Annotated in this window: 54 protein-coding genes (1 of these 54 only partly in view); 29 read left to right on the plus strand and 25 right to left on the minus strand. The window is 70.3% G+C overall.

Features of this window, described 5'->3' with window-relative positions:
* Nucleotides 1–58: 58 nt before the first annotated feature.
* The 6 genes from SK224_RS03725 to SK224_RS03750 all read right to left on the minus strand — a co-directional run bounded on the left by SK224_RS03725 (nt 59) and on the right by SK224_RS03750 (nt 6775).
* Nucleotides 59–2506 carry an HtaA domain-containing protein gene (locus tag SK224_RS03725; protein WP_320433442.1) on the minus strand — a complete coding sequence of 816 codons (2448 nt, stop codon included), beginning with the start codon at nt 2504–2506 and terminating at the stop codon, nt 59–61.
* A 111-nt stretch (nt 2507–2617) separates the two neighbouring features.
* The gene (locus SK224_RS03730) at nt 2618–3394 is read right to left on the minus strand and encodes a heme ABC transporter ATP-binding protein (RefSeq protein ID WP_320433443.1); all 777 of its coding nucleotides are present in this window, start codon (nt 3392–3394) and stop codon (nt 2618–2620) included.
* Nucleotides 3391–4410: an iron ABC transporter permease gene (locus SK224_RS03735; protein ID WP_320433791.1), complete on the minus strand. Its 1020-nt coding sequence runs from the start codon at nt 4408–4410 to the stop codon at nt 3391–3393. Before SK224_RS03735 ends, SK224_RS03730 begins: the two co-directional genes overlap by 4 nt.
* A 26-nt stretch (nt 4411–4436) precedes the next feature.
* On the minus strand, nt 4437–5540 hold the full coding sequence (locus SK224_RS03740; RefSeq protein ID WP_320433444.1) for a heme/hemin ABC transporter substrate-binding protein: 1104 nt from the start codon (nt 5538–5540) through the stop codon (nt 4437–4439).
* The gene (locus SK224_RS03745; protein ID WP_320433445.1) at nt 5537–6346 is read right to left on the minus strand and encodes an HtaA domain-containing protein; all 810 of its coding nucleotides are present in this window, start codon (nt 6344–6346) and stop codon (nt 5537–5539) included. The genes SK224_RS03740 and SK224_RS03745 overlap by 4 nt, the downstream gene beginning before the upstream one ends.
* A gap of 75 nt (nt 6347–6421) precedes the next feature.
* Nucleotides 6422–6775 (minus strand): sterol carrier family protein, encoded by a 354-nt coding sequence (locus tag SK224_RS03750; protein ID WP_320433446.1) that lies wholly within the window; start codon nt 6773–6775, stop codon nt 6422–6424.
* 52 nt (nt 6776–6827) lie between these two features.
* Between SK224_RS03750 and purD the strand changes: the two genes are divergently transcribed.
* On the plus strand, nt 6828–8114 hold the full coding sequence (gene purD, locus SK224_RS03755; protein WP_320433447.1) for a phosphoribosylamine--glycine ligase: 1287 nt from the start codon (nt 6828–6830) through the stop codon (nt 8112–8114).
* A gap of 117 nt (nt 8115–8231) precedes the next feature.
* Here the strand turns inward: purD and SK224_RS03760 are convergent, their stop codons facing one another.
* The 3 genes from SK224_RS03760 to SK224_RS03770 all read right to left on the minus strand — a co-directional run bounded on the left by SK224_RS03760 (nt 8232) and on the right by SK224_RS03770 (nt 10992).
* Nucleotides 8232–8744, minus strand: coding sequence for a hypothetical protein (locus SK224_RS03760; protein ID WP_320433448.1), 513 nt, complete (start codon nt 8742–8744; stop codon nt 8232–8234).
* Nucleotides 8745–8908: 164 nt separating this feature from the next.
* A complete protein-coding gene (locus SK224_RS03765; protein ID WP_320433449.1) occupies nt 8909–10378 on the minus strand; it encodes a DHA2 family efflux MFS transporter permease subunit in 1470 nt (489 codons plus the stop codon).
* On the minus strand, nt 10375–10992 hold the full coding sequence (locus tag SK224_RS03770; protein WP_320433450.1) for a PadR family transcriptional regulator: 618 nt from the start codon (nt 10990–10992) through the stop codon (nt 10375–10377). The genes SK224_RS03765 and SK224_RS03770 overlap by 4 nt, the downstream gene beginning before the upstream one ends.
* A 123-nt stretch (nt 10993–11115) precedes the next feature.
* On the opposite strand from SK224_RS03770, the gene SK224_RS03775 reads away from it, so the two are divergent.
* Together SK224_RS03775 and SK224_RS03780 are read left to right on the plus strand one after the other, a co-directional pair.
* Nucleotides 11116–12048: a phosphoribosylaminoimidazolesuccinocarboxamide synthase gene (locus SK224_RS03775; RefSeq protein WP_320433451.1), complete on the plus strand. Its 933-nt coding sequence runs from the start codon at nt 11116–11118 to the stop codon at nt 12046–12048.
* A gap of 169 nt (nt 12049–12217) precedes the next feature.
* The gene (locus SK224_RS03780) at nt 12218–13537 is read left to right on the plus strand and encodes a uracil-xanthine permease family protein (RefSeq protein WP_320433452.1); all 1320 of its coding nucleotides are present in this window, start codon (nt 12218–12220) and stop codon (nt 13535–13537) included.
* Between the two features lie 70 nt (nt 13538–13607).
* On the opposite strand, the gene SK224_RS03785 is transcribed toward SK224_RS03780, so the two are convergent.
* The 5 genes from SK224_RS03785 to SK224_RS03805 all read right to left on the minus strand — a co-directional run bounded on the left by SK224_RS03785 (nt 13608) and on the right by SK224_RS03805 (nt 19431).
* On the minus strand, nt 13608–14621 hold the full coding sequence (locus SK224_RS03785; protein ID WP_320433453.1) for a LacI family DNA-binding transcriptional regulator: 1014 nt from the start codon (nt 14619–14621) through the stop codon (nt 13608–13610).
* A 6-nt stretch (nt 14622–14627) separates the two neighbouring features.
* Entirely contained in the window at nt 14628–16100 is a 1473-nt protein-coding gene (locus tag SK224_RS03790; protein ID WP_320433454.1) for a glycoside hydrolase family 1 protein, read from the minus strand.
* 26 nt (nt 16101–16126) lie between these two features.
* Nucleotides 16127–17038: a carbohydrate ABC transporter permease gene (locus SK224_RS03795; protein ID WP_320433455.1), complete on the minus strand. Its 912-nt coding sequence runs from the start codon at nt 17036–17038 to the stop codon at nt 16127–16129.
* Nucleotides 17035–18087, minus strand: coding sequence for a sugar ABC transporter permease (locus tag SK224_RS03800; protein ID WP_309734498.1), 1053 nt, complete (start codon nt 18085–18087; stop codon nt 17035–17037). The genes SK224_RS03795 and SK224_RS03800 overlap by 4 nt, the downstream gene beginning before the upstream one ends.
* Before the next feature lie 72 nt (nt 18088–18159).
* On the minus strand, nt 18160–19431 hold the full coding sequence (locus tag SK224_RS03805; protein ID WP_320433456.1) for an ABC transporter substrate-binding protein: 1272 nt from the start codon (nt 19429–19431) through the stop codon (nt 18160–18162).
* A 225-nt stretch (nt 19432–19656) separates the two neighbouring features.
* On the opposite strand from SK224_RS03805, the gene purS reads away from it, so the two are divergent.
* From purS to SK224_RS03835, 6 genes are all read left to right on the plus strand, one after another.
* Complete coding sequence (gene purS, locus SK224_RS03810) at nt 19657–19905, plus strand: phosphoribosylformylglycinamidine synthase subunit PurS (protein WP_320433457.1); 249 nt, start codon at nt 19657–19659, stop codon at nt 19903–19905.
* Nucleotides 19902–20609, plus strand: coding sequence for a phosphoribosylformylglycinamidine synthase subunit PurQ (gene purQ, locus SK224_RS03815; RefSeq protein ID WP_320433458.1), 708 nt, complete (start codon nt 19902–19904; stop codon nt 20607–20609). The genes purS and purQ overlap by 4 nt, the downstream gene beginning before the upstream one ends.
* A gap of 195 nt (nt 20610–20804) precedes the next feature.
* Entirely contained in the window at nt 20805–21758 is a 954-nt protein-coding gene (locus tag SK224_RS03820; RefSeq protein ID WP_320433459.1) for an ABC transporter ATP-binding protein, read from the plus strand.
* Complete coding sequence (locus SK224_RS03825) at nt 21755–22516, plus strand: ABC transporter permease (RefSeq protein WP_320433460.1); 762 nt, start codon at nt 21755–21757, stop codon at nt 22514–22516. The genes SK224_RS03820 and SK224_RS03825 overlap by 4 nt, the downstream gene beginning before the upstream one ends.
* Before the next feature lie 9 nt (nt 22517–22525).
* Nucleotides 22526–23617, plus strand: a complete 1092-nt coding sequence (locus tag SK224_RS03830) for a sensor histidine kinase (protein ID WP_320433461.1) — start codon at nt 22526–22528, stop codon at nt 23615–23617.
* Nucleotides 23611–24228: a response regulator transcription factor gene (locus tag SK224_RS03835; RefSeq protein WP_320433462.1), complete on the plus strand. Its 618-nt coding sequence runs from the start codon at nt 23611–23613 to the stop codon at nt 24226–24228. The genes SK224_RS03830 and SK224_RS03835 overlap by 7 nt, the downstream gene beginning before the upstream one ends.
* A gap of 140 nt (nt 24229–24368) precedes the next feature.
* Here SK224_RS03835 and SK224_RS03840 read toward each other — a convergent pair whose 3' ends face one another.
* Nucleotides 24369–25016 carry an ATP-binding cassette domain-containing protein gene (locus tag SK224_RS03840; RefSeq protein WP_320433463.1) on the minus strand — a complete coding sequence of 216 codons (648 nt, stop codon included), beginning with the start codon at nt 25014–25016 and terminating at the stop codon, nt 24369–24371.
* A gap of 55 nt (nt 25017–25071) precedes the next feature.
* Here SK224_RS03840 and aztB point away from each other — a divergent pair, with 55 nt between their 5' ends.
* From aztB to SK224_RS03865, 5 genes are all read left to right on the plus strand, one after another.
* On the plus strand, nt 25072–25917 hold the full coding sequence (gene aztB / locus SK224_RS03845; protein WP_320433464.1) for a zinc ABC transporter permease AztB: 846 nt from the start codon (nt 25072–25074) through the stop codon (nt 25915–25917).
* Nucleotides 25918–25927: 10 nt separating this feature from the next.
* The gene (locus SK224_RS03850) at nt 25928–27124 is read left to right on the plus strand and encodes an ABC transporter (protein WP_320433465.1); all 1197 of its coding nucleotides are present in this window, start codon (nt 25928–25930) and stop codon (nt 27122–27124) included.
* A complete protein-coding gene (gene aztC / locus SK224_RS03855; protein ID WP_320433466.1) occupies nt 27121–28035 on the plus strand; it encodes a zinc ABC transporter substrate-binding protein AztC in 915 nt (304 codons plus the stop codon). Before SK224_RS03850 ends, aztC begins: the two co-directional genes overlap by 4 nt.
* Nucleotides 28036–28099: 64 nt before the next feature.
* Nucleotides 28100–29278 (plus strand): zinc metallochaperone AztD, encoded by a 1179-nt coding sequence (gene aztD / locus SK224_RS03860; RefSeq protein WP_320433467.1) that lies wholly within the window; start codon nt 28100–28102, stop codon nt 29276–29278.
* A 193-nt stretch (nt 29279–29471) separates the two neighbouring features.
* Complete coding sequence (locus SK224_RS03865) at nt 29472–30782, plus strand: threonine/serine exporter family protein (protein ID WP_320433468.1); 1311 nt, start codon at nt 29472–29474, stop codon at nt 30780–30782.
* Nucleotides 30783–30790: 8 nt separating this feature from the next.
* Here the strand turns inward: SK224_RS03865 and SK224_RS03870 are convergent, their stop codons facing one another.
* Nucleotides 30791–31471: a CPBP family intramembrane glutamic endopeptidase gene (locus tag SK224_RS03870; RefSeq protein WP_320433469.1), complete on the minus strand. Its 681-nt coding sequence runs from the start codon at nt 31469–31471 to the stop codon at nt 30791–30793.
* 210 nt (nt 31472–31681) lie between these two features.
* Here SK224_RS03870 and SK224_RS03875 point away from each other — a divergent pair, with 210 nt between their 5' ends.
* Nucleotides 31682–32599, plus strand: a complete 918-nt coding sequence (locus SK224_RS03875; RefSeq protein ID WP_320433470.1) for an NAD(P)-dependent oxidoreductase — start codon at nt 31682–31684, stop codon at nt 32597–32599.
* 3 nt (nt 32600–32602) lie between these two features.
* On the opposite strand, the gene SK224_RS03880 is transcribed toward SK224_RS03875, so the two are convergent.
* From SK224_RS03880 to SK224_RS03890, 3 genes are read right to left on the minus strand one after another with little or no spacing between them, the layout of a single operon-like run.
* Nucleotides 32603–33379: a hypothetical protein gene (locus tag SK224_RS03880; protein ID WP_320433471.1), complete on the minus strand. Its 777-nt coding sequence runs from the start codon at nt 33377–33379 to the stop codon at nt 32603–32605.
* 38 nt (nt 33380–33417) lie between these two features.
* On the minus strand, nt 33418–34266 hold the full coding sequence (locus SK224_RS03885) for a hypothetical protein (RefSeq protein ID WP_320433472.1): 849 nt from the start codon (nt 34264–34266) through the stop codon (nt 33418–33420).
* 35 nt (nt 34267–34301) lie between these two features.
* Nucleotides 34302–34862: a nucleotidyltransferase family protein gene (locus tag SK224_RS03890; protein WP_320433473.1), complete on the minus strand. Its 561-nt coding sequence runs from the start codon at nt 34860–34862 to the stop codon at nt 34302–34304.
* Between the two features lie 50 nt (nt 34863–34912).
* Here SK224_RS03890 and SK224_RS03895 point away from each other — a divergent pair, with 50 nt between their 5' ends.
* Entirely contained in the window at nt 34913–35977 is a 1065-nt protein-coding gene (locus SK224_RS03895; protein WP_320433474.1) for an XdhC family protein, read from the plus strand.
* Nucleotides 35978–36099: 122 nt separating this feature from the next.
* Nucleotides 36100–36867 (plus strand): nucleoside phosphorylase, encoded by a 768-nt coding sequence (locus SK224_RS03900; protein ID WP_243232189.1) that lies wholly within the window; start codon nt 36100–36102, stop codon nt 36865–36867.
* Between the two features lie 20 nt (nt 36868–36887).
* Here the strand turns inward: SK224_RS03900 and SK224_RS03905 are convergent, their stop codons facing one another.
* From SK224_RS03905 to SK224_RS03915, 3 genes are read right to left on the minus strand one after another with little or no spacing between them, the layout of a single operon-like run.
* A complete protein-coding gene (locus tag SK224_RS03905) occupies nt 36888–37589 on the minus strand; it encodes a MoaF N-terminal domain-containing protein (RefSeq protein WP_320433475.1) in 702 nt (233 codons plus the stop codon).
* A gap of 20 nt (nt 37590–37609) precedes the next feature.
* Nucleotides 37610–38461, minus strand: a complete 852-nt coding sequence (locus SK224_RS03910) for a MoaF N-terminal domain-containing protein (RefSeq protein ID WP_320433476.1) — start codon at nt 38459–38461, stop codon at nt 37610–37612.
* A gap of 45 nt (nt 38462–38506) precedes the next feature.
* The gene (locus tag SK224_RS03915) at nt 38507–39568 is read right to left on the minus strand and encodes a phosphotransferase enzyme family protein (protein ID WP_320433477.1); all 1062 of its coding nucleotides are present in this window, start codon (nt 39566–39568) and stop codon (nt 38507–38509) included.
* Between the two features lie 143 nt (nt 39569–39711).
* Here SK224_RS03915 and SK224_RS03920 point away from each other — a divergent pair, with 143 nt between their 5' ends.
* Together SK224_RS03920 and SK224_RS03925 are read left to right on the plus strand one after the other, a co-directional pair.
* Nucleotides 39712–41079 (plus strand): aspartate aminotransferase family protein, encoded by a 1368-nt coding sequence (locus tag SK224_RS03920; RefSeq protein ID WP_320433478.1) that lies wholly within the window; start codon nt 39712–39714, stop codon nt 41077–41079.
* Nucleotides 41080–41105: 26 nt separating this feature from the next.
* Entirely contained in the window at nt 41106–41864 is a 759-nt protein-coding gene (locus tag SK224_RS03925) for a GntR family transcriptional regulator (RefSeq protein WP_320433479.1), read from the plus strand.
* A 39-nt stretch (nt 41865–41903) separates the two neighbouring features.
* Here SK224_RS03925 and SK224_RS03930 read toward each other — a convergent pair whose 3' ends face one another.
* From SK224_RS03930 to SK224_RS03940, 3 genes are all read right to left on the minus strand, one after another.
* Nucleotides 41904–43184, minus strand: a complete 1281-nt coding sequence (locus SK224_RS03930) for an MFS transporter (RefSeq protein ID WP_320433480.1) — start codon at nt 43182–43184, stop codon at nt 41904–41906.
* Nucleotides 43185–43480: 296 nt separating this feature from the next.
* On the minus strand, nt 43481–44458 hold the full coding sequence (locus SK224_RS03935; RefSeq protein ID WP_320433481.1) for a zinc-binding dehydrogenase: 978 nt from the start codon (nt 44456–44458) through the stop codon (nt 43481–43483).
* 68 nt (nt 44459–44526) lie between these two features.
* A complete protein-coding gene (locus SK224_RS03940) occupies nt 44527–44934 on the minus strand; it encodes a DUF1304 domain-containing protein (RefSeq protein WP_320433482.1) in 408 nt (135 codons plus the stop codon).
* Nucleotides 44935–44978: 44 nt separating this feature from the next.
* Between SK224_RS03940 and SK224_RS03945 the strand changes: the two genes are divergently transcribed.
* The 10 genes from SK224_RS03945 to SK224_RS03990 all read left to right on the plus strand — a co-directional run.
* Nucleotides 44979–45599: a helix-turn-helix domain-containing protein gene (locus SK224_RS03945; RefSeq protein WP_320433483.1), complete on the plus strand. Its 621-nt coding sequence runs from the start codon at nt 44979–44981 to the stop codon at nt 45597–45599.
* Between the two features lie 346 nt (nt 45600–45945).
* Entirely contained in the window at nt 45946–46782 is an 837-nt protein-coding gene (locus SK224_RS03950) for an FAD binding domain-containing protein (protein WP_320433484.1), read from the plus strand.
* Nucleotides 46779–49481: a molybdopterin-dependent oxidoreductase gene (locus SK224_RS03955; RefSeq protein ID WP_320433485.1), complete on the plus strand. Its 2703-nt coding sequence runs from the start codon at nt 46779–46781 to the stop codon at nt 49479–49481. Before SK224_RS03950 ends, SK224_RS03955 begins: the two co-directional genes overlap by 4 nt.
* 255 nt (nt 49482–49736) lie before the next feature.
* Nucleotides 49737–50351 carry an XRE family transcriptional regulator gene (locus SK224_RS03960; RefSeq protein WP_320433486.1) on the plus strand — a complete coding sequence of 205 codons (615 nt, stop codon included), beginning with the start codon at nt 49737–49739 and terminating at the stop codon, nt 50349–50351.
* Nucleotides 50352–50507: 156 nt separating this feature from the next.
* Complete coding sequence (locus SK224_RS03965; protein WP_320433487.1) at nt 50508–51881, plus strand: amidohydrolase; 1374 nt, start codon at nt 50508–50510, stop codon at nt 51879–51881.
* Nucleotides 51882–51892: 11 nt separating this feature from the next.
* On the plus strand, nt 51893–53398 hold the full coding sequence (locus tag SK224_RS03970) for an aldehyde dehydrogenase family protein (protein WP_320433488.1): 1506 nt from the start codon (nt 51893–51895) through the stop codon (nt 53396–53398).
* Nucleotides 53395–54771: an NtaA/DmoA family FMN-dependent monooxygenase gene (locus tag SK224_RS03975; protein ID WP_320433489.1), complete on the plus strand. Its 1377-nt coding sequence runs from the start codon at nt 53395–53397 to the stop codon at nt 54769–54771. Before SK224_RS03970 ends, SK224_RS03975 begins: the two co-directional genes overlap by 4 nt.
* 124 nt (nt 54772–54895) lie before the next feature.
* Nucleotides 54896–55396, plus strand: coding sequence for a thiamine pyrophosphate-binding protein (locus tag SK224_RS03980; protein WP_243232221.1), 501 nt, complete (start codon nt 54896–54898; stop codon nt 55394–55396).
* Nucleotides 55393–56007, plus strand: coding sequence for a thiamine pyrophosphate-dependent enzyme (locus tag SK224_RS03985; RefSeq protein ID WP_320433490.1), 615 nt, complete (start codon nt 55393–55395; stop codon nt 56005–56007). The genes SK224_RS03980 and SK224_RS03985 overlap by 4 nt, the downstream gene beginning before the upstream one ends.
* A protein-coding gene (locus SK224_RS03990) for a GMC family oxidoreductase (protein ID WP_320433491.1) crosses the window boundary here: on the plus strand, nt 56007–56882 show its 5' portion. 690 nt of this gene lie beyond the right edge of the window; the window shows 876 of its 1566 coding nt (coding positions 1–876); its start codon is at nt 56007–56009; the stop codon falls past the right edge of the window. Before SK224_RS03985 ends, SK224_RS03990 begins: the two co-directional genes overlap by 1 nt.

Consider the following 56882-nt stretch of genomic DNA (forward strand, 5'->3'; position numbering starts at 1 on the left):
AGGACCGGCGCTTCGGGTTTCGACGCCCCGCGGAAGCCGTTCGCGGGGGCCGAGTCTGTCAGGCTCGCTGGCGCCGTCGCACGGCGATCAGCAGCATCCCGCCGAAGGCGATGACGCCGACGCCGAGCCACAGCGCATCCATCGGTGCCGCGTTGCCCGTGGACGCCAGGGCGCTGTCGGTCGCGGCATCGCACGGCACCTCGGCGCCGAGCGGCAGTGAGAAGGTGACGGCGTCCAGCGCCGTGCCCGCCTCGTAGAAGCCGGCGAAGGCCTGCGCACCCGCCGAGGTGAGCGTGGCCGACGCCCCGGAGAAGGTCACACGGTTCGCCGACTCCTGAGCCTGAGGCAGGGACAGCGTCGCGAAGACGATGCCCGATGCGTTCGTGTCGGGTGAGCCGTTGAAGCCCTTCGACTGCACGTTCAGGATGAGCGAGGCGGAACCCGTCCCGTTGAGCTGGATGCGGGGGTTGGACAGCGTCATGTCGAGCGCGCCGCCGTGGCCGGTGTAGTGGACGGATCCGCCGAAGCTCACCCGTCCGCGGTCGGCCTCGGTGTTGAACGCCCCCGAACCCGATCCCCAGCCACCGTCGATCGCCCCGTTCGCCACCGTGCCGGTGACATAGGAGCGGAACGACGCCTTGACCCCCCAGTCGATGCTCGCGCCCGACACGGCGCGCGCGACGCAGACGGGCGCCGCGACCTGCTCGACAGCAGGGACGACGGCCGCGGCGGTGACGGAGAAGGGAGCGGATGCGGCGACCGCACCGTTGACGCTGAGCTCGACCGTGTGGGCGCCCGTCGGGAAGTCCGCCGGGACGTTCCAACTGAACGTGACGGTACCGCTGCCGCTCGCCGGCACGGTCCCGATGGTCACGGGCTCCGAGTGAGCGACGGCGGTCACGGCGTCACCCGGCTGGAAGCCGCCTCCGGTGACCGTGAGGACGCCGCCCTGCTGCGCGCTCGCGCCGACCGGGAATCCGACGAAGGGAGTGACCGGCGCGGCGACCGCCACGGGTGTGAAGGTGTCGAGCGAGCGGTCGGTGATCGACAGGCCGTGCGCCGCGGAGGTCGCGACCTGGTAGCTCTTCGACGGGTCGAGCCGACCCTCGGGCACCGTCAGCTGCACCGAGAAGGCGCCGTCGACGATGGCCGACGACGGAACCCACGCCTGGGCGATCCAGCCCTCGGCCGGCAGCGGCGCCCCGCCGCTCCAGACGGAGCTCTCCCCGAACAGGACATAGGCTCCGTTCGCGGCACCCGCTCCGACGAAGCCGGTACCGGCGACGGTGAGCACGTTCTGCACCGAGGGGTCCAGCGGCATGCTCGGCGATACGGTGACGGCGGGCTCGCCCTCCGGTTCGGGCTCGGGCTCGGGCTGCACGGCGGCGAAGGAGACGACCGCCTTGGCGTCCTGGGAGCGATCGTTCATCGCAGTGTGGTTGGCGAGCGTGTATACGGCGGTGGAGCCGTCCTTCGGCTGCACCGTGAACGTCGTCGTGAACGAACCGTCCTCCTGGAACTTCACCATCGTGGGCGTGGTGGGGTTCGAGGTGATCTGCTTGGCGCCGCTCGTGCATCGGTTCGATGTGATGAAGGTGAACGACACCTCGCCAAGCGGCACGTCGACGCATGTTGTGAGGTAGATCGGCTGGTTCGGGTTGTACCCGATTCCGGTGACGGTGATCTCCTCGCCGGCGGGGTTCAGCCCGGTCGACTTCGAGAGCGTGAGGGTCGGGGTGCGCTCCGCGGGGGGCGCGGTGATCGACACCGTGATCGCGGTCGAGGTCGACGCCGCGTATGCCGACGTGTCGGCGGGCGTGAAGGCCGCCTTCAGGGTGTGGTCGGCGACGCTCAGCGACGAGGTGCGCAGCACCGCGGTCCCGGCATCCAGGGGCGCACTGCCGAGCGATGCAGCGCCGTCGAAGAATTCGACCGAACCCGCCGCGGCGGGCGCGACGGTCGCCGTCAACGCCACCTCGGTACCGGTCACGGCGGATGCGGGAGCCGCCGCGAGCGTGGTGGTCGTCGCCGTCGCAGGGAACAGCGCCGCCCAGTCGATCGCAACGCCGGTGCGCGCGTAGAGGTTGGTCTCGCTGGGGTTCGATCGGGACGGCCAAGCGATCACGTCGTAGGACTTCGTGCGATCCAGCGTCGCGGCCGACTGCTCGAGCGAGCCGGAGATGGCGCCGGAGCCGTCTGGATAGACCGCCGCGGCGGGAATGCTGCCGCCGAGCTGGATGCTGCCCAGGTCGGTGTCGGCGGGGATGAGCGCGATGTACAGCGAGCGCTGCGACTGGCCGGGCAGGAGCGGGACACTTCCGTAACCCCCTCCCGTGACGGAGACGCTGACGGACGCGCCGGGGTCGACGGCTGCGGTCGCCGAGAGGGCGTAGCTGGCGGCCTGGGCGGGGACGGCGGCGCCGAAGACGGCGGCGGAGACGACCAGGGCGGTCGCCGTCGCGCTCGCCATCAGGCGCCGCAGCGACGCTCGAGGTGATCTGTGCACGGGTAACTCCTTGCGGAAGGCGGGTCGATGATCGCGGGGGTGGGTCACTCCGAGATCCGTGAGTTAGCTTAGCCTTACCAAACTTCAATCTGGGAATTCGATATGCGCTCGTTACGCGGACCGCCGCGGCAGCACGATCGGTCGGCCGGTGTCGGGGTCGGTGAGGATGCGCACCGGGGTGGCGTACACGGACTCGACGCGTTCGGCCGTGATCACCTCGGCGGGGGCGCCGAAGGCGGCGAGCGATCCGGCGGCGACCATCGCCGCGTCGTCCGCGTACGCGGCCGCCAGCGACAGATCGTGCAGCACCACGACGACCGCTCGACCGGCGGCGGCGAGTCCGCGGGCGATGCGCAGGACGTCCTCCTGGTGCCGGAGATCCAGCGCCGCGGTCGGCTCGTCGAGGAGCACCACGGGCGTCTCCTGAGCGAGCACCCGCGCGAGCGAGACACGAGCCTTCTCGCCGCCTGAGAGCGAGGCATAGGTCCGCTCGGCGAGATGCGCGACATCCGCGGCCGCCATGGCGTCGGAGATCGCGACGTCGTCGCTGCCAAGCCCCTCCCCCCGCCACGGAGCGCGCCCCATCTCCACCACGTCACGCGCGGTGAATGCGAAGGCCACGCGGTTCTCCTGCAGCAGCACCGACCGCATCCGCGCCAGCTCCGAGGGGCGGAGGGCGCCGATGGGTCGCCCGTCCAGCAGCACCTGGCCGGAGGCGGGCCGCACATCCCCCGCCATGATCCCCATCAGACTGGACTTGCCTGCTCCGTTGGGGCCCACGAGCGCGACGACCCGACCGAACCCGATGTCCAGGCTGATGTCGCTCAGGATGTCGGCACCACCCAGGTGCAGACCGACCGCGTCGAGCCTGATGGCCGTGGCACTCATGCCCACCCTCCGCTCCGGCGGCGACTGCGCCGGATGAGCCAGTAGAAGAACGGGCCGCCGATCAGCGACGTGAGGATGCCGATGGGCAGGTCGGCCGCAGGGACGAGCGTGCGGGCCAGCAGGTCGGCATAGACGAGGAGCACGGCGCCGCCGAGCAACGACGCGACCAGCAGCGGACGGTTCGCCGGGCCGAGCATCATCCGCACGAGATGAGGCACGACGAGCCCGACGAACGCGATGATCCCCACGAACGCGACGGCGACACCGGTCATGGAAGCCACCAGGACGATGGAGACGATCCGCAGCCGCTCCACACGCACGCCGAGATGCGCCGCCGTCCGTTCTCCCAGCGCCAGCAGGTCGTACCTGCGCGCCAGCGCCACAGCACCGACGGCGGAGAGCACGCCGACGACCGTGACGACGGAGACCTCGTCCCACCGCGAGCCGTTCATGGACCCGAGCTGCCAGAAGACGATCTGTTCCCGAGAGGCGGTATCCCCGACGAACATGAACACGGCGAGGGCCGCTCCCGCGAAGGCGTTCACGGCGATGCCCGTGAGGATCAGCGCGACCGACTCGGTGCGCCCCTGGGTCCGCGCGGTCGCGTAGACGATGCCTGTCGCGGCGAGGCCGCCGAGAAAGGCGAACACCGCGGTCGTCCACCCGCCGAAGGCGGCAAGGCCCAGCGTGATGGATGCGGCGGCGCCGACCGCGGCACCCGAGGAGACGCCGACGACGCCCGGCTCGGCGAGCGGGTTGCCGAAGATCGACTGCATCACGGCCCCGGCCGCAGCCAGCAGCGCACCCACCAACAGCGACATGACGACGCGGGGGAAGCGGATCTGCCACAGGGTCTGCTCGACGAGCGGATCGGCCGGCGCCCACGGGTTCGCGATTCCGATCGCTCGCAGCAGGGACCCGACGACCTCGGATGCGGGAATGGGAAGCTGCCCGACGCCCGCCGAGAGGAGCACCCCGACCACCAGAAGGACGGCAGCCGTGGCGCCCACCAGCATCCGACGGGTCCGCAGCGCACGCGCGCTCACGACGCGGCCGGCGCGTACACGGCGCGCGCCAGCGCCTCGAGCACCTCGGCCGATCGCGGACCGAACGAGAGGATCTGGCCATCTGCCATGTCGACGAAGCGGCGGTGGGCTCCCGCCGTCGTGATGGCGATCGCCGGCTTCGCCGCGAGCAGCCCGTCGACACCCCCGACGGACTCGATGCCGCCGGACATGACCAGGATGAGGTCGGGATTCGCCGCGACCATCGCCTCGTCGGTGAGGGGCCGCATCCCGTCCCATCCGAGCTCACCGGCGACGTCTACGCCGCCCAGCGCGCGGATGATCTCGTCCGCGCCGGACTCTTCGCCGAAGAGGTAGTACACCCCGGCCGTGCCCCGCAGGTAGAGAAAGACCATGCGCAGCCGACCCGCGTCGCTCGCGGGAGCGATCGCGGCGATGTCGGCTCGCGCACGCTCCACCTCGTCGCCGATGCGCGCGGCGAGGGCTTCCCCCGCCGCGGGCGCACCGAACACGGCCGCGACGTCTCTGGCCAGCTGCTGCGCCCCGGCGAAGGACGCCTCGTTCTCGACGAAAACGACGGGGATGCCCACATCCCTCAGCTGTTCGACCACGTCCCTCGGCCCGATCGAGCCGTCCGTGATGACCAGCGTGGGGCGAAGGGCGATGACCGCCTCGGAGCTGACGGTATGCCCGCCCGACGTGATGACGGGCAGATCTTCGACGCCCGGGAAGACGGTCGACACGTCGCGTCCGACGAGGGAGTCGCCGAAGCCGAGCCCCCACACCGTGGCCGCCAGCGAACCGGCGAGGTCCATCGTGACGACACGAGAGGTGTCGGCGACCGTCACCTCGCTCACCCCGCCGAGATCGTGGGAGAGCGCCGTCGTGGGTAGCGACTGCGCAGGCTCGTCGACGACCGGGTCGATCGCCGCATCGGGCAGGAGGGCGGTCGACGGTCCCTCGTATGCGCGCGGATCCTCCAGGACGTCGAGCTCGGCGATCGGCCGGGACTGCGCCGCCGAGGCGATCGCGGTCGATGGCGCCGACGGGTCGTGTGCGGCGCAACCTGCCAGGAGCGCGACGGCGGTCGCCACCGCGACGACGAGCAGCCGGCGCCTCATGACTTCCCTCCGCGCGCGCCGCGCCGGACCGCGGCGATGATCACTGTCGCGGCAGCGGCGGCGACGGCGACAGCAGCGCCGATGCCCCATCCCCAGGCGGGCGTCGACGCCTCCTCGGCGGACTCCGCCGCCACGGCGGTCGGCGAGGGGTCGGGCGATGCGGCGGCCGATGGCTCGGGATCGGCGCATTCGAGCGTCAGATCGAACGAGATCGGGTCGAACGCCGCGCCGGTCTCATAGTTCCCGAACTGCGCGTATCCGTCCGCGGTGATGGCGGTGGGCACCTCCGTCGCGGACATCCCGGTGGCGGTCGTCGTGGGCGCGACGGCTGCGAGGTCCAGTGCGACGAAGTCGACCTGCGTAGCGGTGTGCACCTGGTCCGTCGCTCCGGCCAGCGCATCGTCCATCGAGAGGCCGCTGACGTCGAGCAAGAGGTGCGCGCCCGCGGAGTCCGAGACGAGGGTCGGCTGGGCGATCGTGGTGTCGAGCAGCCCGTTGTGCCCGGTGAAGCGGACGCCACCGCCGAAGGACACCGAGCCCTCGCCCGTGACCGGGTCGACGCTTCCGCCCGTCGCCGGCCAGCTGAAGACCGGCGTCGCGTAGGACGCCCCGCCGATGGGCTCCCACGAGCCCTTCGCGATCGTGCCGGAGATGTAGGAGCGGAACGACTCCTTGAAGCCCCACGTCAACGAGCCGCCGGTCACCGCGCACGTCTCGTCCGTGCGCTCCGTCGCGCCAGCACCGGTGGGCACGGCGAGCAGAGAGGCGGCCAGGGCGATCGCGGACGCAGCGGAACGAAAGAGCATGGCGGGACCATTCCGGGGTGAAGTGAGGTAAGCCTTGCCTACCCTAGCGGATGGTCGCGCCGGCCTCCGTGGCGGTTACGGGCGCAACGGAAGCAGGTCGGAGACATCCGACCGGGTACCGGAGGCGCGGATGCGGCCGGCGGCCGCCGCATCCGACCACGACTCGCTCCCCGTCGCGAGGGCGATCCACGTGCGCGCGTCGGTCTCCACGACGTTCGGCGGCGTGCCACGAGTGTGACGCGGGCCCTCGATGATCTGCACGGCACCGAAGGGAGGCACACGCACCTCGACCGTGTGGCCCGGCGCCTTCTCCGCGAGCAGCTGCAGGAGGTACCGCACGGCCGTGGCGAGATCGGGGCGAGCGGGCGATTCGGCCGCCGCCACTGCGGCGAGCGCGGCCCGGCCGGCGTCGGTGGTGATGCGCGGCATGACGCCCACGCTACCCCGGCGTCCGCGAGCGGCTCTCGGTAGGGTGGGGCAGGTGAAGATCCTCGTTCTCGGCTCCGGCGCGCGCGAGCACGCCATCATCCTCGCGCTCGCCTCCGAACAGGCGCACCACGAGATCCTCGCAGCGCCGGGCAACGCCGGAATCGCTCGGGACGCAGCCATCGCCCGCATGCCCGACGGCGGAGTGCTGAACCCCGAGGACCCCACCGCCGTCACCGAGTACGCCAACGCCCACGCGATCGATCTCGTGGTCATCGGCCCCGAAGCCCCTCTCGTCGCCGGTGTCGCGGACGCGCTGCGCGAGCGCGGCATACCGGTCTTCGGACCCGGCCGTGCCGCCGCACAGCTCGAGGGCTCCAAGACCTTCGCGAAGCGGATCATGGATGCGGCGGGGGTTCCCACCGGCCGCGCGGTGCGCGCGCAGACGATCGACGAGGTGCGCACTGCGCTCGACGACCTCGGCGCTCCGCACGTCGTCAAGGCTGACGGACTCGCCGCCGGCAAGGGCGTCATCGTCACCGAGGACCGCGACGCCGCCCTCGCCCATGCGGCCGAGTTCCTCCCGACGGGGGCGGTGCTCATCGAGGAGTTCCTCTCCGGCCCCGAGGTGTCGCTCTTCTTCCTCAGCGACGGCGACACCGTGCGCCCGCTCAGCCCGGCGCAGGACTTCAAGCGCCTGGGCGACGGCGACAGCGGCCCCAACACGGGCGGCATGGGCGCGTACTCCCCGCTCCCCTGGCTCGCCGAGAGCTTCGGCGACGAACGTGCATTCGTCGATCTCGTGACCGAGACCGTCGCCCTCCCCGTCATCCGCGAACTCGATCGCGAAGGCACGCCCTTCATCGGTCTGCTCTACGCCGGCCTCATCCTCACCGACACCGGCGTCAAGGTCATCGAGTTCAACGCCCGGTTCGGCGACCCGGAGACGCAGGTCGTGCTGCCGCGCCTGGTCACCCCCCTCTCGCAGCTGCTCCTGTCGGCCGCATCCGGGACGCTCGAGGACGAGCCGCGGCCGGAGTTCTCCGATGCGGCGGCGGTGACCGTCGTGCTCGCGAGCGAGGGCTACCCGGCGGCGCCGGTCACAGGCCGGGCCCTCGCGGGGCTGGATGCGGCCGCATCCGTCGAGGGCGTGCACATCGCCCACGCCGCCACCCGGGACCAGGACGGTGAGCTCATCGCGACGGGCGGGCGCGTGCTGAACGTGGTCGCCCTGGCCGCCGATTTCGCCACCGCCCGCGACCGCGCCTATCAGGCGCTCGATGCGATCGAGCTGGCGGGCGGGCAGTACCGCACCGACATCGCGGCACGCGTCGCCGGCTGAGTCCCGGCATCCTCTCACCGTCCTCGACGCAGCCCGAACTCCTGCACGCGCGCGTGGCTCGCGCCTACGAGCACCGCCGCGGCGGATTCTGCAGGAGTTCTGGCCTGGGGGTCGAGGTCACTGCACGCGGGCCTGCACCCATCCGGTCGAGATGTCGTCGGTGGTGGTGATCTGGAGCTGAACGGGACCGGTGTAATCGATCGGGGCCCATTCGTTCGACACGACCGCGTCGCCGCAGACGAACGTGCCGGCCGCGATGGAACGCTTGTCGTCGCCGACACCCGCCGTCATCAGGTCGTACGACACGCGGCCCCCTTCGCACCAGCCCTCGATGCGCAGGCCCTGTCCGGCCTCGATCGCCCCGGGCCCGGCCGTGGACTCGTTGTAATCCTCCCGCTGATCCGGGTTGAGCAGAAAGAGGGCGATCTGGCTCGGATCGTCGACATCCGGCGTGTGGCTCGGCGTTGGCCGCGAGGAGGCGTCGCCCGTCGGCGTCTGCTCGCCGGACGGCGCGGGGGGCGTGACGGAGGTGGTCGGGTCGCTGTCGACGGCACCCGCCGTGCACCCGGCGATACCGAGAGCGGCGAGGACCACACCACCGAGGAGGAGGGGACGGATGCGGCTGCTCATGCCTCCACGGTAGAAAGCGCCCAACGCGGCCGCACAGCCTGTTGCTTCTGGGCGGCGCGGCGTCTACGGTGGGCGCCCTCATCCCCTCCGAACTCCTGCAGATTCGCTCGGCCGTGGCCCGAAAGCTCTTGGCGGCCTCCTTCTGCAGGAGTTCGGACCGGCGCTCAGCGGCGCACGACCTCCTTCGGGCGCCGCATGAACAGCACGGCGACGAGCCCCACGAGGACGATCCCCGCGGGAAGCAGCGTGGCCTGCGCCATCGCGGTGGAGAACCCCGCGATCACGGGCTCGGGGAGGGTTCCGGTGCCGAACCCGGAAGTGGCGTCCGCCGCACCCGGGAGGTTCGCCTCGAGGCGGGCCTGCATCACCGCGGCGATCGCGGCCGATCCGATGACCGAGCCGACGACGCGCGTGGTGTTGTAGATACCCGCGCCCGCGCCGGCCTGACGCGGCGGAAGTCCGCGGGTCGCGGTGGTGGCGAGCGGCCCCCACATCCCGGCGTTGCCGATTCCCTGCAGCGCCGAGGGGAGCAGGAACATCAGGATCGGTGTCGCGGGATCGGCGATCAGGACCGCGTTGAACACGAGCGAGCCACCCACCAGCACGAGCCCGGGCACGAGGATGACGCGCGGATCCACGCGGTCGAGCAGGCGACCGGCCAGTGGCGCGAGCACACCCGAGAGCACGGCCATGGGGATCATCAGCAACGCGGCCTCGGTGGGCGTGAGTCCGCGCGCGAGCTGCAGCGCGAACATGAACGGCAGCGACATGGCCGTCACCGCGAAGCCCACTGCGGCGATTCCGACGTTCGCGGCGGAGAAGTTGCGCTCGCGGAACAGGTCGAGCGGGACGAGCGGCTCGCTGCGGGTGCGCGCCTGCGTCCAGATGAACACGGCGAGAACCAGCACACCCGCGGCGATCATGAGCCACACCCATGGCGCCCAGTCGAAGTGCTCACCCTCCTGAAGACCGAAGACGATGAGGAACAGCGCCAGGGCGGAGAGGAAGACGCCGACCATGTCGAAGCGGTGACGGTGCGTCTCGAGCTGCGGCACCAGGACCCAGGCGAGGACCAGTCCGATGATGCCGACCGGCACGTTGATGAAGAAGATCCACTCCCAGCCGAGACCGTCCACGAGCAGCCCGCCGGCAAGGGGGCCGACGAGCATCGCGACACCGGCGGTCGCCCCCCACAGCCCCATGGCGGCACCGCGCTGCGCGGGCGGGAAGGTGCGCGTGATCACGGCCATCGTCTGCGGCGTGACGAGCGCGGCACCGATCCCCTGCACGGCGCGCATGGCGACCAGCATGCCGAGACTGGACGAGAGCCCGCATCCCAGCGAGGCGAGGGTGAACAGCGCGAGGCCGATGAGGTAGATGTTCTTCGGACCGAACCGGTCACCGAGGCGGCCGGTGATCAGCAGCGGAACGGCGTAGGCGAGCAGGTAGGCGCTGGTCACCCACACGACGTTGTCGAGGTTGTTCGTGCTCGGATCCAGCGCGGCCTTGATCGCCGGGTTGGCGACCGAGACGATCGTGGTGTCGACGAGGATCATGAAGAACCCGATGACGAGGGCCCACAGGGCGGGCCAGGGACTGCGGGTGGGTGTGGTGGCGGTGGTGGGTGCGCTCATTCGCGAGCAGCCTTTCTCTGAGTGAGGTACCGGTCGCTGGTGCGGTCGTGCGCATCCGGTCCCCAGGCGAAACTCGGGTCGCCGAGGCGCCCGAGGAAGATGTCGAGCCAGGCCAGGTCGGCCTCGGCGAGAGCATGGGAGCGGTCGACCTCGATGAGGTACTGCTCGGAGACCCCTCCCGGTCGGGCCTTGCCCAACCGGGCGCGGAGGTCGGCGATCTGCGCCGTCAGCGCGGCGCGGCGCAGATCGAGCAGCGCACCGACGTCGTCGCGGTCGAGGTTGTGCGCCTCGGCGAGCGCGACGCGGTACTCGACAGGGCGGTCGATGCGCACGAGCTCGGTGCGGATCCACTCGTCCAGCGAGGCCAGCCCGGCATCCGTCAGCGCGTAGGTCGTGCGCTCGGGACGATTCCCCTCGCGCTCGGTGCCCGCCTCGGCGATCAGCCCCGCCTTCTCCAGCCGGGCGACTGTGTGATAGACGGTGCCGCCCGTGACGTTCAGGATGCGGTCGTCGTGCCGCAGCCGCATGAGCCGCAGCATCTCGTAGGGATGCATGGGGTCTTCGCGCAGCAGCGCGAGCACCATGATCCCCAGCGGGGTGATCCGAGCCGTCATCCGATACTCCAGGTCGATTAGTCCACATGGACTATACACCTGCGGCGGGTACGTCGTCCTCGACGAGATCACGCCCGGACGAACGCGAACGGGCGTCCCGGCGCCGCACGGGATAATGGGCGGGTGAACGACCCTGCGCTCCTCGACGGCTGGCGGCACGTGTACTCCGGGAAGGTCCGGGACCTCTACGTTCCCGACGACACCCCCGAAGGCGCTTCCGGCGAGCGCATGCTCGTCGTTGCGAGCGACCGCGTGAGCTCCTTCGACCACGTGCTCGAGCCGGGCATCCCCGACAAGGGCGTGCTGCTAACGGCCCTGAGCCTGTGGTGGTTCGACCGCCTCGCGGGCGGTGACGGCGGCCGCCGCATCCCGAACCATCTCGTCGCAGACCACGTTCTCGGCTCCGACGACACGGCGCACGAACTGATCCCGGATGCGGTCGCCGGCCGCGCCATGCTCGTGCGCGCGCTCGAGATGCAGCCCATCGAGTGCGTCGTTCGCGGCTATCTCACCGGCTCCGGCTGGCTCGAGTACCAGAGCACGGGAACGGTCTGCGGCATCCCGATCGCCCCGGGTCTTGCCGACGGCGACCGCCTGCCGGAGCCGATCTTCACCCCGGCATACAAGGCGCCGATGGGCGAGCACGACGAGAACATCTCGTTCGAGCGCACGGCCGAGATCGTGGGGAGCGAGATGGCCGAGCGTGTGCGCGAGCTCTCGCTGGAGATCTACGCGCGCGCCGCGGCCACCGCCGAGGAGCGCGGGCTCATCCTCGCCGACACGAAGTTCGAGTTCGGCCTCGATGACCAGGGCGTCCTCACCCTCGCGGACGAGGTGCTGACCCCCGACTCGTCCCGGTACTGGGACGCGCAGGCGTGGCGCACCGGCACGACGCCCGCCGAGCGGATGGCGAGCTTCGACAAGCAGATCGTGCGCAACTGGCTCGCCGCCGCCTGGGTCCCCCGCGAGGGCGAGCCGCCTCGACTGCCCGACGAGATCGCGGCACAGACCTCCGCGCGCTACGCCGAGCTGCTGCGCCGTCTCACCACCGTCTGACCCTCGCCGCATCCGCGTCGCCGCGGGTCGGAGGACACTACCGCCGCGCCCCTCGGCACGCCAGACTTTCCCGCGAGACTGCACTTTCGCGACGAGATCACGGGTGATACCCGTGATCTCGTGCGGGAGATGCAGTCTCGCGGGACGAACACCCCGGAAAGGACCCCCCATGCCCCTGTGGAAGATCCACGGAAACGGCCGCACCGTCGCCCCCGGCGACGTCGTCGCCCCCGATGAGCGCCTGAACTGGCCCGCGACGATCGCGATCGGCGCCCAACACGTCATCGCCATGTTCGGCGCCACCTTCCTCGTGCCGATCCTGACCGGATTCCCCGTCGCCACGACGCTGCTGTTCTCCGGCGTCGGCACGCTGCTGTTCCTCGTGGTCACGAAGAACAAGCTCCCGAGCTACCTGGGCTCCTCGTTCGCCTTCATCGCGCCGGTGACGGCGGCGACCGCATCCGCCGGCATGGGTTCCGCACTGGCCGGCATCGTCGCCGTGGGCGTACTGCTCGCGATCATCGGTGTGGTCGTGCAGCTCGCCGGCCTCGGTTGGGTCGACAAGCTCATGCCCCCGGTCGTCGCCGGCGCCATCGTCGCGCTGATCGGCTTCAACCTGGCCCCTGCGGCCTGGAACAACTTCCAGCAGGCGCCCGTGATCGCCTCGATCACCCTCGCCGCCGTCATCCTCTTCAGCGTGCTCTTCCGCGGCTTCCTCGGCCGGATCTCGATCTTCCTCGGCGTCGTCGTCGGCTACATCGCGGCCGCGATCGCCGGCGAGCTCGACTTCAGCAGCGTGGCGGATGCGGCCTGGATCGGCCTGCCCACCTTCCACATCGCCGATTTCGGTAACCCCGGGACCTGGAGCGCGATCGCGATGTTCCTGCCGGTCGTGCTCGTGCTGGTAGCCGAGAACGTCGGCCACGTGCGCGGCGTCGCCACGATGACGGATGCGTCCGTCAACCGCTCCACCGGGCGCGCCCTCATCGCCGACGGCGCCGCCACCACCGTCGCCGGCTTCTTCGGCGGCTCGGGCACCACGACCTACGGCGAGAACATCGGCGTGATGGCCGCGACCCGCGTGTACTCGACGGCCGCGTACTGGGTCGCCGGCATCGTCGCGATCCTGCTGAGCCTGTCACCCAAGATCGGCGCCGTCATCAACTCCGTTCCCGCGGGTGTGCTGGGCGGGGTGACGACCGCGCTCTACGGTCTCATCGGCATCATCGGCATCAAGATCTGGGTCGACAACCGCGTGGACTTCTCTCGTCCGGTGAACCAGTACACCGCCGCCGTGGCCCTCGTCATGGCGATCGCCGGGTTCTCGATGTCGTGGGGCGACTTCCAGCTGGGCGCGATCGTGGTGGCCACCGCGGCGGCCCTGGTGATCTACCACCTCGGCAACGCCATCGCGCGCTGGCGCAACACGGGCGCCGACGACGGCGGCCCGATCCCGGCGGTGGGCCCGCTGGGCGGCGACCCCGAGTGACGCGCGGGCGTCGCGGGTGGGATTCGTCCGCTCGCGACGCCCCGCATCCGATCGAACCGGATGCGGCGACTCAGGCGGACTCGCGCCGAATCAGCTCGGACGACAGGATCGTGGCGTGCGGGGGCTCCTGCCCCGCGAGCAGCGCCAGCAGCACGTCGACCATCTGCTCGCCCTGCTGCTGCGACGGCTGGCGCACGGTCGTCAGCGCGGGGGTCACCGCGGTGGCGACCGGCGAGTCGTCGAAGCCGACGATGGCGATGTCGTCCGGCACGCTCAGCTCCGTACGCTCCAGCGCCGCCAGCGCGCCGCGCGCCATGAGGTCGCTCGCGATGAACAGGGCATCGATCTCGGCGCCGGAGGCGAGGATGCGTTCCATCGCCGCGTAACCGCCGGCCGAGCTGAAGCCACCGTCCTCGATCGGGCCGACCTGCAGGCCCGCATCCTGAAGCACCTCACGGTAGCCGGTGAGACGGTCGATGCCCGCGGGCATGTCGATGGGGCCCGAGATCGTGCCGATACGGGTGCGGCCCGCCTCGACGAGGTGCCGAGTCGCCGTGCGGCCGCCGTCGACGTTGTCGATGTCGACGAAGTACGCACCGGGGCGGCCGTGGGCGGGCCGGCCGCCGTAGACCACGGGGACCGCCGCGGCGATCCGGTCGACGAACGTGTCGGTCGTGTGGTGCGAGACGACGATCGCTCCGTCGACGGCACCGCTGCGCAGATACGCCGCCGTCTTGTCCCGAGGATCGTTGCTCGCGATGATGAGGTTCAGCACGTAGTCGGATCTGCTGAGCCGAGCGTTGATGCCCGACACGATCGACGCGAAGAACGGGTCGCCGAAGAACCTGTTCGTGTCTTCCGGCACGATCAACGCGATCGCCATCGTCGCGCGGCTCGCCAACGAGCGGGCGGCGCGGTTGGGCACGTAATTCAGCTCGTTGATGGCGAGTTCGACGGCGGCCACCGCAGCGGGACTCACTGCGGTGGCGCCGTTGACGACTCGGGAGACCGTGGACCGGGAGACCCCGGCCATCGCGGCGACGTCCTCGATGGTGGCGGTGGCACGACGAGGGTCGCTGGTCACGGTTCTCTACCTCTGCAGGACGGCGCCCTCGGGCGCGTTATCGATCGCACGGGCGGCGATCACCCGACGATACTCCAGAGCGCTGTCCTTCAACGTACGCACCTGGGTGTCGTAGTCGACGTGGACGATTCCGAACCGCTTCTCGTAGCCCCAGGCCCACTCGAAGTTGTCGAGCAGGGACCAATAGAAGTAGCCGCGCACGTCGACGCCCGCGTCGGCCGCATCCAGCACCGCCGACAGGTGCGCGCGCAGGAACGCGGTGCGCTCCACATCCTTCACCCGGGCGATGCCGCCCTCGACGACGAGCTCGTCGTCGTAGGCCGCGCCGTTCTCGGTGACGTAGAGCACGGTGCCCGCGGGGGCGGCGTACTCGTCCGAGACACGACGGAGGAGCCTGGTCAGGCCCTCCGGCTGCACTTCCCAGTTCATCGAGGTGCGCGGCAGGCCGCGGTCGTGCCAGTAGATCCCCTCCGCCGCCGGGAACGGCGAGCGGCCCGGGCGATCGGTGGGCGCCTCGCCGGGAAGCGGCGGGTTCGGGTCGGGCTGGGCGCCCACGAACTCGCCGTGGTAGTAGTTCACACCCAGGCTGTCGATGGGCTGCGCGATGAGCTCGAGGTCACCCGGACGGATGGCGGCCTGCCACGTCTCGACCGCCGCCGGGTCCACGACGCGGATGTCATCGATCACGTCCTGCGGGTACGAGCCGCGGAAGATCGGGTCGAGGAACCAGCGGTTGAACTGGCCGTCGATGCGGCGCGCCGCATCCCGGTCACCCTCGTTCTGGGGGTCCACCGGGTCGGGAACGGTGAGGTTCAACGTGATGCCGAGGTTCTTGCCCGCGTCGCGTCCTCGGAGCTCCCGCACGACCTGTCCGTGACCGAGCAGGAGATGGTGCGAGGCCAGCATTCCCTCGGCGATGGAGTAGTGGCCGGGGGCATGGATGCCGGCGGTGTAGCTCAGGAACGACGAGCACCACGGCTCGTTGAGGGTGGTCCAGATGTCGACCCTGTCGCCCAGCGCGTCGTACACGTCCAGCGCGTACGCCGTGAACAGGTCGCTCGACTCCCGCACCGTCCAGCCACCGCGCTCCTGAAGCGCCTGCGGCATGTCCCAGTGGTAGAGCGTGAGCCACGGCAGGATGTCGGCGTCGCGCAGTTCGTCAACCAGACGCTTGTAGAAGTCCAGCCCCTTCTGATTGAGGGGGCCGGCGTCCGGGCGCACGCGCGACCACGACACCGAGAACCGGTAGGTGTCCAGCCCCAGGCCCTTCATCAGTGCGACGTCGTCGCCGTAGCGGTGATAGTGGTCGCATGCCACGTCACCGTTGTCGCCGTTGATGACGGCACCGGGCTCGCGGCAGAACGCGTCCCAGATGGATGCGGTCCGCCCATCCTCGAAGGCTGCACCCTCGATCTGGAAGGCCGCGGTGGCCGCTCCGAACAGGAAGTTCCGCGGGAACGCGCGCAGAGCGTCGCTCATCGATGTACCTTTCTCGCGCCCGGGCCTCAGCCCTTGACGGCGCCTTGCATGATTCCGCTCACCAGCTGCTTGCCGGCGAAGACGAAGAGGACCAGGAGCGGGATCGTCGACAGCAGCACGCCCGCGAGGACGATCGAGTAGTCGACGAAGTAGTTGGACTGCAGCAGCGACAGCGCGACCGGAAGGGTCGGGTTCTGCCGGTCGAGCACGATGAACGGCCAGAAGAAGTTGTTCCAGGCCGTCACGAACGTGAACAGGGCCAGCATGGCCGCCGCGGGACGCGCGGCGGGCACACCCACCGTGAGGAAGGTGCGGAACGAGCTCGCCCCGTCGACGCGGGCAGCCTCGATCAGCTCGTCCGGCACGGCCTGGCGGATGTACTGCGTCATCCAGAACACGCCGAAGGCGCTGACCAGGGCGGGGATGATGATCGCGCCGATCTGACCCGTCCATCCGATCTCGCTGAACAGGAGGTACAGCGGCACGACGCCGAGCTGGGTCGGCACGGCCATCGTGGCGATGACGAACACGAGCAGCCAGCTCGAGCCGCGGAACTTCAGCTTCGCGAAGGCCCATCCGGCCAGCGTCGAGAAGAACACGACGGATGCGGCGATGAGCGCCGAGCTGAAGATCGAGTTCCACAGCGCCGGCCAGAAGTTGACGGCCGGGTCGTTGATGACCTTCGCGGCGTTGGCGATGAAGTTGCCGCCGGGGATCCACGACATGTTGGGGTCGCGGATGGTGTACGAATCGCCGGAGCCGATGAGCAGCGACCAGTAGAACGGGAATGCGGCGCTGAGGAGCACGACGCCGAGGGCGGCGTACACGAACCAGCCCGGACGCGACCCGCGCACGGGACGGCGCCTGCGCACCGGCTTGCGGCCGGGCTCCAGCAGCGCTTCCTCCGCCGCGACGGGCGGGTTCTGCAGAGTGGTCATCGGAGGACCTCCGTCTTCTGGGACGCGGTGCGGGACGCTTCGACCGCTTCCTTGGCGGCGCGTCGGGCGGCGCGCATCTGGGCTCGGCTCATGTCGGACTTCTTGCCTTCGTCACGCACGAGTCCACGGGTGACGAAGAGGTTGATCGCGCCGATCGCGAGGATGATGAGGAACAGGATCCACGCGAGGGCGGCGGCGCGACCGAAGTTCCACTGGCCCCATCCGAGGTCGTAGAGCCACAGGGTGATCGTGAGCCACTGGTTGTCGGCGCCGCCCGTTCCGGTCTGGTCGTACATGCGCGGCTCGTCGAAGATCTGCAAGCCGCCGATCGTCGAGGTGATGATGACGAAGATCAGGGTGGGCTTGAGGCTCGGCAGCGTGATGGAGAAGAACTGGCGGACCTTGCCGGCGCCGTCGACCGTCGCGGCCTCGTAGAAGTCGCGCGGGATGGCCTGCATGGCCGCGAGCAGGATGAGGGTGTTGTACCCGGTCCAGCGGAAGTTGACCATCGTGGCGATCGCGATGTGGCTGGCGAACGCATCCGAGTGCCACTTGATGGCGGGGATACCGAGGTCGGTCAGGATCGAGTTCACGAGACCGTACTGGTCGCCGAACATGTTGGAGAAGATGAGCGCGACGGCGACGGGGGCCATGACGTAGGGCAGCAGCACGCCCATGCGCCAGAAGGTCTTGGCGCGGATGTTCTGGTCCAGCAGCACCGCGATGAAGACAGCGAGGATCAGCTGCGGGACGGTGGAGAGCAGGAAGATCGAGAACGAGTTGCGCAGCGCGGTCCAGAACTTCGGGTCGTTGATGACCGTCGCGTACTGGTCGAAGCCGACGAAGGTGCCCGTGCCGCGCACGAGGTCCCAGTCCTGGAACGAGATGTACGCCGTGTAGGCGATCGGGAACAGCCCGACGATCAGGAACAGGATGAAGAAGGGGGAGATGTACAGATAGGGGGACAGCTTGAGGTCCCAGGAGCTGAGGCTCTTGCCACCGAAGCCGATGCGCTTGGGGGATCTGGCCGTCGTGGACGAGGCGCTCACGTCGTTCCTTCGTTTCGTTGAGCGTGGGACGGGCCCGCAGGGTCGGCCCTGCGGGCCCGTCCCACTGCGGGATTACTTGATGGCCTCGACCTCAGAGACCCACTGGTCCCACGAAGCCTTCGCGTCCTGCGTGCCGTCCTCGACGCGCGTGAGCGCCTTCTGCATCGCGTCGTTGACCTGGAAGTAGAACTCGCCCTTGAAGGGGCTGACCGTCACAGCCTTGGCCCGCTCGGAGAAGATCTGGCCGACCGGAGCGTTGTTGAAGTACTCGTTGGTCGAGTCCAGCAGCGTGGAGTCGGTGAGCGCGTCGTTCTGGCTCGGGAAGGTGCCGGCGTTCTCGAACGCCTTGACCTGGGTCTTCGCGTCGGTCAGCCAGTCGGCCAGCTTCTGCGCCGCCGCGACGTTCTTGCCGTTGGCGGGGATGGTCAGGTACGAACCGCCCCAGTTGCCGCCGCCGTTGGGGAACATCGGCGCGACATCCCAGCCGGTGACGTCCTTCGCGTTGCCGGAGATGACACCGAGCATCCACCCGGGGCAGAGCATCGTGGCGAAGTCGCCGTTGCTGAGACCGGCGAACCAGTCGTCGGACCACTGGCTGAAGTGCGCCGACTGCGTCGCGCTGGCCGCGGTGACCTGGTTGTAGATGTCCTTGACCTCGGGGTTGGTCGTCGCCGTGATCTTGCCGTCCGAGGGGTTCTCGTAGGCCGCCTCGACCTGGTTGATCATGCCCTGGTAGGTGCCGCCGGCCGAATCGAAGAAGGCCTTGCCGGTCGCTGCGACGTACTGGTCGCCGACCTTGAAGTAGTTGGCCCAGTCGCCGTCGAAGAGCTTGCCGACCTCGGCGCGGTCGGTCGGAAGACCGGCGGCCTGGAACAGGTCGGAGCGGTAGCAGACGGCCTCGGGGCCGATGTCGGTGCCGTAGCCGATGAGGTTGCCGTCGGCGTCGGTGGCCGCCTTGACCTTCCAGTCCAGCCAGCGGTCGGTCAGATCGGTGGGGACCGGGGCGAGCATGTCGGAGTACTGCATGACCTCGGGAAGCCAGTCGACCTCGATCGCCTCGATGTCGGCGAGGCCGGTCTTGCCGAGCTTCTGGAAGTAGTTGGCCCGGGCGTCATTCGACGTCGCGGCCTTGTTGTGAACGATCTTCACGTTCGGGTTCTCGTCCATGTACTCCTGCAGGAGTGCATCGGTGTAGCCGAAGTCGTTGAAGGTGGCGATGGTGAGCGTGACCGGCGCGTTCGGGTCGGACTGCTCTCCGCCACCGGTCGAACAACCGGCGAGGACGATGGCTGCGGTTGCGATGCCGGCGGCGAGGCCGAGCGGTCGCAGGGCGCGTGATTTCACGGGACACTCCTTTGTGGATGCGGTTCGGTGCCAGAAAGCTCTCCGCTGTCCCCAGGACTGGGAGCGCTCTCATCGGACGCGACTCACAGTATGGGAGCGCTCCCGCGAGGTCAAGAGAGCGCTCCCAGTGTTCGAGTAACGGTTCGATAACGCGCCGGCAGCGCGAGCCTCCCGCCCGCCTCTAGACTGGGAGCAGATCATCTCCCGCGCACCCTCGGAGCCGTTATGCCCACGATCGTCGTCGATGTCATGCCCAAGGCCGAACTGCTCGACCCGCAGGGCAAGGCGGTCCAGAACGCCCTCCACCGCCTCGGCGTCGAGGACTTCGGCTCCGTCCGGATCGGGAAGCGGTTCGAGCTGACCGTCGAGGGCGCCGTCGATGAGGCGCTGCTCGAGAAGGTGCGCCAGATCGCCGACGACGTGCTCTCCAACGCCGTCATCGAGGACGTCGTCGGCATCGAGGTCGTCGAATGAGCGTACGCATCGGGGTCATCACCTTCCCCGGTTCGCTCGACGACCGCGACGCGCAGCGCGCCATCCGCGTCGCCGGAGCCGAGCCCGTCGCGCTCTGGCACGGCGATCACGACCTTCAGGGCGTCGACGCCCTGGTTCTGCCCGGCGGCTTCAGCTACGGCGACTACCTCCGAGCGGGTGCGATCGCGGCCCTCGCGCCGATCATGTCCGAGGTGAAGGATGCGGCCGCCGCCGGTATGCCGATCCTCGGCATCTGCAACGGCTTCCAGATGCTCGTCGAGGCGCACCTGCTCCCCGGCGGACTGATCCGCAACGCCCACCAGCAGTTCGTGCGTCGCGACCAGCGTCTGCGCGTCGAGAACGCCGATACCGCGTGGACGAGCGATTTCGGCGCGGGCCAGGAGATCGTCATCCCGTTGAAGAACGCCGACGGCGGCTACATCGCCGACGCCGAGACGCTCGCGCGCGTCGAGGGCGAGGGTCTCGTGGCGTTCCGCTACCTCGGCGTGAACCCCAACGGCTCGCTGGACGACATCGCCGGGCTCACCAACGAACGCGGCAACGTCGTCGGACTCATGCCGCATCCCGAGCACGCGGTCGAGCCTGGCTTCGGCCCCGACACCTCCGCCGCCATGCGCTCGGGCGTCGACGGTCTCGGCTTCTTCAGCTCGGCCATCGCGGCCGTCGTCTCCGCCGCCGCCTGACGCGGGAGCGGACTCCCCCTTCCCCGCCTGTCACAGATCAAGCCCCGCGCATCGATCTCTGACAGGCGAACGCGGGAGCGAGCGCCGTGGCGCGCGCGAGCATCGGCCCGCGTCCCACCGGGCATGACACGTGTCATGCCGCGGACGTGACAGAAGCCTCCGGCGCCGAAGGATGCCGCGCGGTTGGCTGAAGGCATGAGCGAACCGCGCGTGCAGATACCCGACACCCCCCTCGCCCCGGATGCGGCCGCCGTCGAACTGCGCGGTATCGTGCGCCGCTTCGGGCGCGCCGGTCAGCGCTTCACGGCCGTCGACGGCATCGACCTGCGCATCGAGCGCGGCGAGATCGTGGCGCTGCTCGGCCCGAACGGGGCGGGCAAGACCACCACGATCGACGTGCTGCTCGGACTCGCGGAGCCGGATGAGGGCAGCGCGCTCGTCTTCGGCGCCCACCCGCACCGCGCGGTGGCGGCCGGCCGGCTCGCCGCGGTGCTGCAGACCGGCGGCCTGCTGTCGGATCTCACCGTGCGGGAGACGGTCACCGTCATCGCGGACCTGTACGGTGCGGGTTCCCGCGTCGCCGAGGTGATGGAGCGCGCCGATCTCACCGAGATCGCCCGCCGCCGGGTGGGCAAGTGCTCCGGCGGCGAGAAGCAGCGCGTGAAGTTCGCGCTCGCCCTCCTTCCCGACCCCGACGTGCTGGTGCTCGATGAGCCCACCGCGGGCATGGACGTCACGGCCCGTCGCCGGTTCTGGCAGGCGATGCGCGCCGACGCGGATGCGGGACGAACGATCGTCTTCGCCACGCACTACCTCGAGGAGGCCGAGCAGTTCGCCCGGCGCACCGTCGTGATGACCCGCGGCCGCATCGTGGCGGACGCCGCCACCGCGCACCTGCGCGCCTCCCTCGGGGGCCGCCTCGTCTCGGCGACGCTCGCCGACGAGGCGCTGGCCACGGCCTTCGCCGCCGAGCTCGTGGGCGACGAGTCCGCCGCCGAGGTCTCGGTGGACGCGTCACGGCTCACGGTGCGCACCGCCGCATCCGACGCTCTGGCCGCGCGCCTGCTCGCCGCGGGCGCGAGCGACCTCGAGATCACCGCCCCGACTCTGGAATCCGCCTTCACCCGACTCACCGAGGAGCCCTCATGAGCACGCTCGTCTCGCCCGCGATGTACCGCATCGAGGGTCTGCGTCAGCTGCGGAACCCCTACACGCTCGCGTTCACGCTGGCGATGCCGTTCGCGATGTACCTGCTGTTCGGCGCCAGCATGGACTACGCCTCGCAGAATGTCGGTCACGCGAACGCCTCGTTCTACGTCATGGTCTCGATGGGCGCGTACGGCACCGCGACGGCGATGAGCTCGCTGTGCTCGCTCGCCGCATCCGAGGTCGGTCAGGGCTGGGGGCGCCAGCTCGCGCTCACGCCGCTCTCGACCGCCGGATACGCCCTGACGAAGGTGCTGTCGGCGGTGTCGTTCGCCGCACTGTCGGTGCTCATCGTCTACATCGCGGGGTACGTGACGGGAGCCGCCGCCGACGACATGTGGCGTTGGTTCGCGTCGGCGGCGATCACGCTGGTCCTCGGCCTGGTCTACGGCCTGTTCGGTCTGGGTGTCGGTCTCGCGTTCAACTCGGACTCGGCGGCAGCCCTCGCGTCGATCTCGATCACCTTCTTCGGCTTCTTCGGCAACGTGTTCGTTCCCCTGAGCGGTGTCATGCTCGACATCGCGAAGTGGACGCCGATGTACGGCTACGCCGCCCTCGTGCGCTGGCCGGCGACGGGCGGGGCGCTCGTCGCCGGCGGCTCCGACCCGCTCTGGGCCGTCGTTCTCAACGTGGTCGTCTGGGGTGCGCTGTTCGCCCTGCTGGTGCGCTTCGGCGTCGTGCGTTCGCGTCGCCGTCGTTAGGCTCGAGCGGTGACGAGCCCCTCCGTGCCCCCGCGCGTGCCACAGGATCCGTGGCAGCGCTGGGGTTGGCTCATGGCCATCGTGTGGATGGTCTTCCTGGTCTTCCCGATCCTCTCGCTGCTGGCGTCGACGGCCCCTCTGGGCCTCCTCGTGCTCGGGTGGGCTGCGCTGGCGGGGTTCGCCGTGGCCTACGTGGTCGGTTTCGTCTCCGGCATGCGGTCGGCCTGGGGGACGCCCAGCACACTCGTGAGGACGCTCTTCTGGGTGCAGATCGCCTGCGCCGCAGCCACGGTGCCCGCGATCGGCGACGGCGCTCTGAGTTTCGTGCCGTTCGTGATGTCGTACGCGAGCTACGGTCTCCGGCGCATGTGGCACTGGGCGACGACGGCCGCCGGCATCGGACTCGTCGTCGTCGTGATCGTCGCCACGGGCTCGATCGATGACAACATCCAGATCCTGTCGGTGGTCGTCATGATCGCCGTCGTCAACACCGTGACCAGCTGGCTCATCGGCCGCTCCGTCGACACGGATCGGATCCGTCTGGAGCTCGCCGCCAGCGACGAGCGCACGGCGATCGCCCGCGACGTGCACGACCTCCTCGGGCACACGCTGACGGCGGTGAAGCTGAAGGCCGAGCTCGCCGAGCGGCTCGTCGATCGCGACCCCGAGCGTGCGAAGGCCGAACTCGCCGACATCGTTCGCCTCACGGGCGAGGCGATCACGGGCGTGCGCAGCACCGTGACCGGCATCCGCGGCCGGGCGTTCGCGGAGCAGCTCGTCGCGAGCCGTGCGGCGCTCGAGTCGGCGGGGATGACCGTCGAGGTCAGCGGCGACGCCGCATCCCTCTCTCCCGCGCAGTCGCTGCCGGCGGGGTGGATCGTCCGGGAGGCGACGACCAACATCCTGCGCCATGCGCACGCCCGCACGGTGCGCATCTCGGTCGCACCGGGCGTCGTGACGGTCGACGACGACGGCGAAGGGGTGCGCCAGCGCGCGGGCAACGGCATACGGGGCATGCAGGAGCGGGCGGCCGCGGCCGGAGCCGTGCTCGAGGTCGCTCCGGCGCCCAGCGGCGGAACGAGAGTGAGCATGACATGGTGACCGCACCGATCCGGCTGATGCTCGTCGACGACCAGGCACTCGTCCGCGGTGCGATGGGAGCCCTGCTCGAGCTGGAGGGCGATCTCGTCGTGGTGGCCGAGGCCGCCGACGGTGCGCAGGCCGCATCCCTCGCCGCCGACACGACGCCCGACGTCTGCCTCATGGACATCCAGATGCCCGGGGTCGACGGGATCACCGCCACGCGTCAGGTGCGCGAGGCGAGTCCGGCGACACGCGTGCTCGTGGTGACGACGTTCGCCAGACCCGGCTACCTCCGCCAAGCGCTGGATGCGGGAGCCAGCGGCTTCATCGTGAAGGATGCGCCGGCGGATCGCCTGGCCGACGCGGTGCGGCGTGTGCACGCGGGGCTCCGCGTGGTCGATCCCGAACTCGCCGAGGCATCGCTGTTCGAGGGTCAGAGCCCCTTGACCGAGCGCGAGCAGCAGGCGCTGCGCCTGTCGGCCGACGGCCGGGCGGTCGCGCAGATCGCCGCGGAGATGTTCCTCTCGGCGGGCACCGTGCGCAATCACCTCTCGTCGGCGATCGGCAAGACGGGCACCGAGAACCGCTCGCAGGCCGCGCAGGTCGCTCGCGAGAAGGGCTGGATCTAGCGCAAGCGCGCTGGCGCGCGGTGTCCGGGGAGCGATCGTCACCCTCCGCGACGGCGGCTCTGTTCAAGGGACGCGTGATGTCGCGTCCGGGCGCTCCGCCCCGCAAGAGGGGTCCCTTCAACAGGGGCGGCGGCGAGGGGTCACACGAGGCGGCCGCCCTCGAGGCGGAGCACGCGCCCGGCGGCGGCGATGAGCACCGGGTCGTGGCTCACGCACACGACCACGGCGCCGCGCCGTCGCTCCCGCTCGACGGCGGCGAGGATGCGGGAGCTGCTGGCCGCATCCAGCCCCGTCGTCGGCTCGTCGAGCAGCAGCACGTCGGCGCGGCGGGCGAGCGCCGCAGCCAGCAGCGCACGCTGGCGCTGACCGCCGGAGAGCGTCGCCACGGGCCGGGAGGCGAGGTCGGTGATCTCGAGCGCGGCCATCGCCTCCGCCGCATCCGTCCGCTCCGCGCGGGAGGGCAGCGGGAGCCGGCGCCGCCAGGCCCCGATCCGCACCAGTTGCGCCACCGTGAGCGGCAGCTGCTCGGCGATGGCTGAATGCTGGGGGACGAAGGCGATCCGCCCGGCCCCGTCGACGACGCCGGTCCGGCCGGGCCGCACCCCGGCGAGCGCCTCGAGAAGCGTGGTCTTTCCCGCGCCGTTCGGCCCCGCGATGACGGTCATCACACCCGGATCGAGGCGCAGATCGAGTGGATGCAGCAGCGTCCGCCCCCTCGCGTCGACGCGCAGCCCCGCCGCGCACAGGGGCGTCGGTGCGCGAGCCGGCGGCGAATCGGAGAGGAACATCCGACCACCCTAATCGAGTTGAGAACGGTTCTCATTATCGCTACGGTCGGGTGTCGTGACCCTTCTCCTGCCCCTCGAGCACGGGTTCCTGCTGCGCGCACTCGTCGGCGGCTCGCTCGTGGCCGTGCTGTGCGCGGTCGTGGGCACCTGGGTCGTCATCCGCGGCATGGCGTTCCTCGGCGAGGCGCTGGCGCACGGGATGCTCCCCGGCGTCGCCCTCGCCACCGTGACAGGCGCCCCCGTTCTCCTCGGCGGCGCCGCGAGCGCCGTGGCGATGACGATCGGGATCGGGGCGCTCCGCCGGCGCGGGCGTCTCGCGTACGACACGAGCATCGGGCTCCTGTTCGTCGCGATGCTCGCCATCGGCGTCATCGTCATCTCGCACTCCGGCAGCTTCGCGACGGATGCGACCGCGATCCTCTTCGGCGACGTGCTGGCGATCTCGGCCGAGGATCTCGCAGTGCTGGCCGTCGCGACGGGGCTCGGGCTGGTGCTCGCGGTCGTCGCGCACCGGGCGCTGGTGGCAGTGGCCGTGGACGCGCGCGTCGCCCGGGTGCTGGGCGTGCGTCCGGCGTGGGCCGAGGCCACGCTCACCGGCCTCGTGACGCTCGCCGTCGTCGCCTCGTACCAGGCCGTCGGCTCGCTCCTCGTGGTCGGGATGCTGCTCGCCCCGGCTGTGGCCGCCCGGCCGTGGGTGCGCGGGGTCGCCGCCGCCATGATCCTCGCCGCCGTCGTCGGAATCGCCGCCGTCACCGCCGGACTCTCGCTCTCGTGGCACCTCGGCACGGCCGCCGGAGCATCGATCGCCGCATCCGCCATCGCCGCGGCCGCGCTGTCCGCGCTGCTGCGCTCCCTGTTCGTCTCCCGCCGCTCCGCGACCGCGGTGCCGGCTCCCCTCTAGAAAGCTCCGTGTGCGTCATCCCCTCGCCCTCACCGTCATCACCGCATCCACTCTCCTGCTCGCCGCCTGCGCGAGCCCTCCGCAGCCAGAACCCGAGCCGACCGCGGGCGCCGGCCACGGGCAGGTCGCCGGCGCCGCCGAGGTGAGCGAGCCGCCCCTTCACCTGCTGACCGCGACCACCGACGGCCGACTGACGCTGCTCGACCTGCTCTCCGAGGAGGCCTCGGGCCTCGGCCGCATCGACGCGCCGCTCACGACCGCCACCGACGGTCGCTACCTCTTCGCCGACACGGGCGACGGCGTCGAGATCGTCGACAGCGGGATGTGGACCTGGGATCACATCGACCACTTCCACTACTACCGTGCCGAGCCGCGTGTGCTCGAGAGGGTCCCCGGCCACGGCACGGCCCGTGTCGCCACGACCAACTCATCGACGACGGGCGGCACCGGGATCTTCTTCGCCGACGGCGAGGCCGTGCTGCTGGACACCGAGGCCCTCTCGAGGGGCGAGGTCGTCGAGCGGTTCCGCGTGCGGATACCCGAGCACGACGGCTACATCGTGCCTGTGGGTGACCACGCCCTCGTCACGACAGGCGAGGGCGCCGTCCAGGTGCGCGACCGCGACGGCACGGTGAACGGCGACCCGGTGGCGTGCACGGATCCTGCCGGGACCCTCACCACGCGTGTGGGCGCCGTCCTCGGATGCCGGGACAGCGTGCTGCTGGCCGTCGCCGCGGATGCGGGCACCGCCGTCGAACGCATCGCGCTGCCCGAGGGGGTCGCGGCGCCCCGCGTCTGGGCCAACCGGGAGGGTCGCCCGACGGCCGCAGGCCTCAGCCCGGACGGGTCGATCGTCCTGCTCGACACGCGCGAACGCACGGCGACGGCGCTCGCCGCCCCGCGACCGCTCATCGCCGTCACGGCCGTCGACGACGCATCCGAGCACGTGCTCGGGCTCACGGTCGAGGGAAGGGTGAGCGTGATCGACGGCGCGACGGGTGCCGAACTCGCCCTCACCGAACCGCTCGTCGCCGCCTCGCTCGCGGCGGGACGGACACCCACCCTCATCGCGGACGACCGGCGCGCCTATCTCAACGGGATCGCCGAACGCGTGCTCTTCGAAATCGACTTCGCGGATGCGGGGCGCATCGCCCGCACGTTCGCCACGATCGATGAGCCGGCCTTCGTCGCGGAGACCGGCCGATGACCGCCGGGCGGCGCCTCGCCGCGTTCGCCGCCGCGCTCGTGGTCGCGGGCGCGCTGTCGGCCTGCGCGCCGACGGTCGAGGATCGACCTCTCGTCGTGGTCTCCACCAACATCCTGGGCGACGTCGTGACCGAGCTGGTCGGCGATCAGGCCGAGGTCGTGACCCTCATGAAGCCGGACTCGGATCCGCACTCCTTCGAGATCTCGGCCCAGGAGGCGGCGCGGCTGCGCTCGGCCGACCTCGTGGTCTCGAACGGTCTCGGGCTCGAAGAGGGGCTCGGTCAGCACCTCGAGGCAGCGGCGGACGAGGGCGTCGCGCAGTTCGTCGCGGGTGACGTCATCGGCGTCCTGCCGTACGCGAGCGAGGAGGCGCACGGCGCCGCCGACCCGCACTTCTGGACCGATCCCGCGCGGATGCTGCAGGTCGTCGACGCGCTGGAGCCGACCCTCGCGGCCATCGACGGGGTGGATGCGACGACTCTTCGCGCCGACACCGCCGCGTATCGCACCGAGCTTGCGGCTCTGGACACCCAGATGAGCAAGGCCCTCGCCGCCATCCCCGCCGAGCGGCGTGCACTCGTGACCAATCACCACGTCTTCGGTTACCTTGCCGACCGCTTCGACGTGCGTCTCGTGGGTGCCGCGATCCCCGGCGGCACGACGCTCGCCGCACCGAGCGCCGCCGACCTCGCGGAGCTCGTCTCCGCCATCCGGGAGGCCGGCGTGCGCACGATCTTCGCCGAGTCCTCCTCACCCGATCGGCTCATGCGCGCGCTGGCCGAGGAGGCCGGCATCGACGTGCGGGTCGAGGAACTGTTCACCGAGTCGCTCACGGCCGCCGACGGCCCGGCCGGCGACTACCTGACCATGATGCGCGTCAACACGCAGCGCATCGTCGCCGGGCTCTCCTGAGCCCATCCATACGGCCGCACCGGCCGGCGGGCCCCGCCCGCGAAACCACAGAAAGAGGCACCACATGCACCTGAGACGTCCCGCGCTGCTCGCGCTCGGACTCGTCGCCGCCGCGACGCTGACCGCCTGCGCCGGCACCGCGCCCGCATCCTCGACCTCCGCCGACGCACCCGTCGGCGAGCGCGTCGCGATCAGCTACGAGGGCGGCATCCTCGTGCTCGACGGCACGACGCTGGAGACGGTCGGAGACCTCGCCTCCGAGGAGTTCACCCGGCTCAACCGGGCCGGCGACGGCTCGCATGTGCTGGTCACGATGAGCGAGGGCTTCCAGATTCTCGACACCGGTGCCGCATCCGGGTCCGAGCCCGCGCTGACCGGCCTCGTGTTCCCCGCGGACGCTCCCGGGCACGTCGTGCGACACGCGGGCAAGACGGTGCTCTACGCCGACGGCACGAGCGACACGACGATCATCGACACGGATGCGTTCGCCTCGCTCGGCGACGCCCTTCCCGCCTCGACGACGATCCCCGGCACCGAGGCGCACCACGGCGTGTCGATCGTGCTCGAGGACGGCACCTTCGTGACCACCGTGGGCTCGGCAAACGGCCGCACCGGCATCACGGTGCGCGACGAGGACGGCACCGAGATCACCTCGAACGCCGACTGCCCCGGCGTGCACGGCGAGGGCACGGCCGCCGACGAGGTCCTCGTGTTCGGATGCGAGAACGGCGCGCTGATCTACCGCGACGGCGAGATCGCGAAGGTCACGGCACCCGACACGTACGGCCGCACCGGCAACATCTTCGTCACCGACACGAGCCCGCTCGTCGTCGGCGACTACAAGAACGACCCGGATGCGGAGGGCTACCTGCTCTCGAGCGTCGCGTTGATCGATACCCGGAAGGCGAGCATGAAGGTCGTGCCGCTGCCGGAGGGCGTCTCGTACACGTTCCGCGACCTCGCCCGGGGTCCGAAGGACCTCGGCTACATCCTCGCCACCGACGGCTCGATCCACGTGATCGATCCCGCGAGCGGCGAGCTCGTGGACGAGTTCCCGGTCATCGCGGCGTGGGAGGGTCCGCTCGAGTGGCAGGACCCGCATCCGGCCATCGTCGTATCGGGCGACATCGCCTACGTGACCGAGCCCGCCGCGAAGAAGGTTCACGCGGTCGACCTGACCACCGGCGAGGTGCTCGCGAGCACGACGCTCGCCGTCACCCCGAACGAGGTCGCCGTCTCCTAGGCCGCCGCAACCCCTGTTCGCCTGTCACAGATCGCGCGGAACGCGTCGATCTGTGACAGGCGGACAGGCGAGGCGGCGCCGGGGGCGAGGCGGCGCGGGGGGCGAGGCGGCGCCGGGGGGGTGGGCAAGGCGGCGCGAGCGCGGCGGGGCCTTGGTCCCGCATCCGAGGGCGTAGAGGTGGGAGGATGGCCGCATGGCCGGCGCCCGTATGATCCCGGCGGACGACGGCGACGCCACCCCCCTCGATGAGGCACGACTGGAACCCGTGCGGTTCGTCGCCCTCACCGACGCGGTGCTGCGCCTGGGAATCCTCATGCTCGGCGCGGGCGCCTCCTCCGCGCGCGTGCGCACCACGATGGAGCGCGTCGGCCGCGCATGGGGCATCGAGACCATGAACGCCCGCGTCGGCATGCTCGAGATCGTGCTCACCGTCAGCCGCGGCCAGCTCGTGCGCACCCGCGTGGCCGAGGTCGCGCGCCCCGTCGTCAACGCCGAGCGCATCGCCGCCCTGCAGCGGCTCTCCCACGAGGTCGAGGCCGAGGCGGGCGGAAGCGTCGAGGACTTCGCCGCGCGTCTGGATGCGATCGCCGCGCGTCCGGCGCGGTACGGGATGCTGCTGCGCGTGGTTGCCGCCGGCGCTGCCTGCGCCGCCTTCGCCCTGCTCAACAACGGCGGGTGGGCGGCCGCCGTCGCCGTCGGAGTCGGTGCCGCGGCAGGGCAGACGATCCGGATGCTGCTCGGCCGCGCGCGGCTGAACGAGTTCCTCACCGTGTTCCTCGCTGCGGCGACGGCGCTGCTGATCTACCTCGGCGCCGCCCAGTTCCTCGAGGTGCTGGGCCAGCCCTTCGCGCACGACGCGGCCCTCACCAGCGCGGTGCTCTTCCTCGTGCCCGGCTTCCCCCTGGTCACCGGCGCCATGGACCTCGCCCGCCTCGACCTGAACGCGGGGATCGCGCGCGTGGTCTACGCCTGCCTCATCCTGCTCACCGCCGGCTCCGCGGTCTGGGCCGTGGCGGCGCTGTTCGCCACGTCGCCCGGCGCCGTGGCGACACCCCTGCTGGACGAACCCGTGCTCGCCGTGATGCGCCTCGTGGCCGGATTCATCGGCGTGCTCGGCTTCGCCCTGCTGTTCGCCACCCCCTGGCGCATCGCGATCGCCTCGGCCGCCGTGGGCGCGATCGCGAACACCGCACGCCTGACGGCGGTGGATGCGGGACTCATGCCCGCCGTCGCGGCGATGGCCGCGGGGGTGCTCGTGGGCCTCGGCGCTTTCGTCTGCTACCGCCGCCTCGACGCACCGCGGGTGGCGCTGACGGTGCCGGCGGTGGTGATCATGGTCCCCGGCGCTGCCGCGTATCGCGCCATCGTCGCCACCATCGACGGCGACACCCTCGCGGCGGTGCAGAACAGCGTGCAGGCGCTGTTCGTCGTGGCGGCACTCGCGATCGGGCTCACGGTCGCCCGGGTCGTGTCGGAGAAGGAGTGGGGCGACCGTTCCCGCTGAGGGGTCTGTCAGCCGGCGATCGACGCGCCGATGACGGCCAGACTCGCGTCGTAGAGGACGTGGGCGACGATGACCGAGGCGAGTGAGCAGCTCGGCAAGACCACCCGGGCTGTCGCGAGCAGGGCGCCGATACAGGCGGTCACCAGCACTTGCACGATGTCGCCGCTGACAAGGTGGAGAAGCCCGAACAGCACGGAGGAGACGATGATCGCGCCCACGCGTGATGCGAGGGCGATCCGCAGCCGCCCCAGCAGATACCCCCGGAACATCAGCTCCTCGGCGACACCCACCGTGAGCGAGGAGACGAGCGCGAACCACAGGGTGTTCTGCCCCGCGCCGACGATGCCGCCCACCTCCGCACCCGCCAGCGCGGGAACGCCGACGACCAACATCAGCAACAGGACCGCGAGCAGGATGCCGGCGATGACCTGCCGTGCGGGCCGCGCGCGGGTGAAGCCGAGCGGGATCTGCTTCCGCAGGCCGTCGAAGCGGTGCGCGAGAAGGACGAGCGCCGCCATTGCGAGGTAGATCCCGAAGAAGACGGCGAGACGTCCCCCGACCCCCGAGACCACCGAGTAGAGCAGCGCGGCGACGGCCCCCACGATCCCGACGAGGACCACGACGACGGCGACCCACACCGCCGCGCGAGCGCGCGAGCGCGTCGGACGCACGACCCGGATGGCGGACATGGCGCCAGGCTAGGGCGGGCACGGGCGGCGGCCGCATCCCGTGCGCAGGATAAATCCCTTCCACAGGACGATTCGCGCGGAATCGTCCTGAATGACGGAGATCTCCTGCCGAGCGGACGCGGACGCGGATGCGGACGCGGGTACGACCCGCAACGGATGTGGGAGCGCAACGCTCGGGGTGCTCATCGGCACGGTGGCTACGCTCGCAGCATGACGCCCTCCCGCCTCGTCGTGTCCGTGCCCGATCCCGCCTTCGCCGCCGAGCTGGCCGACCTCGGTGAACGCGTGGAGGTGATCGTCTGGACCATGGATGCGGCCTCCGAGACGGACCGGATCGACCTGGTCGTGCCGCCGTACATGAGCGCGCGTGACGTCGTCGCGCGGCTCGAGGGCGTCGAGACCCGCCTCGTGCAGAGCCAGTCGATCGGCTACGAGGGGACGGAGGAACTGCTGCCCCCGGGGATCGTGTTCGCCAACGCCGCGACCGTGCACGAGACCTCGACGGCAGAGCTGGCTCTCGCGCTGACGCTCGCCGTCCAGCGCCAACTCGATGTCTTCGCCCGTCAGCACGACTGGACGCGCGCTTTCGCGCAGAGCCTCGCCGACCGCCGCACCACCGTGCTCGGCTTCGGCGGCGTCGGCAAGGCGATCGCCGCGCGCCTGCGCCCCTTCGAGGTGAAGCTGCGCGCCGTCGCCACGCATGCGCGCACCGAGGACGGCGTCGAGGTGGCGGCCCTTGAGGACCTGCACGCGGTGCTCGCCGAGACCGAGGTGCTGATCCTCGCGCTCCCCGCATCCGAGCGCACCCGCGGGATCATCGGCGACGCGGAGCTGGCCGCCCTGCCGGATGGTGCGCTCGTGGTCAACGTCGGACGCGGCACGCTCATCGACACGGATGCGCTGGTCGACCACGTGCGCCGCGGCCGCATCCGCGCCGGACTCGACGTCACCGACCCCGAGCCGCTCCCGGCGGATCACCCGCTCTGGGAGCTGCCGGGCGTGCTCATCTCGCCCCACGTGGGCGGCGCATCCACCGCGATGCAGCCGCGGATGGTGGCCCTCGTGCGCCGCCAGATCGCCCACCTGCTCGCGGACGAGGAGCCCGAGAACGTGGTCATCCGCACCTGAAGCTCAGAACCCGGGAGGCAGCTCTCCCTCGTCGACGAGGATGCTGTCACCGTGGCGAGCGAAACGCACGACACCCCCGTCGGGGAAGCGCGCACGCGTCTCGTCGGGATACCGCATCCCGCCCTCGCCGGCTCGCGGCGCGCGCATGACGTAGAAGTCGATGGCGGGTTCGAGCCCCGCGCCCGTGCACGTGCCGGAGCTCGAACCTCCCGCATCAGACATCGTGGCCCTGACGATGATGCACGCGTCGGTCGCATAGACCTCCAGACCTCGGTAGGAGCCGTATGAGCGCAGGTCGTCCTGATCGAGCCCCGGGATGTCCCACTCGGTCATGGCTGGGACCTCACCCGGCTGCTCGGTGAGCCGCGCGGCGTGCTGCTGATCGTCGCGCACACCCCACGGGAGCGTCCATGCGGTGAGTCCTGCGGCGACGGCGGCCGTCAGGAGGATGCTGAGGACCCACGCCACGCGCAGACGGCGATCGAGCGTCCGCGGCGCCGGCTCCGCGGTCAACGAGACCGGAGCGATGAGCGGGATCGGCTCCGGCTCGTCCGCAGGAAGGGCCTCCGCCGCGTCGACCGGTGACGGCGCCGGTTTCGGCTCCGCTTCCAGCGCGGGTTCCTGTTCCGGCTCCGGGGTGCGTGCGGCGCTCGGGCGCCGCGGCGAGAGCGTGGCCTCGAGCTCGGCGAGCCGCGCGAGCCCCGCCTCGTCGAGATCGGCATGCGGGCCGTAGGCGCGGGCACGCAGGCGAGCGAGCTCTTCCTCGGTCGAGTCGGGCATGCTCCTCCTTTGTTCGGCCGGATCTCGGTGGACGACGCTCAGCCGCGGCTGGGCAGGGGACCCTCGTCGACGAGCACGGTGTCACCGCGAAGGGTGAAGCGGATGACGGCCCCCTCCGGGAAACGCTCCGACACCGCATCCGGTACCGGTAGTCCGCCTTCGTCGTTCGCACCGGAGAAGTAGACGTCCATGATCGGGGTGAGTTCCTCGCTGGCGCAGGTACGCCACACGGGCCGCCGGGCATCGCCCACGGATGCCTCGAGGCAGGAGTCGACCGAGTAGATGTGAAGCCCGAGGTACTCGCCGAAGTAACGCACACCGTCTTCCATCGACATCGACCCGCGCATGCGGTCGCCCGTCGCGGTGTCGGTCCGCAGTGTCAACGTCGCAGCGCGTCCCGCGCCGTCCGAGGGGCGCAGCCACGCCGCGACGAGCGCCGTGACGACCACTGCCACCACGAGACTCGCGATCCAGGCCCACCGCATCCGTCCGCTCGGCAGCCACGCGGCGATCCGCGTGGCTGAGCTCGATCGCGCGGGCGCAGCGAGTTCCTCCTCGGCGGCCTCCGACGCGGCATCGGGCAGCGGCTCGAAGACGACCTCGGGCTCGGGTGCGGGCGCGAGGTCTTCCTCACGGAGTCCGGCACGCAACCCGCGGCGCGTCGGGGCCGCGACGTCGGATGCGGGGCCCTCAGGTTCCGCCGGCGGTCCGAAGAGCGCCGCCAACGCGTCCGCGGCATCCGCCGTATGCCCAGCGTTGGGCATGGCAGCGGCCCTGCTCTCCTGGAGCGCGGCGAGCCGAGCGAGGCCTTCCGCATCGATGTCGGCGGCGGGACCGTACGCACGCGCCTGCAGACGCGCCAGCTCGTCGTCGGTGTCGTCCGGCATACGCCCATTCTGGGCCGCGGAGGCGCCAGGGCGCATCAACGGGTGTCGCGGTCCTCCCCGGACCAGAGGTCGGCGCAGTCGATCCGCTCCGCGCCGTGGGCACGCAGATAGTCCCGCGCTCCCCGATCGCCCACGACGGATGCGGCCAGCGCCGTCCAGTGGTCCCGGCCGATCACCACGGGATGCCCCGGGCGGTCGCCGTACACCGCCTGCACGAGCGAGGCGGCATCCACCGCGCCCATGACCCGCTGCACCGCGGCGGCCGGGAGATCTGGGGTGTCCACCGTGATGATCCCGAGAGCCACCGCATCCGAGGCCTGCGCGGCGGCGAGCCCGGCACGCAGCGATGCGCTCATCCCCTCCGACGGATCGGGGACGACAACGGGCTCCGCGTCGGCGGGCACGAGCGGCAGCACCTCGTCGAGGGTCGCGCTCACCGCGACGTAGATCGGCGAGCAGCCCGCATCCCGGAGCGCTCCGACGGCGAGCGCCAGCCACGAGCGTCCGTCGGCGGTGCGGGCGAGCGCCTTGGGAGAGCCGAACCGGCGCCCCTCACCCGCGGCGAGCACGAGGCCGGCGACGGATGGCTGGGGCATGATCAGGTCAGCGTATCGCGCACGAAACACGCGCTGGTTAGCGTGGGAGGATGCTCGAACTCGCCGCCGACCTGTTGCCGCTGCTGCGCGCGGGGCAGACCGTGGCGACCATCACCGTCGCGGGAGTCGCCCGCTCCGCGCCCCGCGGCGTCGGCTCGGCGATGGCCGTCACGCGCGACGCCCGGGTGATCGGCTCGATCTCGGGCGGATGCGTGGAGGGCGACGCGGTCGCGGTCGCCCTCGCATCCCTCGCCCGCGGCACCGGCGACGCGGCGCGGTTCGGGTTCACCGACGATCAGGCGTTCGCCGCGGGGCTCGCCTGCGGCGGCACGATCGACGCCGTGATCAGCGTCGTCTCCCCCGCGGACGCGGTCGCCCTCGATGCGCTCGAGCGGGCCGCGGCGGATCGCTCGGCAGCCATCGGCATCGTCGCGTCGGGGCCCGGCGCCGGCACGCTCGTGCCGCACGACCCGGTGACCGAGAGCGCCCTGCACGACGACCTGCTCGTCGTGGCCGCCCCGCGCCGCCCGCGCCTCGTGATCCTCGGCGCCGGCGAGCACGCCGCAGCCCTCAGCCGGGTGGCCGCCGCATCCGGCTTCGCCGTCGCAGTGTGCGACGTGTGGGACACCCTCGTCACCGCGGAGCGGTTCCCGGAGGCCGACGAGCGGGTGTGCGCCCTCCCCCACGAGTACCTGCAGCAGCTGCACGAGCGGGGCGAGATCGACGAGCGCACCGCGGTCTGCGTGCTCACCCACGACCTGCGCCTCGACATCCCGGCGCTGCAGACCGCGCTGGCGCTTCCCGTCGGCTTCGTGGGCGCGATGGGTGCCCGGCGCACGGTGGCCCGACGGGCGGACCTGCTGCGCGAGGCGGGCGTCGCCGAGGCCGATCTCGCCCGCCTGCACTCGCCGCTCGGGCTGGATCTGGCCGGCGTCACGCCCGCGGAGACGGCGATCGCCGTGCTGGCCGAGATCGTCGCCGCACGTCGCGGCGGGTCGGGCCTGCCCCTGCGCACCGGCACGGGTGCCCTGCACCCGCGCGCAGCCGCCTCCGCCTCGCACGTGAGCATTCTCTCGCCGAGCGAGCATGCGATCGGGTGCTCGCTCGACGAATGAGTGCGCGCTCGGCGAAGCAGGCGCGCACACGGTGCTAGCCTGACCGCGCGTCCTAACAACCATGGCGGCAGCCAGGGCGGGGACTGCGACGAACCGTTCGTCTCAGCACCCGAGGAGCAAGCATGTCTCAGCCCGTCGACAAGTCCCAGGCCGGTCTCACCGCCCGGCAGTACCACATCGGCATCGCACCGGGAGAGGTGTCGTCCGTGGCTCTCCTGCCGGGCGACCCGTTCCGCGTACCGCTGGTCGCGGAGTTCCTGACCGACGTGCGCGAGGTCGCGCACAACCGCGAGCACCGCACGATGACCGGCTGGTACAAGGGGCGCCACATCACCGCGACCTCCACCGGAATGGGCTGCCCCTCGACCGCGATCGCTGTGGAAGAGCTCGCCCGCGTCGGCGTGACCTCGTTCATCCGCGTCGGCAGCTCCGCCGGACTCCAACCGGGCATCGAACCCGGCGATCTGCTCGTGAGCGAGGGAAGCTTCCGCAACGACGGCACGACGGATGCGTACCTACCCAAGGGCTTTCCTGCCGTACCGGACCTCGCGCTCACGCTCGCTCTGCAGCGGCACTCCGAGCGGTTGGCCGCCGCATCCGGCACGCGCTCGCACAGCGGCATCAGCGTGAGCGACGACGCGTTCTACGCCGAGACGCCGGAGTGGATCGGCCAGCTGAACCGCATGGGCATCCTCAACGTCGAGATGGAGGCATCGGCGCTCTACATCGTCGCGCGGATGCGGGGACTGCGCGCCGGCATGGTGTGCGCCTGCTCAAGCAACCTCGTCGACGGCGCATCGCTGTACGACGAGAAGAACACCGCGCTCAAGGACGGGTGGATGCGCTCGATCGAAGCCGCTCTCGAGACCGCGGTCGAACTGGAGCTGTAGGCCCCGACGCGAACGAGCCGTCAGCTCGCGTCGCGGAACGTCCCGTAGCCGGAGAACAACACCCTCTCATTGAAGACCGCGGACACCGCGACGCCGCCCAGGACCACCTTGCGGAAGTCCTGAACCATGACGAGCCGGTTCAGCCCCTGCGGCAGGTCGATCCCGGGAGGGGCCGCGGTCCGGGCGACGACGACGTACAACCCCTCGGCGAGGGTGTAGTAGCGCGCTGGAAGATCGTGGACGCGGTCGTGACGCGGGCTCCAGCTCTGCCGACTCTCGTTCGCGCTCACGTAGTCGAAGCGCAGATCACGTCCGTCTCCCAGGATCCAGCTGACCGACGTTCCCGTCATGTCATCGGTGGCCTCTATCGGCGCGGCGCCGGGATCTAACGCGCCCTCGATCGCGTAGGCGGTCTCGGCGTCCGCGGCGACATCCACCTCGAGAACCCGACCGCGAACGAGGTCGACAACTGCGAACAGAGGCGCGATCTCAAAGCTGACCAGGTAGATGTCCTCGGCGACCGGCAGGCATTCGTAGACGGACACCTCGGAGTGCTCGCCGCGAGTCAGCGTGACGCGATCCGGGCCGGTGAAGTCCCACCGCATCGCGTCCCCCGCCGCCGACCGCAGATCGAGGGTCATACCGGCCAGGACGTAGCTGAGCGGGTAACGGTACTGGGCGATGCCGTAGCGGCGTCCATGGTGGGCGCGATCGATGGTCATGTCCTGGGGTCCTTTCCCGATCACGCGGTGTAGCGATTCGGCTGGGTCAGCAGAGATTCGGGGAGCTCGAGCGTGTTGCCGAACGCGCCGTAGATCATCCAGATGGGCTCGGCGACACCGTCGACCATCATGTGCCCGAAGGCGCGACCGACGTGGAAGCAGCGATCGAAGTTCTCGATGAAGAACATGCTGTCGCTGCGGAAGGGCTGATCGTCACCGAGCAGTCGTTCCACTTTCTCCTCCACGACGACGAAGACGTACATGTTCTCTTTGATTCGGATGAACGTCGCGAGCTCGTCGGTGGCGGGGATCTTGTCGAACTCCTCCTCGAAGGAGTCCTCCATCGCGGAGCCTTCCTCCCACGTGACGCGGTAGAAGTTCGTGTCCACGTACGCGTGGCGGGAGACCAGATCGGTCGACCAATGCCATTCGGCGCGGGTCCCCAGGAGATCATCGGTGTAGTAATGGCGCTTGTAGGGCAGCGCATAACCCTCCGTTCGGATCGCACCGAAATCGAAGTGGTTCCTCTGCAGCAGCGGATGCCGCGGATTCTCCCCGACGGTCGACACGTGTCGCGTGACCAGACGCTGTTCGAGATCGATCACATAGCTGTGCGATGCCAGCATCGGCTCCTCCACGCGAAAGGTGACGAGGTAGGTCTGCTCATCCGCCTTCATCGCGTCGTACTCGACCGCGCGCGCTTCCTCGCCGTGCGCGTTCCACTCGAGCGTGCGGCGGCCGGTGAAGCGCAGTTCGTAGTCGATGCCGCCGTCCATGACCAGGAAGAATGACTCGCCAACGAGCTCGTAGCACGGCGGCTTCGCGAACTGGACGAGCGGATTGGGGTCGCGTTCAAGGTCTCTGAGATTCATGGAAGGTCCTCGAGTGTTCGGATGGTTCTGCGGAGAACGGCGTCTTCAGCCGCGAGTGAGCCAGCTGCGATCGACGAGGAACCGTTCGGCGACCTCGACGGTGCCCGGCAGGTTCTCCTCCCACAGGGCGGGCGGGAGCGCATCGGAGCGGTGCGTGGTCGCCCAGCCGAGCATGGTGAGTCGACGAAGCATCGAGAACGCGCCCGCCCCACGCAGATCGGCGGATGAGAGGGGCATCAGTTGCCGATACCCCTCGATCCAGCTCGATGCCATACGCAGAGCTTCGGGACGGTGCTCATAGAACGTGATCGCCGCAGCGAAGTCGTACAGGTAATAGCCATACCCGCAGTCATCGAAGTCGATGATCGTCAGCGGGTCGCTCACGTCCTCCGTCACCATGACGTTCGACGGGCGCAGATCCCCGTGGATCAGCCCGAAGTGGACCGGTGACCGATCGATCCGCAGCTCATCGAGAGTCGCGCGTGCCGCCGCTTCCGCACGCTCGAGTGTGCGTGTCTGCGTCGCCGACAAGGCTGCTCCCCGCCAGTCGCCCCATCGGGCGGCGGTTCCCACCATGTCGGGAACGTCCCAAGAGAACCGGGCGAAGCTGCCGCTCGGCCGCCAGTTCCGCGCGTGTGCGTGCAACAGTGCGGTGAGCCGACCGATCTCGCCGTAGCGAGCCGCCACTCTCGCGACCGGCTCGTCCTCAAGCATGTGTCCGGTGACGTAATCGAACGCCACGGCCGACCAGAGAGCTCCTGCCTCATCGTGCAGGAACTGAACGAAGTCCCCGTCGACTCCGCGTCGCGGTTCGGGTGTGGGGATGGCGGCGTCTCTCCTGAGTGCCTCCACCCAGACGAGTTCACTGCGGATGTGGTCAGGTCCCGCCGCGTACCCCGGTCGACCCAACCGGACGACCATCAACGCGACGCCACCGAGTTCTACCCTGAAAGTCACGTTCTCTGAGAGCACGATGAGCGTCACGACCGCGGCGGGCTCGATCCCCCAGGCGTGGACGATGCCGGATCGCACCCAATCTGGCGCGACGTCGCCGCGCGCGACGCCGTCGAAGAGATCAAGGGCGGGAGGGGGTTCCACAGCTGGCATGGCATCGAAATTACGGGCCGGAATCGGGTGGAACGGAAGGTCCGGGTCATCCGTTACGCGCCATTTATGCGACGCCGCGATCCTGTAACGCGTCCGAAACACGGCCCCTCCTCCGAAGCACAGGTCCGGCGGACGATAGAGGGGTGATACATGACAACGCCGCAGCCGCCACCGGAAACGCCAGCATCCTCGAGGGAAACAGCTTCAAAGCCGCAGATGCGGCCGATCTCCCCGAACGCGAGCGCTCGCTCGTCGCTCGCCGCGACGAGCGACTGGGATCGGCATACCGGCTCTTCTACAAGAAGCCGGTCGAACTCGTGCGGGGGCGCGGAGCCCACGTGTGGGATGCGGCGGGGGATGAGTACCTCGACCTCTACAACAACGTGCCGACGCTCGGGCACGCGCATCCCGCTGTCGTCGAGGCGGTCTCCCGGCAGATGTCGACTCTGAACACCCATACCCGCTACCTCCACACCGCGATCCTCGATTACTCGGACGATCTCTGCGCAACGCTGCCGGGCGATGACTACCAGACGATGTTCGTCTGCACCGGTTCCGAGGCGAATGACCTGGCTCTGCGGGTCGGTCGGACCTTCACCGGCGGACGGGCCTGGATAGCGACGAGCGAGGCCTACCATGGGAACACGGCACTGGTCACCGCACACTCGCCTTCACTCGCGGGTGCCGAACCGATGGACCCGACGCTGCGTGTGATCGACCCCCCGGACACCTACCGTCACGGCTCCTCGGAGCAAGCAGGCGCCGCATTCCTCGCACAGGTGCAACGCGCCATCCAAGACATCGAGAGCTCTGGCGATGGCTTCGCCGGCATCATCGCCGATTCTTCGTTCTCCTCGGATGGTGTCTTCACCGGCGAGAGGGGGATGATCACCGCCGCCATCGATCTCGTCCACGAACACGGCGGAGTCTTCATCGCCGACGAGGTGCAGCCGGGCTTCGCCCGTACGGGTGAGTCCTTCTGGGGGTTCGCGCGTCACGGAGTGATCCCGGACATCGTCACGACGGGAAAGCCCATGGGCAACGGCTTCCCTGTAGCTGGCATGATCGCCCGCCGCCACGTGCTCGATCCGTTCAGCTCCACGCGCCCCTACTTCAACACCTTCGGCGGCAGCCCCGTGGCGATCGCAGCGGCACAAGCGGTGCTCGACACGATCCGCGCCGAGGGGCTGCAGCAGCACGCCCTCGAGGTGGGGAGCGCGTTCCGGGCGGCGTTGACCGAACTCGCATCCGCACACCCCGCCATCGGCGATGTGCGCGGATCCGGCCTCTACACGGCTCTGGAGCTCGTCACTGACGCCGACACCAAGACCCCTGCCACGGCGCTGGGCCTCGCCGTCATCGAGGGACTCCGGCGACGCGGCGTCCTCACGAGCGTGTGCGGTCCGGGCAACAATATCCTCAAGCTGCGTCCCCCGCTCGCGTTCGCCGCCGGCGACATCCCGAGAGCGGTCGACGCGTTGGACTCGGTTCTCTCCGAGGCAGCGCGCTGATTCGAGGCAGGACACCGAAAGGCCCCATGAACACTCCGGACGACTCTCTCGTCGATCGCATCTCGCGCTTCATCGAGGTCCAGGGGTTCGGCGCGGGTGAGCGTATCGGGGCGGAGAGAGCGCTCGCCGAGCAGTTCGAGGTCTCGAGATCGGAGCTACGCGCCGCCCTCGAGGTCCTTGAGCGGCACCACCGCATCCGCCGGACGATCGGCAGGAGCGGAGGGGTCTTCTGCTGGGACGGCAAGATCGAACGGCACCTGAACACGATCGAGGGCGTGCCCGACATGCTGCGTCAGCAGGGCTTCCGCGTCACGACGACCGTGCTGCATTCGGGCATCGCGGTCGCCACGCCAGTAGAGTGCCGCGCCCTCCGGATCGAGGCGGGTGAACCGGTGTTCCGTCTGCTGCGGCGCCGCGACGCCGACGATGCGCCCCTCTCACTGGACTCGATGACCCTCCCCATCCGGATGCTGCCGGGATTCCAGAACATCACGCACACCCAGAGCGTCTATCGCACGCTCCTCGAGGACTACGAGATCGAAGCCTCCGAAGCGAACGAGACGATCGACATCAGCCCGGCCACTCCCGAGCAGGCGGAGGTCCTCGGGATCACCACGGGCGACCCGCTTCTGGACATTCGGCGCGTCACCTACTCGCAGCATGGTGTCCCGTTCGAGTTCGCCCACGACTACTTCGTCGCTGCACGCACCCGGATCACGCTGAGCCGTCACGGCGCCCGTTGGAAGCGAGCCGCAGAACCGACGCGTCGGCTTCCCCGTGGCTGACGGCGCCCGCCGAAAGCGGACGCCGTCAGCCACGGAGACTCAGGACACCGGATCGGCGGCGTCCGACACCCCAGCCTTCGAGAGCTTGGCGACCAAGAGGGATCCGAGCGAGAGGACCGTGCCCATCGAGGTGATCAACAGCAGCACCGGGAAGATCTCGACGATCTGGCCGGCCGGATCCAAGCCGAACGCTCCTTGGAGAAAGCTCACCAGGTACGTCGTCGCGAAGCCCCCGAGATTGATCGCCGCCCAGGAGATGGAGAGACCGACCGCAACCTTGGACGGTGCGACGATCGTTGTGGCGCGAACGGTGCAATAGACGAAACCGAGTCCGTAGGAGACACCGATCATCACGCATCCGGCCGTCACCAGGGCGACGTTCGCCGTCCCGAGGAGCAACAGGGAGACGGTCATCAGCCCGAAGGAGATGGCTGGCGTCACCCGACCGACGAAGCGGAAGAGCACCCCGAAGACGGCGCACCCGACGGCGGAGCCGATCGTGGTCGCAGAGGACAGGAGACCCGACGCGGACTCGTCGCCCAAGCCGTTCTGCAGCACCATCAGCGAGATGAAGTACACGGGAACCATGTAGACAAGGCTCAGCGCGAATCCAGCGAGGCTCAGCGAGGCCATGGGGAGCAGGGGGATACGGTCGGCGCTGGTCGTCGTTCCCGCTGCCTGCGCTTTCTCGGTGTCGGTCGGCGTCTTCGGGAGGAAGACGAATGCCAGCACGAAGATGACGGCCGAGAACGCGTACAGCCAGTAGACGGAGGTCCACGAGCTCACATTGGCGGCGACGAAGCCCGCCACCGCACTCAGCAACGCGCCCACGATCGAGCCGAGCGAGTTGTACCAGCCGAGCATCGTGCCGCGCTTCTTCTCGTCCGGGTACGCCTCCGACAGGAGAGCAGGGGCTGCGACGACGACGAGCCCGCATCCGACGCCCGCCAGGGTCGCCATGATCGCGACGTACGTCACATCGAGGATCGCGACCTGGAACGTCGAGGCCAACGTGAACACCGCTATCCCCACGAGCATCAAGGTGCGCTTGCGCACCCGTCGCATGAGCCGGGCGCCGACGAGATTCGCAAGGATGGCGATGAGCAGCCCGCCTGAAACGATGTAGTTCACGACGCCGAGATCATCCGCGAAGACGATGTAGAAGTTGTAGATGACGGGAATGACGATCATGGCCGAGAAGAGGACATATGTCGTCGCGAAGATGGTGACGAGGAATCCGATCCACCTCGCCCGGTTCATCGACTGGAAGATTCCGATCGTTTCGGTCAGCTCTTGCGGCCTGACGGCTGCTTCGGCCATGTGATTCTCCTTCGGGAAGACGCCCGCTCGGGCGACCAGGACGGGGCTGGGGACCGATCACGCAGTCAGAGAAACGGTCTGCGGGTCGGTACGTCTCGGAATCTATGCCGGAGCCCGCCTCGTCACACCCCGAACGCCATCGCCGTAACTCGCCATTTATGGTGGCCTCGACTCTTGTAACGCAGGAGAAACACGGACCTGCCGCCCACGCGCGAACGAGCACCCGTCCGCCGAGTGAGCACCCCATCGGATGCTCGCCCGGCGAACGGGTGCTCGCTCGGTGAGAGGACGCGCGGTCAGGGCTTGAGCAGCACCTTGCCGATGCGGCCGGGCTCGAAGTTGGCGCGGGCCGCATCCGAGATCTCGTCGAAGCTGAAGGTGTGCGACGCCGGGAGGGTGAGAACGCCCTCGCCGATGCGGGTCACGAGCTCGCGCAGCAGCTCGCCGCGGCGCGCGGGCGCCATCGCCGAGCTGACCTTGCTGCCCCAGAAACCCTTGACCGTGGCCTGCTTGAAGATCACGTCGCCCGAGGCGATCTCCATGATCGGCGAGGCCATCGCACCGAACGCGACCAGCGTGCCGTTCTCGGCCAGCAGCGAGAGCACCTCGCCGGATGCGGCACCGCCGACAGAGTCCACTCCGGCGACGATCGAGGCGCCACCGGTGATCTCGGCGACGCGCTCGCGCCAGTTCTCGCCCTCGGTGGAGACGACGTTGCCGATGCCGAGGCCCTCGAGCTCCGCCACGCCCGCGTCACGGCGGACGAGTCCGAGCACGTTCAGGCCGCGGGCCACCGCGAGCTGAGCGACGAGGCGACCGACGGCGCCGTTCGCCGCGTTCTGCACGAGCCAATCGCCGCGCTCGAGCTCGAGGAACTCGATGAGGCTCAGGGCGCTGAAGGGCATGGAGACGAGCTGGGAGGCGGTGACGTCGTCCATCGCGTCGGGCACCGGGATCATCGCGGCCGCGTGGCCGATGAAGTACTCGGCCCACACGCCGAAGGTGCCGCCGGTGGCGACGCGCTGACCCACGCTCAGGTTCTCGACGCCCTCACCGACCGCATCCACGACGCCGACGGCCTCGGTCCCGGCGCGCGCTGGAAGCTCGGGCTTGAAGCCGTAGGTGCCGCGCACGGTCCACAGGTCGTGGTTGTGGATGGGCGAGAGCAGCGTCCGCACGCGGACCTGTCCTGCGCCGGGCTCGGGGAGCGGAGCATCCTCGACGTGAAGGACCTCGGCGGGATCGCCGAAGGCGGAGTGCACGATGGCGCGCATGTTGTTCCTCTTTCTCGTGGGGTGAGGGAAGCGGGGGCATCGGGTGGATGTCCCCGGGGTCGTTGCGGTCAGGCGGCCAGGTTCGACTGCAGCAGCAGGCCGATCGTCGTCGCGATGACGGCGAGCAGCGGCAGCGTGCCCTGCGTGATCGCGGCGCGGGCCTTGGTGCGATCCGAGAGCAGCAGCACCAGGGCCGCCGCCAGCATCGAGCCGGTGCCGGTCAGCACGAGCGCCCCGCCCACAGCCGTCGCTCCCGCCGCGACGCCGACGATGCCGACGAAGACCGCGAGGGCGAGGAACAGGTTGTAGAAGCCCTGGTTGTACGCCATCGGCTTCGTCATCTGCACCTGCTCGTCGCTGCCCAGACCGAAAGTCTGACGGGTGCGGGGACGATCCCACGCGAACGATTCCATCCAGAAGATGTAGACGTGCAGCACGGCCGCGAGGCCCGCGAGCACGAGTCCGACGATGAGCATGGAATCCTCCTGTTATTGCAACGGTCGTTTCAATATATACTGCAATGGACGTTCTAGTAAAGGCGGTGGTCGGAATGGGTCGCACTCGCACCTTCGACGAAGACGCGGTCGTACGCGCGGCGCGCGACGTGTTCTGGCAGCACGGTTACGCCGAGGCATCCGTTCCGGACCTCGAGGCGGCCACCGGGCTCGGCCGCTCGAGCCTGTACCACTCGTTCGGCAGCAAGCGTGAGCTGTTCGACGCGGCGATCGAGAGCTACCTCGACGAGGTGATCCGGCCACGACTCGCCCCTCTCCTGGGACCCGACGTGAGCGCCGATGCGCTCGAGACCTACCTCACCGGTCTTGCCGCCGCACTGCAAGCCCCTCGGACACATCTGGCCGAACACGGCTGCCTCCTGATGAACACCGTGCGCGGCACCCTCGCCGACGACGAGCACGTCAAGCGGGCAGTCGGCCAGTACCGCAACGAATTGACGACGGCCTTCGCCGCCGGCGTCGCCGCCCGACGCCCCGATCTGGATGCGGAGGACCACGCCGTACTCACCCGCTCGTGCACCGCGCACGTGCTCTCGGCCATGGCCATCGTGCGCGCTCAGCCCGCCGCGGCGGCGGACCTCGTGGACAATGCCCGCATCCTGGTCGCGGGGTGGACACCGCGCTGACCGGGTGACCACCGTCCGCACCGCCACGGTGCCCGAACTCCTGCATAACCGGCCGGGCGGAGCCTGCGGCGGTGTCGACATACGGCTCTGCAGGAGTTGCGTCGCCGGGACGGGGCGGATGCGGCCCGCGCCCGCACGGCTCCTGCGACATCCGCGTGCGCGAACTCCTGCAGAACCGCCGCTTCACGGCCAGGCAGAGTACGGCACGACGGTTTTGCAGGAGTTGTGCTCGCGTCCGGGCGTAGCCTGCTCGCCGGGGACCGCGGGCTCACGCCCGCGAAACACCCACGAAACGCCGCCCTGGTTCACTGAGGGCTGTTCATGTGACCAACATCCCGAGGCAGCCGTGGACATCACGACCATCACGAGTTTCCGCCCGGCGCGAAGCCGGTCCGACCTGCGCCTGAACGAGGGCGAGGTCTTCATCGCCGGCGGCACCTGGCTCATGAGCGAGCCCCTGCCGGGCACGACGGGCTTCGTCGATCTCACGACCCTCGACTGGCCCGAGATCGAGCTCACCGACGACGGCCTGCGGGTCGGGGCGACCTGCACGATCGCCCGTTTCCTCGCCTGGTCCGAGGGGCGCGCGGCCGACCTGCCGCCGGTGCCCTCCGAGTGGACCGCCGCGCACCTGGTCGCGGATGCGGCGCACGCCCTCCTCGCCTCGTTCAAGATCTGGAACACCGCCACCGTCGGCGGCAACGTGTGCCGCTCGTTCGCCGCGGGCGCCATGATCTCGCTCGCCGCGGCCCTGGACGCGACGGCCGTCATCTGGACGGCGGACGGCGGCGAGCGCCGCATGCCCGTGGCCGAGGTGCCCACCGGCAACGGCACCAACGTGCTGGCCCGCGATGAAATCCTGCGCGCGCTCGAGTTCCCCGCATCCGCGCTGCGCTCCACCGTGCGCCTGCGCAAGATCGCCCTCGCCGAGCTGGGCCGCTCCGGGGCGGTGGTCACCGGCCGCGTCGACGAGGACGGCACGAGCGTGTTCACCCTCACCGCCGCGACCGCGGTCCCCACCGTGCTGCGCTTCGCCGAGCTTCCGGATGCGGCGACCCTCGCCGCATCCGTCGGTTCCGTGTCGGGGTACTACACCGATCCCCTCGGGTCTGCGGACTGGCGGCGCGGAGTGAGCATCGAGTTCGCGGAGCGGATCCGGGCCGAGCTGGAGGAGGCCGCATGAGGTTCGAGGTCAACGGCACCGGCGTCGAGGCCGAGCCTGCGCCCGGTCAGTGCCTGCGCACGCTTCTGCGCGAGCACGGACACACCGAGGTCAAGAAGGGGTGCGACGCCGGCGACTGCGGCGCGTGCTCGGTTCTGCTGGACGGCGAGCCCGTGCACTCCTGCATCATCCCGGCCGTGCGGGTGGAGGGCCGCTCGGTCACGACCGCCGCGGGCCTCGCCCCGGGCGAGGAGCTGCACCCCGTGCAGGAGGCGATCGCCGAGAACTTCGGGTTCCAGTGCGGATTCTGCACGCCCGGAATGAGCGTGACCGCATCCACCGTCTGCGAGCACGATCTCGACGACCTCGACCGCAAGATGAAGGGCAACCTGTGCCGCTGCACCGGGTATCGCCCCATCCGCGAGGCCATCCGCTCGTCGGTGCTGGGCCCCGTGCGCGAGACCGGACCCGCGCCCACCGGCGCCGTCGGGACCTCGCTCGTCCCGCCCGCCGCGCGCCGGATCGTGCAGGGGCTCGAGCCCTACACCTTCGATGAGCCCGTCGTCGGCACCCTCGTGCTGCGTGTGCTGTCGTCGCCGCACGCGCACGCCCGCATCCGCTCGATCGACACGACCGCCGCGCGCGCGATCGCGGGTGTCGTGGCCGTCTACACGCACGAGGACGTACCCGACGTCCTGTACTCGACCGGCCGGCACGAGCACCGCACGGACGACCCCGACGACACCCGCATGCTCGACTCGGTGGTGCGCCACGTGGGTCAGCGGGTCGCTGCCGTCGTGGCGGAGACGACTGCGGCGGCGGATGCGGCCTGCCGCGCCATCCGGGTGGACTACGAGGTGCTGCCCGCCGTCTTCGACCCGGAGGCCGCCCGCACCCCGGGTGCGCCGCTGCTGCATCCCGACCGCACGCCGCAGGACCGCGTCGAACACGCCGATCGCAACACGGTGCTCTCACTGCAGGAGAATCACGGCGGTGACGTCGAGGAAGCGCTGGCCGCGAGCGAGGTCACCGTCACGGGAACCTGGCAGACCGGTCGTGTGACGCACGCACAGCTCGAGACGCACGGCTCGATCGGGTGGATCGACGACGACGGGCGGCTCGTCATCCGCTCCAGCACCCAGGTGCCGTTCCTCGTGCGCGACGAGATCGCGCGGATCTTCGGTCGGGACCCCGCCGAGGTGCGGGTCTTCGCTGCGCGCGTCGGTGGCGGCTTCGGCGGCAAGCAGGAGATCTTCACGGAGGACCTCGTGGCCCTCGCGGTGCTCGACACCGGCCGCCCGGTCTCGTACGAGTTCTCGCGTACCGACGAGTTCCAGCGCGCCGCGTTGCGTCATCCGATGCGCGTCGCCGTGACGCTCGGCGCGACCCGCGACGGCGTGCTGACCGCGATGAAGCTCGACCTGCTGAGCGACACCGGCGCCTACGGCAACCACTCGCGGGGCGTGCTGTTCCACGCGTGCGCCGACGCGATGACGGTGTACCGCTCGCCGGTGCGTGACATCCATGCGGAGGTCGTCTACACGAACAACGTCCCCTCCGGCGCCTTCCGCGGCTACGGGCTCGGCCAGGTGATCCTGGGGGTCGAGTCGGCGATGGACGAGCTCGCCCTCACCCTCGGCATGGACCCGTTCGAGCTCCGGCGACGCAACGTCATCCGTCCGGGCGACGAGCTGCACGAACCCGACCTGCGCTGGGGCTCGTACGGCCTCGACCAGTGCCTGGATCTGGCAGAGACCGCGCTGCGGCGCGGCAACGGCGTCGAAGCGCCGGAAGGCTGGGCGGTCGGCGAGGGCATGGCGGTCGCGATGATCGCCACGATGGCCCCGTTCGGCCACATCTCCCACACCACCGCCACCCTGCGCCCCGACGGCACCTACGCACTGCGCGCCGGCACGAGCGAGTTCGGCAACGGCACCACGGTGGTGCTGCGCCAGATCGCCGCATCCGTCTTCGGCGTCGGCGTCGACCGGCTCGACCTCAAGACCGCTGACACGGACCTCGTCAGCCACGACACGGGCGCGTTCGCTTCGGCCGGTGTGACGGTGGCCGGCAAAGCGCTCTACGCGGCGTGCCTCGCCCTCGAGCAGCGGGTGCTGCATATCGCCCGCGAGCTCGTCCCGGATGCGGAACCCGAACTCACCCCCGACGGCGTGCGCGCCGGTGACCGGCTGCTCTCCTTCGCGGAGATCGTGACGGCCGCATCCGACGCGACGCCGGACGGCCTCACGGCCACGGGCGCGGAACTCGGCGAGGTGCGCTCTCTCGCGTTCAACGTGCACGCCGTACGCGTGGCCGTCGACCCCTCGACCGGCATCGTCCGCATCCTCCAGTCCATCCAGTCCGCGGATGCGGGCACGGTCCTCAACCCCGCGCAGTGCCGGGGCCAGGTCGAGGGCGGTGCGGCGCAGGGCATCGGCAGCGCGCTCTACGAAGAAGTGCTGATCGACGAGGACGGCCGCGTGGAGAACCCGGTGTTCCGCACCTACCGGGTGCCCCAGTTCGCCGACATCGTCGACACCGAGGTGTACTTCGCCGAAACCCGTGATGACCTCGGTCCGTTCGGCGCGAAGTCGATGAGCGAGTCGCCCTACAACCCGGTCGCCCCGGCGATCGGCAACGCCATCGCCCGCGCATTGGGCGTGCGCCCGTACCAGCAGCCGTTCACCCGCGAGCGCGTCTGGCGCCTCGCACAGCGGTGAGCAGCATCCCGCTTCGAGGACCCCGGAACGCGCGCCCGGCGCGCGGCATCCCTTGTTCGAGGGACCCGGAACGCTGTCCCACGCCCCGGAAGCACGACGATTCGCGTCCCTCGAACACTGTCGGGTGCTGATTCCCCCGGCTCAAGGGACCCGAAACGCGGCCCCGAGGCCCGAGACACGACGAATCGCGTCCGTCGAACACTCTCCGGTGCCGGGTGGTTTGTGGCCCGGCGGAGCCGGTGCGATCCTGGGTCGATGACGACCGACGCCCTGACCGCGCCGGATGCGGCGAGCCCCGCCGGCGCGGAGGCGTACATCGGCGTCTCGCTCGGCCGCCGCATCCGTGCCGCCCGCACGGCCAAGAAGCTGTCGATGCGGGCGCTGGCGGGCGCGGCGGAGATCAGTCAGCCCTTCCTGAGCCAGATCGAGGGCGGCCGGACGATGCCGTCGATCCTCACGCTCTTCAAGCTCGCGAAGGTGCTCGACATCTCCCCGTCGGAGCTGCTGCCGGCGAACGAGGAGCCGGAGCCGGTCCACGTCGTCCGCCGCGGCGAGGGCGAGCTCGTTCCCGTCTCCGAGAGCGACGACGGCGCCATCAGCCGGATCATCTCCTCGGCCGCCACCCGCGGTGCGACCGTGCAGGAGTACCGCATCGCTCGCGCGCCGTATGTGGGCGAGTGGTTCGAGTCCGACGGCGAGAACACGATCTACCTCGTCTCGGGGGCCCTCACGGTCGAGCTCGAGGACCGGGGGTCGTGGACGCTCGCCGCGGGCGACGCCCTCTCGCACCCCGGCGCACTGCGCAACCGCTGGCGCATCGACGGCGCGGAGCCCGCCGTGCTGCTGCTCGTGCACGTCGCCGAGCGCTGAGCGCCGCGCTTGAGGTCCTCACCCGCGCCCGCGCCGGCTCGCACCCCCTCCCCGGCTCGCAGTTCTGGAGTTCCGGCACTCGGCTCGGCCGAGAGGTAACGCGCGCGAAACGTGATTGGTATGTGTAATCAACGATAGGTACCTACGATCGGCAGCGTGCCTCCCACCGCGCGCCTCTTCCTGCCCGATGTCGTCGTCACGATGGATGACGAGCGCCGCGTCCTCACGGATGCGGGCGTCCTCGTCACCGGCGACACGATCACCGACATCGCGCCCCGCGCGGAGCTGATCGCCGCGCATCCCGACGCCGAGCGCATCGAGCTGCCCGACCGCCTGCTCATGCCGGGCCTGATCAACGCCCACCACCACTCCGGGATGCTGCGCGGCACCGCCGAGCACCTGCCGGTCTGGGAGTGGCTGCGACTGCACATCGACCCGATGCACCGCGTGCTCCGCCCCGACGAGGCCGAGGCCGCCGCGTGGCTCTGCTACGCCGAGGGGCTGCTGGCCGGCACCACGACCGTCGTCGACATGTGGCGCTACATGGACGGCGCAGCGCGCGCCGCATCCGTGCTCGGCAACCGGGTCGTGACGGTCAACTACGTCGGCGAGCACCCCGACTTCGACTACTTCGACACCCTCGACGACAACGAGCGGATGCTGGCGGAGTGGGCGGGCGCAGCCAACGGGCGCGTCATGCCCTGGGTCGGACTCGAGCACCCGTTCTACGCGGATGCGGCAGGTCAGCGCCGCGCGATCGCACTGGCCAACGCCTACGGCACCGGTCTCTACACGCACTGCAGCGAGTCGGAGATCGAGCTGGCCGATTTCGCCGCCCGCCACGGCGCCCGGCCGATGTTCGCGCTCGAGGAGCTCGGCTTCTTCGATGTGCCGCGCGCGATGATCGCCCACGCCGTGTGGCTGGATCAGGCCGAGGTCGAGCTCATCGCCGCGCGCGGCGTCGGCGTCTCGCACAACCCGGTCTCCAACATGAAGCTCGCCAGCGGAATGGCGCCCGTGGCCGAGATGCTCGCCGCGGGTGTCAACGTGGGACTCGGCACCGACGGCGAGAAGGAGAACAACAACCTCGACATGTTCGAGGAGATGAAGGTCGCCTCCCTGCTCGGCAAACTCCGCACGATGGATGCAGCCGCGATGGACTCGTGGCAGGTGCTGGGCATGGCGACCCGAGGCGGCGCGGCGGCGATCGGTCGCGGCGACGAGCTCGGCGCCCTGACGCCGGGCCGGAAGGCCGACTTCGTGGCCGTGCGCACCGACACTCCCCGCATGACCCCTTTCATGCCCGACGGTGCATATCCCAACATCCACCACAACCTCGTGCACGCGGTGCGCGGCTCCGACGTCGACATGACGGTCGTCGACGGCGCGATCGTGGTGCGGGACGGCCGCCTCGTGAACGCCGACCTCGGCGAACTGATCGACCGCGTGCGCGCCCTGGTTCCCGATCTCTTCGCCCGCCGCTCCGCCTGGATCGAGGCGCAGGGCGAGCTCGACGGACTGTTCCACTGAAAGGCCACGCCATGACCATCGCGCTCGATCACGGGCCGCTCCGCGAGCGGGTCGCCCGCTTCCTCGCCGACGATCCCGGACGCCTGCTCATCGGCGGACGCTGGGTCGCCGCATCCGACACGTTCGCCTCGCTCGACCCGGCGACCGGTGAGACACTCGCGGAGGTGGCTCGCGCCTCCGCCGCCGACGTCGATGCCGCCGTCCGCGCGGCGGCCGCCGCGCTGGAGGGCCCCGCCTGGGCGCGGATGCGGCCGGCCGACCGTTCGAAGCTGCTGTGGCGCATCGCCGACGTCATGGAGGAGCACCTCGACGATCTCGCCGAGCTCGAGACCCTCGACCAGGGCAAGAGCCTCGGTACGGCCCGCTTCGGCGAGGTCCCCGCCGCGATCTCGCAGTTCCGCTACTACGCGGGCTGGCCCACGAAGATCACGGGCGAGACGATCCCCACCTCGCTCACCCGCACCCCCGAGGGCAAGGACGTGTTCGCCTACACGCGGCGGGAACCCGTGGGCGTGGTCGCAGCGATCGTGCCGTGGAACTCGCCGCTCATCATGACGGCGATGAAGCTGGCCCCCGCTCTGGCCGCCGGCTGCACGATCGTGCTCAAGCCCGCCGAGAACACCTCGCTCAGCGCGCTCTATCTCGGTCGCCTCCTGCAGGAGGCGGGGCTGCCCGACGGCGTGGTCAACATCGTCACCGGCTACGGGCACGAGACGGGTCAGGCGCTCGTCGAGCACCGCGGCGTCGCGAAGATCGCCTTCACGGGTTCCACCGCGGTCGGCAAGAAACTGGTGGCGACCGCATCCGATCGCCTCGCCCGCCTCACGCTCGAGCTCGGCGGCAAGTCGCCGTCGATCATCCTGCCGGATGCGGATCTGTCCGCCGCCGTCGCGGGCGTCTCGCGCGGCATCTTCGACAACGGCGGCCAGGTGTGCGTCGCGAGCGCACGCATCTACGCGCACCGCGACGTGTACGACGACGTCGTCGCCGGCATGGCGGCCGCCGGCGACTCCCTGCGACTCGGTCACGGGCTCGCGCCCGGCACGGATCTCGGCCCCCTCGTGAGCGAGACGCAGGCCAGGCGCGTCGCCGCCTACGTCGACGAGGGTGCGGCCGACGGGGTCACCGTGGTCACCGGCGGCGAGCGTACCGGAAGCGCCGGCACCTTCTTCACGCCGACGGTGCTGACCGACGTCCCGCCGTACGCGCGACTCATGCGCGAGGAGATCTTCGGCCCCGTCGCCGTCGTGACCCCGTTCGACGATCTCGACGAGGTCGTCGGCTGGGCGAACGACAGCGACTACGGGCTCGCCGCGAGCATCTGGACCGAGGGCCTGAGCAACGCCCACCGTGTCGCCGCGCGCCTCGCGGCGGGGACCGTGTGGGTCAACTGCCACTCCTTCCTGGGTCCCGAGCTCCCCAAGGGCGGGCACAAGGAGTCCGGCTGGGGATACGAGAACGGAGCGCAGGGGTTGGAGAACTACCTCGAGACGAAGTCGGTGGTGATGGTCGTATGACAAGGATCGCGCTCGGGGTCTTCGAGATGATGAACCCCTCCAACGGGATGCCGACGTGGACGCATCCGCAGGGCCGCGGCGACGACTGGGACCGCCTCGACTACTGGATCGATCTGGCGCGCGAACTGGATGCGGCCGGCTTCGACTTCCTGTTCTTCGCCGACACCTACGGCTACGCGACGCTCGAGGGGCGGATGCCCGACGAGGTGGCGGCTCACGGCATCCAGTTCCCCGCGCTGGACCCGATGCTCGCCATCGCGACGCTCGCGCGGGCGACCGAGCGCCTGGGTTTCGTCGTCACCTCGCCCACGACCGTGGAGAAGCCCTACGGGACAGCCCGCCGCTTCGCGACGCTCGACCGCTTCACCGACGGACGCATCGGCTGGAACGTCGTGACCGGCAGCTCGCAGGCCACGACGGACCAGTTGTTCGGGGTGACCGAGACGCTCGACCACGACCAGCGCTACGACGCCGCCGACGAGTTCCTCGACACGTGCCTGCGTCTGTGGGAGCACAGCTGGGACGACGACGCCGAGCTGCGCGACCGCGCGCGGGGCGTGTACGCCGACCCGGCGAAGCTGCACCGCGTGGAGGTCGCGGGCACGTACCAGCGCGCCGCCGGGATCTTCGCGGTGCCGCCCACCCCGCAGCGCACACCGGTGCTCTTCCAGGCCGGCACCTCGGATCGCGGCCGTGCCTACGCCGCCCGCAACGCCGAGGCCGTGTTCATCCAGGGCCAGTCGATCGCCGCCGCCAAGGCGCACGTCGACGACATCCGGGCGCAGGCCGTGACCCACGGGCGCGACCCGCACGACATCGCCGTGATCTCGGGCATGACCGTGACGGTGGCCGCGACCGAGGCCGAGGCACGCGCCCTGCGGGACGAGTACGAAGCCGTGCTGCAGCGCGCGGATGCGGCGGTCATGTTCGCCGGGATCACCGGACTCGACCTCACCGGCATCGATCCCGACACCAGGGTCGTGGACCTGCGCACCGATCTCGGCCAGACCCTCATCCAGCGCTATGCACGTCAGAACGCCGAGATGCGGGTGGGCGAGATCCTCGACCAGTTCCGTACCAAGGCCATCCGAGGGTTCCAGATCACCGGGTCCCCCGAGCAGGTCGCCGACGAGATCGAAGCGATCGTCGACGGCTCCGGACTCGACGGTCTCATGCTGGAGCCGACGTTCGGGGGCCCCGCCGCCTACCGCGCGTTCATCGACCTCGTGGTGCCCGTGCTGGCCGAGCGGGGCAGGGTCAGCCCGCCCGCCGGCGCCACGCTGCGCGAGCACTTCGGCGGCGGCCCCCGCCTCGCCGCCACGCACCGCGCGCATCGGCTCGCGGCGCGCGAAGCCGCATCCGTTCCGTCCTGATCCACACTCGTCCCGGGGTTCGGGGCGCGGTTCCTGCTTCGGGGCGCGACATGTCCGCCCCAAAGCACGAAGAGCGCGCCAAACCCGGAAGAGACTGCGCCCACCCGCAAGAAAGAGAGAGCACATGAGAGCCGACGCCGTCGAGGCGGTGATCCGCGGGCTCAAGCGAGCCGGCGTCTCCGTCGCCACGTACCTGCCCGACTCGCTGCTGAAGGAGCTGTACCCGGCTCTGGACGCGGACCCCGACATCCGCACCATCCCGGTCACCAACGAGGGCGAGGGCGCCGCGATCGCCGGCGGCGTGTTCCTCTCGGGCAAGCGCGCCGTGCTGGTCATGGAGAACTCGGGGCTCCGCGCCGCGACCGAACACCTCGCCCGCATGGGACTCGGCGCCGGCATCCCCGTCGTCATGATCATGAGCTACCGGGGCGAGATGGGCGAGAACAACTGGTGGGCCATCCCGCACGGCATCACGATGGAGCCGCTGCTGCAGGCACTGCGCACGCCGTACACGATCGTCCGCGACGTCGACCAGCTCGAGACGGCGATCGTCCGCGCCTACGACACCGCCTATGCGTCGTACTACCACGCCGCCATCGTCCTCGGAGGGGATCTGGTCCGATGAGCTACTCCCGATTCGAAGCCATGAAGCTGCTCGCCGCGCGTCTCGCGGACGAGCTGGTCGTCCTCTCCCTCGGCGGCGCCGTCGACGAGTGGTACAACGCCGCCCCGCACATGCGCGAGGCGAGCCTGTTCCAGCAGCAGCTCGGATGCGTGACGCCGGAGGCGTTCGGTCTCGCCGTGGGTCTGCCGCACCGCCGCATCGTCTCGCTCGACACCGACGGCGGCCTGCTGTTCAACCTCGGCATCCTCGCGACCCTCGGCAACGAGCGCCCGGAGAACCTGTTCATCGTCGTGTGGGACAACGAGCAGTACCAGTCGATCGGGGGTCCGGCCACGCACACGGCGAAGGGTCACGTCGACCTTGCCGCGATCGCCCGCGGCGCCGGTGTCGAGAAGGCGTTCACCGCCGAGACGCTCGAAGAGTTCGACGCGCACTGCGCGGCGGGACTCGCCGCATCCGAGCCGTACATCGTCGTCGCGAAGACCGACGGGATCCTCGAGCCCGGGATCAAGCGCAAGCACTCCGACGGACGCGAGGACAAGTACATCTTCGTGCGCCACGTCGAGGCCACGGAGGGCATCAGCATCATGGGTCCGAGCGAGCACAACTGATGCCGCTCGTTCGCACCCCCGCCGCCGGCTACGACGAGATCGTGGTCGGCGGCGGGGCGGCCGGATGCGTGCTGGCTGCGCGCCTGTCCGAGGATCCCGCGGCCCGCGTGCTCCTCATCGAAGCGGGGGGCGACCACCGCGGTGTGCGCGAGATCCTCGAGGCCGCGCACTGGGACGCCCTCATCGGCGGCGAGTACGACCACGGCTATCGGTCGACGCCCACGCCGCACGTTCTCGGACGTGCGCTCGCGATGCCGCGCGGCAAGGTGCTCGGAGGGTCATCCTCGACCAATGCCATGCTGTGGTACCGCGGCAACCGTGCGGACTACGACGCGTGGGCGGATGCGGGCGCCACCGGCTGGGGCTACGACGATCTGCTGCCGTACTTCCGCCGGTCCGAGGCCCGCGCGGGCGGCGACCCCGCCTACCGCGGGCTCGCGGGGCCGATGCGGGTCGGACCCCTCGCGCACGTGCACCCGATCGCGCACGCGCTCATCGCCGCCTCCGCCGAACGCGGCCTGCCCGTGATCGACGACGCGAATGCGGCGTCCAACGAGGGCGCGACCTACCCGGACTACAACGCGATCGAGGGGGACGACGGATCCTTCGAGCGCTGGAGCACGGCGCGCGGCTACCTCGAACCCGCGCTCGGGCGAGCGAATCTCGACGTGCTCGTCGACAGCCGGGTGCACGGGCTCGTGCTGACCGGAGACCGTGTCACCGGCGTGCGGCACACGGTCGGCCGGGTGGCCGTGGAGACCAGCGCCGCGCGCATCGTGCTGGCGGCCGGGGCGCTCGACACCCCGCGGCTCCTGCAGCTGTCGGGCATCGGCGACGCCGGCCGGCTCGCCGCATCCGGCATCCGCGCGGCGCAC

The sequence above is a fragment of the Microbacterium sp. BG28 genome (assembly GCF_034044005.1).
In the GTDB taxonomy this organism is placed as follows: domain Bacteria; phylum Actinomycetota; class Actinomycetes; order Actinomycetales; family Microbacteriaceae; genus Microbacterium.

Excerpts from the sequence above, each read along its gene's own strand:
- SK224_RS03730 (WP_320433443.1), bottom strand. The coding sequence starts at position 3,394 with ATGAGTGCCACGGCCATCAGGCTCGACGCGGTCGGTCTGCACCTGGGT.
- SK224_RS03735 (WP_320433791.1), bottom strand. The coding sequence starts at position 4,410 with ATGCTGGTGGGCGCCACGGCTGCCGTCCTTCTGGTGGTCGGGGTGCTC.
- SK224_RS03740 (WP_320433444.1), bottom strand. The coding sequence starts at position 5,540 with ATGAGGCGCCGGCTGCTCGTCGTCGCGGTGGCGACCGCCGTCGCGCTC.
- SK224_RS03745 (WP_320433445.1), bottom strand. The coding sequence starts at position 6,346 with ATGCTCTTTCGTTCCGCTGCGTCCGCGATCGCCCTGGCCGCCTCTCTG.
- SK224_RS03750 (WP_320433446.1), bottom strand. The coding sequence starts at position 6,775 with ATGCCGCGCATCACCACCGACGCCGGCCGGGCCGCGCTCGCCGCAGTG.
- SK224_RS03760 (WP_320433448.1), bottom strand. The coding sequence starts at position 8,744 with ATGAGCAGCCGCATCCGTCCCCTCCTCCTCGGTGGTGTGGTCCTCGCC.
- SK224_RS03765 (WP_320433449.1), bottom strand. The coding sequence starts at position 10,378 with ATGAGCGCACCCACCACCGCCACCACACCCACCCGCAGTCCCTGGCCC.
- SK224_RS03770 (WP_320433450.1), bottom strand. The coding sequence starts at position 10,992 with ATGACGGCTCGGATCACCCCGCTGGGGATCATGGTGCTCGCGCTGCTG.
- SK224_RS03780 (WP_320433452.1), top strand. The coding sequence starts at position 12,218 with ATGCCCCTGTGGAAGATCCACGGAAACGGCCGCACCGTCGCCCCCGGC.
- SK224_RS03790 (WP_320433454.1), bottom strand. The coding sequence starts at position 16,100 with ATGAGCGACGCTCTGCGCGCGTTCCCGCGGAACTTCCTGTTCGGAGCG.
- SK224_RS03795 (WP_320433455.1), bottom strand. The coding sequence starts at position 17,038 with ATGACCACTCTGCAGAACCCGCCCGTCGCGGCGGAGGAAGCGCTGCTG.
- purS (WP_320433457.1), top strand. The coding sequence starts at position 19,657 with ATGCCCACGATCGTCGTCGATGTCATGCCCAAGGCCGAACTGCTCGAC.
- purQ (WP_320433458.1), top strand. The coding sequence starts at position 19,902 with ATGAGCGTACGCATCGGGGTCATCACCTTCCCCGGTTCGCTCGACGAC.
- SK224_RS03820 (WP_320433459.1), top strand. The coding sequence starts at position 20,805 with ATGAGCGAACCGCGCGTGCAGATACCCGACACCCCCCTCGCCCCGGAT.
- SK224_RS03825 (WP_320433460.1), top strand. The coding sequence starts at position 21,755 with ATGAGCACGCTCGTCTCGCCCGCGATGTACCGCATCGAGGGTCTGCGT.
- SK224_RS03835 (WP_320433462.1), top strand. The coding sequence starts at position 23,611 with ATGGTGACCGCACCGATCCGGCTGATGCTCGTCGACGACCAGGCACTC.
- SK224_RS03840 (WP_320433463.1), bottom strand. The coding sequence starts at position 25,016 with ATGTTCCTCTCCGATTCGCCGCCGGCTCGCGCACCGACGCCCCTGTGC.
- aztC (WP_320433466.1), top strand. The coding sequence starts at position 27,121 with ATGACCGCCGGGCGGCGCCTCGCCGCGTTCGCCGCCGCGCTCGTGGTC.
- aztD (WP_320433467.1), top strand. The coding sequence starts at position 28,100 with ATGCACCTGAGACGTCCCGCGCTGCTCGCGCTCGGACTCGTCGCCGCC.
- SK224_RS03865 (WP_320433468.1), top strand. The coding sequence starts at position 29,472 with ATGGCCGGCGCCCGTATGATCCCGGCGGACGACGGCGACGCCACCCCC.
- SK224_RS03870 (WP_320433469.1), bottom strand. The coding sequence starts at position 31,471 with ATGTCCGCCATCCGGGTCGTGCGTCCGACGCGCTCGCGCGCTCGCGCG.
- SK224_RS03875 (WP_320433470.1), top strand. The coding sequence starts at position 31,682 with ATGACGCCCTCCCGCCTCGTCGTGTCCGTGCCCGATCCCGCCTTCGCC.
- SK224_RS03880 (WP_320433471.1), bottom strand. The coding sequence starts at position 33,379 with ATGCCCGACTCGACCGAGGAAGAGCTCGCTCGCCTGCGTGCCCGCGCC.
- SK224_RS03885 (WP_320433472.1), bottom strand. The coding sequence starts at position 34,266 with ATGCCGGACGACACCGACGACGAGCTGGCGCGTCTGCAGGCGCGTGCG.
- SK224_RS03890 (WP_320433473.1), bottom strand. The coding sequence starts at position 34,862 with ATGCCCCAGCCATCCGTCGCCGGCCTCGTGCTCGCCGCGGGTGAGGGG.
- SK224_RS03895 (WP_320433474.1), top strand. The coding sequence starts at position 34,913 with ATGCTCGAACTCGCCGCCGACCTGTTGCCGCTGCTGCGCGCGGGGCAG.
- SK224_RS03900 (WP_243232189.1), top strand. The coding sequence starts at position 36,100 with ATGTCTCAGCCCGTCGACAAGTCCCAGGCCGGTCTCACCGCCCGGCAG.
- SK224_RS03905 (WP_320433475.1), bottom strand. The coding sequence starts at position 37,589 with ATGACCATCGATCGCGCCCACCATGGACGCCGCTACGGCATCGCCCAG.
- SK224_RS03910 (WP_320433476.1), bottom strand. The coding sequence starts at position 38,461 with ATGAATCTCAGAGACCTTGAACGCGACCCCAATCCGCTCGTCCAGTTC.
- SK224_RS03915 (WP_320433477.1), bottom strand. The coding sequence starts at position 39,568 with ATGCCAGCTGTGGAACCCCCTCCCGCCCTTGATCTCTTCGACGGCGTC.
- SK224_RS03925 (WP_320433479.1), top strand. The coding sequence starts at position 41,106 with ATGAACACTCCGGACGACTCTCTCGTCGATCGCATCTCGCGCTTCATC.
- SK224_RS03930 (WP_320433480.1), bottom strand. The coding sequence starts at position 43,184 with ATGGCCGAAGCAGCCGTCAGGCCGCAAGAGCTGACCGAAACGATCGGA.
- SK224_RS03935 (WP_320433481.1), bottom strand. The coding sequence starts at position 44,458 with ATGCGCGCCATCGTGCACTCCGCCTTCGGCGATCCCGCCGAGGTCCTT.
- SK224_RS03940 (WP_320433482.1), bottom strand. The coding sequence starts at position 44,934 with ATGCTCATCGTCGGACTCGTGCTCGCGGGCCTCGCGGCCGTGCTGCAC.
- SK224_RS03945 (WP_320433483.1), top strand. The coding sequence starts at position 44,979 with ATGGACGTTCTAGTAAAGGCGGTGGTCGGAATGGGTCGCACTCGCACC.
- SK224_RS03955 (WP_320433485.1), top strand. The coding sequence starts at position 46,779 with ATGAGGTTCGAGGTCAACGGCACCGGCGTCGAGGCCGAGCCTGCGCCC.
- SK224_RS03960 (WP_320433486.1), top strand. The coding sequence starts at position 49,737 with ATGACGACCGACGCCCTGACCGCGCCGGATGCGGCGAGCCCCGCCGGC.
- SK224_RS03970 (WP_320433488.1), top strand. The coding sequence starts at position 51,893 with ATGACCATCGCGCTCGATCACGGGCCGCTCCGCGAGCGGGTCGCCCGC.
- SK224_RS03975 (WP_320433489.1), top strand. The coding sequence starts at position 53,395 with ATGACAAGGATCGCGCTCGGGGTCTTCGAGATGATGAACCCCTCCAAC.
- SK224_RS03980 (WP_243232221.1), top strand. The coding sequence starts at position 54,896 with ATGAGAGCCGACGCCGTCGAGGCGGTGATCCGCGGGCTCAAGCGAGCC.
- SK224_RS03985 (WP_320433490.1), top strand. The coding sequence starts at position 55,393 with ATGAGCTACTCCCGATTCGAAGCCATGAAGCTGCTCGCCGCGCGTCTC.